The sequence below is a fragment of the Massilia agilis genome, from assembly GCF_024756255.1.
Classification (GTDB): domain Bacteria; phylum Pseudomonadota; class Gammaproteobacteria; order Burkholderiales; family Burkholderiaceae_D; genus Telluria; species Telluria agilis.
In genome coordinates this window covers 392,420-450,090 of record NZ_JANUHB010000004.1, presented here as the reverse complement: position 1 = coordinate 450,090, position 57,671 = coordinate 392,420, and the positions used below count along the sequence as shown (strand labels likewise).

Here is a 57,671-nt window from a genome sequence, read left to right as displayed (position 1 = left end):
TGGGCGACGACGTGGTATGCGTCCATGCCGGCGTAGGCCTTCTTGTATTCGTCCGAACCGGCGAATGCCTTCGAAACAACCGAGATGTCGCCCTTGTTGGCGGTCAGCACGCTTTCCCAGTTGGCCAGGCCAGCGTAGTCAGCCGGACGGTTGAAGTAAGCAACGTACAGTTTCTGGATTGCGTCGGTATAAATACCCATTTTTGCTCCAAGTAAAAGATCGATCAAAGTTAACTTGCAGTTGCTCAAGCTCCTGCAATCCAACGGTGCGAATCATGACAGACCGTGGCGTTCAAATAATGTGACGACGATCACAAACACAAATAAATTTTGTCTTTAAGTTGTATTTGTTCATTTCCAATGTTGGCTGTTAATTATCAAGGAACAGCTACACCAGCGCAAGATCATGTTGCCTGAGGGCGGCCGCTGGGAGCAAAAGATGCTGAACAATGCCCATACGACGCAATTTTTTGCGAATTTCCGACAGTAAATATTCGTGATTTGCCAAGCATTAGCCTGCTATACGGCAACATTTCACCTACAATTTGATACAAAAAGCCTGTGGCTGCATCGCATCAATCCCGTTTCTTGTTTGAAACCAGGTGAAAAAAAATCCCGCCAGCGGCGGGATGGCCGGGACCTGCAGCGCTCAGTGGGCCCAGTAGGTGACGCCACTGGCTTTGCGCGTATCGTCGAGCCGGCGCTCAAACAGGTAGGCCGCGCTGCCGCCGTTTGCATTGCTGAGTACACCGTCGACTTGCATGTTGTTATTTTGGTACTGCAGGTACTGATTGTTGGCAAACCGTCCGGCCGACGAGACGGCGCCCTCGGCGATCATCTTGAACGTTTCGCTGCCCGCGACCAGGTCGAAGCTGGTGGTGAAGGCGGCCTTGCCGAAGTCCACGCTGAACAGGCCGTTCTGTACCTGTGCCGGCAACGCGGCAACGGCCGGATTACTATTAAATATGTATGCCTCGCTCCCCTTCAGGTTGAAGGCGACGCTGCCGCGCTCGGGCAGCACGTATTCTGGCCCGGCAGTGCGGAAGATCACGAAGTTCGAATTGACCAGGCGCTCGGCGCCTTCCGGGCCGGTGAATGGCGCTGTCGGCGCCACGCCGGCCACGGTCGACCAGCGGCCCCACTGGATCTCGCGCTGCGGCCCGGCCGGCGGACCGGAGTCGACCACCGGCGGCGGCGTCACGACCGGGGTGCTTGGTTGCTGCGCCACCATCTTGTCGATCGAGTCGGCCTTGCGCACGTCGATTGCCGTGTCGCCCGGCGCGCCGGCCTTGGCCAGCGGTTCGTCGGTGCGCGGCGGAGCCAGCTGGTCCGGGGCACCGGCGCTGCCGGCAAGCAGTTGGGGCGCCAGCTGCCCGCGCTTGACTTGCAACAGTTGCCCACGCTGGGCGGCCGACAGCTCACGGCTGGCCGCGCCTTCGCACGGGCCGGCGCCATCCGGGCTGCAGGCGCCGCCGAAACCGCTGACGATGACGCGCCCGGTCAGCACGGCCACGCGTGAAGTCTCCGGGTCGGTATAAACGGTGAAATCGGTGCCGCGCACGCCGATGGCGGCCACCGGGGTGTTGAAACGGAAGTTCTGGCGCGCCAGCTTGACCGCGTCGCCCGACTTGCTGCGCGCCACGCCATTGATCAGCTCGAGCTTGACCCGGGTGTTGGCGGGGTCTTTGGTGTCAATATGATAGGTGACGATGCGCGCACGGGTGTTGGGGCGCAGGATGAACAGGCCGTTGTCGGCCGTCTTGACATATAAGTAGCCATCGGCCCCGGTCGCGAGCAGGTCGCCCTCCTGCACCGGCGCGCCTTCGGCTGCCGCGCGCTCGGCAATGGTGGTCGCGCCGGCAGCAAAAATGACCTTGCCCGCCTCGGCGGCATGGGCTTGTGCGGCCAGCGCAACACTGCAAACCAGGATTGATCGACGCAACATTTCTTATTCCCCTTTTCTCGCGATTATCCGCAGCAGCCATCGCAGCTTCCGTGACGGCCATCACATTTTAGTGCAAACTAGCTGAGCTCGCTTCGCCGAATTTGAACACGGAAGGTTGCGCGGCAAGTGTAACGAGACGCTATACTGCGCGTTTCAATTTCTGGAACAGAAGCACTTTCCTCTGGGCTGCGTGGTCGAAAACACTCTTACATCTACTGCTGCGCGGCACCGTTTCCGCGTCCCGGCGCCAGTCGCGCGGGCGGCGATTGCACTCGCCGCGCTGGCGCTGACGGTGTTTGCCCAATGGAGCCCGGCAGCTGGATCGTCTCTTTTCGGCAACGAACTGCTGCGCGATGCCTTTGTTCGCGCGCGTTCGAGCGTGGCCCCCGAGCCCCGGGTCCTGGTGGTGGACATCGACGAGGACAGCCTGGCCAGGCTCGGTCCGTGGCCCTGGCCGCACTCGCGCATCGCCGACCTGGTCGAAACCCTGCTCAGCCGTTATGAGGCGCGCGGCGTTGCGCTGGACATCGTGCTGCCGGACCCCGGCGACGCGCTGGGCGATGCGCGCCTGGCCGCCCTCGCCCGCCACGGCCCGCTGGTGCTGGCCCAGGCCTTCGATTACGACTTCGGCCACATCCGCCCGCAGCAGCTGCGCGGCGGCGTGCTCGGCGGCGCGCTGCAAGGCGCCACTGGCCCGGCCGTGCCGGCCACCGGCTACATCGCCAACCACGCGGGACTGGCCCAGGCCAGCCACATCGGCAACATCGGCTTCATCCCCGACCCGGACGGCGTGCTGCGCCGCGTGCCGCTGGTGACCAGCTTCGACGGCCGCCAGTACCCGGCGCTGGCGCTGGCCCTGGTGGACTGCTGCAGCGGCCGCCCCGCCCCGCCGTTGCCGCGCGACCCGCTGCTGCGCGTGGACTACCAGCGCGACTGGAACGCGTACACCCTGGTGAGCGCGGCCGACATCCTGTCGCAATCGATCGCGCCGGCCAGCGCCAGCGCTCGCCTGGTGGTGGTCGGCTCGTCCTCGCTGGGCATGACCGACCGCGTCGCCACGCCGTTCGCGGCGAGCCGGCCCGGGCTCGGCGTGCAGGCCGCGATCCTCTCCACCCTGCTCGACCGACAGCAGGGCCGCGCGCCCACGCCGTGGCCAGGGCGGCTGCTCGCTTGCGCGTTCGCGCTGGCCGCGGTGCTGGTTGCCACCTTCGCATTCCCGCGCTTGCCGGCCGCCGCCAGCGTGAGCCTGCTGGCGGCGCTGTCCGCGGCGTGGCTGCTGGTTGCGTTCGTGGCCGCGCCGCACGACCCCGGTTTCTCGACCACGTCGCCGCTGGCCACCAACCTGTTCCTGCTGGCCGTCGCGGTGCCGTACCAGTGGCAGCTCACGCAGCACAAGTCGCGCCGCCTGCTCGACACCTTGCGCCAGTACGTGGCACCGGGCGTGGTGGCCGAACTGCTGCGCAGCGACATGGAAGACCCGCTGGCCCCGCGCCTGCTCGACGTGACCACGCTGATCGCCGACATGCAGGGCTACACCAGCCAGGTCGAATCGCTGTCGATGGAAGAGGCGGCCGAGCTGACGCGCGCCTTCCTCGACTGCCTGACCGGCCCGGTGATCGCGATGCAGGGCACGCTGGACAAGTACACCGGCGACGGCCTGGTCGCGTTCTGGGGCGCGCCGCTGCCGCTCGAGCATCACGCCGACCTCGCGCTGGATGCGGCGCTGGAAATCCTGCAGCGCGTCGAGCGCCTGTCGCGCGAGCGCGAGAAGGCCGGCCTGCCGCGCCTGCGGGTGCGCATCGGCATCGAGTCCGGCCCGGCGATGGCGGGCGACTTCGGCACCTCGTTCCGCAGCATCTACACCGCCGTGGGCGACAGCGTGAACACCGCCTCACGCCTGGAGCAGGCTGCGCGCGACTATCCGCACGACGTGATCATTGGCGCCGGCACGGTCGAGCGCGCGCGCCGCCACCGTTTCATCCTGCTGGGCGAGCGCCATTTGCGCGGCAAGGGCAAGTCGACCACGCTTTACACGCTGGACACCGGCCAGGTCCATCCGATGCCGCTGTTCCGGGCCGCGGAGGCCAGGGCATGAAGCGCTCTGCCTTCTCCTGGCGCGTGCTGCTTGCACTGCTCGTCGCGGCCGGGCCCGGCGCGGCGTGCGCCCAATCGCAGGCGGACGCGCAGGCGTCCACGCTGCAGCAGGACCTGTACCAGGACGCGCTGCAGTCGATCGCCGAGGGCCGCCGCAGCGACGCCTCGCTGGAGCTGCGCCGCCTGGTCGAGAAAGAGCCGCTGCACGCGGGCGCCTGGCTGGAGCTGGCGCTGACCCAGTGCGCGCTGGGCTATTCCAATGAAGCCGAGCGCCTGTTCGCCACCATCGAGACCCGCTTTGCGCCGGCCAGGCCGACCCCGGGCTGGGACGAGATCCTGCGCGTGATCGCCGAAGCGCGCGAGCAAGGCTGCAACCGCTGGCACGCGGGCAGCGCCTGGTCGCTGAGCATCGGCCGCGGCATCGACCAGAACGTGAACCAAGGCGCCTTGAGCCCGACCTACGTGATCGATGGACCGGCCGGCCCGTACACGCAGGAGCTGTCGGCCGACTTCAGGCCGATGCACGACCAGTACACGCTGATGTCGGGCGACTTCTCGCACGACATCACGCGCAATGGCGGGACCGGCTTCGTGCAGTACGCAGTGCGCCGCAACGACCGGCTGCACCAGTACGACAGCGGCGCCCTGTTCGGCGGCGTCGATACGCCATGGCGGCTGGGACACTGGACCGTGCGCGGCACGATGTCGGGCGGACTGGTCAAGCTGGGCGGGAGCCTGTACCAGCGCCAGGCGCAGCTGCAGGCCCGGATCACGCCGCCGCTGCCGCTGCCGGCCTCGATGCAATTCTCGGTGCTGTTCGGGGCCACCTACAACGGCTTCCTCACCCTCACCAATTTCAACGCGAACGTGTGGGAGACGCGCGGGCAGCTCACCTGGCGCCGTCCGGACACCTACGCCAGCCTCGCACTGGGGCGGCTGGAGGACCGCGCGCTGGCGCAGCGTCCCGGCGGCGACCGGCGCGGCTGGTTCGGCAACGCGCTGGTGCGGCACCGTCTCGGCGCCAACCTGGCCGGCGAGCTATCGCTCACGCGCCAAGCCTGGGACAGTGCCTCGGCCTATTCGCCCGGACTGATCGAAGAGGTGCGCGCGCAACGCACCGACGTAGCGCGCGCCACCCTGGTCTATACGCTGGACAAGCACCAGTCGATCCAGCTCGAAGGCCGTGCCGTGCGCAACCGTGAGAACATCTCGATCTTCCAGTACAACGCACGCCAGCTGCAACTGAGCTGGCAGTGGCAAGGACCCTGACATGGCAAGCACCGGCGTGCGCTCGCTCGGCAGCGCGATCGAAGACCACGGCAACGGGTTCAACCTGGTGCGGCTGGTGTGCGCGCTGCTGGTCGTGGTCTTTCACGGCTACCAGCTCAACACCCTGCGCGCCGCGAGCGACCCGGCAACCCTGTGGCTGCAGCCGGCCGCGGACCTCGGCTCGCTGGCGGTGGGTGTGTTCTTCCTCGTCAGCGGCATCTTCATCACCCAAAGCTGGATGCGCGACCCGCACCCCGGCCGCTACGCGCTGCGGCGCGTGGCGCGCATCGTTCCCGGGCTGTTCGCGTGCCTGCTCGTGACCACTGTCGCCGCCTGCGCCTTTTTCTCGGACCAGGGGCTGGCGACGCTGCTCGGCCCCGCCCCCTGGCGCTTCATCTTCGGTAACACGGCGCTGCACGAACTTCGCTACATCATCCCGCCCGAGGAGCTGCGCATCCCCGGCGTGCTCGGCGGCCAGGACCTGAACGGCCCGCTGTGGACCCTGTACTGGGAGGGCCGGATGTACGTGATGGTGGCCTTGGTCGGCCTGGCGGCGGCGCTGCCGCTGGCGACCTGGATGCGCGCCTGCGCCCTGTTCCTGCTGCTGGCCGCCAACGTGTTCCCGGACGTGGCGGCCGGCTACGTGTGGGAAGTGCGGCTGTGGTCGATGTTCCTGGCCGGCATGCTGCTGCAGACCGTGGCCGGTTCGCTGCGCGTGGGCCCGCTGCAGGTGGCCTGCGCGTTTGCCCTGCTGGCCCTGAACTGGACCCGCTTCGGCGCGCTCACCCCAAGCCCGCTGACCTGGTTCGGCATTGCGCTGGCCGCCGGCGCGCTGGCGCTGTGGGCCGGCAGTGCGCGGGTGCGCCACATCGGCCACATCCAGCGCCACGACTATTCCTACGGCGTCTACATCTACCACTGGCCGGTGCTGCTGATGCTGCGTGCCGCGCTGCCGCCAACCGGGGCGCTGCGTCTGACCGCGCTGGCGATGATCGTGACGCTGGCCCTCGCAGTGCTGAGCTGGCACTGGGTGGAAGCGCCGGCCTTGCGCGCGGCGCGGCGCTGGCTACGGCGCGCCCGCCCGGCTGTTGCCAACACGCCAAGCGCGCAGTCGCCCCTGGCGGGGGAAGCGGCCCTGCCCCGGCCGCACGCGGCGCCGAGCGATGCTGCCAAAAAGCCGCATCCGGCGGCCGAGATTGACGCGGACTCAGCCTGACCGGCTACAATCACCCCTGTCGGAAATCTTGCCGGGGAGCTGGCTGACCAGGTTTTTTTGAACAAACATCAATGACGTCCACCGCCACCCAAACCCAACAGCCCGCCGCGCCGGCGGAAGAACGCCAGATCCACATTCACCTGCGCAAGATTCCGCTGTTGGCCGAACTGAGTGACGACGAGATCACCTTCGTCAAGCAGGAAATCCGGATCCGCCAGTACAACAAGCGCGACATCGTGCTGCAGAAAGGCGGCCACGGCGACGGCCTGATGTTCCTGCTGGGCGGCCAGGCCCAGGTGATCGACGTGACCGAGGATGGCCGCGCGATCGGCCTGCGCCTGCTGGCGCCGGGCGACTTCTTCGGCGAGATTGCGCTGATCAACAACTCGACCCGTTCGGCGTCGGTGGTGGCGATGACGGACGTGCTGGTCGGCTTCCTGCCTGCCCCGGCCGCAATGCACCTGATGTCGCACTTCCCGTCGGTGGCGAACCAGATGCTCAAGCACCTGGCCCAAAAGATCCAGCGCGACTCGGAAATCCGCGCATTGCTCAGCATTAACAATACCTCGAAGCGGATCTACGCCTTCCTGGTGATGCAGCAGAAGAAGGACGACGACCCGAACGCGCCGGCGGTGGTGGAAAACCTGCCGACTCACCAGGACATCGCGAACATGGTCAATACCAGCCGCGAAACGGTCACGCGCGCCCTGCTCGCGTTGGTGCAGCAGGGCATTGTCCAGAAGGAACCGCACCGACTGATCATCCGCGATCCGGATGCGCTCAAGAAGCTCGTGCAGGCCACGTAGGGTGGGCAGGTCTCCTGCCCACGCGTCCAACAAGCGCACGCTTCACCTGAACGAGCTGCGCACCCTACCATACCGCCGGTTGAGCCCCGACAAGTCGTTACAAATCGTTCAATAATTGAGGCAATCGTGTGGGCTATAATGCCGGGTTCACACGGCAATGCCACTTCCATGACGACGTCCCTTTCGCACGCCCGCGCGGTCTTTGCGCGCCCCAAGCCATGATCGCGCCACCCATGCTGCGCGCGCTGTGGTCGTACCGCGGCTTCGTGGTGGGCAGCGTCAAGCGCGAATTCCAGGCCCGCTACAGCAATGCCATCCTCGGCGCGCTGTGGTCGCTGCTGTCGCCGCTGGCGATGATCGTGGTGTACACCGTCATCTTCGCCGAGGTCATGCACAGCAAGCTGCCCGGGGTGGCCTCGCAATACGGCTACAGCATCTACCTGTGCGCCGGCGTCCTCACCTGGGGCCTGTTCGCCGAGATCGTCGCGCGCGGCCAGAACGTGTTCATCGAGCAGGCCAACCTGATCAAGAAGATCAGCTTCCCGCGCATCTGCCTGCCGCTGATCGTGGTGTTCAATGCGCTGGCCAACTTTGCCATCATCTTCGGCCTGTTCACGCTGTTCCTGCTGGCCTCGCACAACTTTCCCGGCCTGGTCTGGTTCGCGCTCTTGCCCGTGCTGGCGGTGCTGGTGCTGCTGGCCACCGGCATTGGCATGGTCGCGGGCGTGCTCAATGTGTTCTTTCGCGACGTCGGCCAGTTCCTGACGATTGCGATGCAGTTCTGGTTCTGGCTCACGCCGATCGTGTACCCGGCCTCGATCCTGCCCGAGAACGTGCGGCCGCTGCTGGCCTGGAACCCGATGGTCGCGGTGATCGGCGCGTGCCAGGCGATCCTGGTCGAGGGCCGCGCGCCGGACTGGGCAACGCTGGCGCCGGCCGCCGTGCTGGCCGTGCTGCTGTGCGTGTTCGGCTTGCGCCTGTTTCGCAAGCGCTCCGGCGAAATGGTGGACGAACTCTGATGGGCGCGATCGTCGTACAAGGCCTGGGCAAGGCCTACAAGCAGTACGCCAACCGCTGGTCGCGGCTGGCCGAGTGGATGCTGCCGTGGGCCGGCCAGCACCACAAGCTCAAGTGGGTGCTGCAGGACATCAGCTTCGAGGTCGCGCCGGGCGAGGCCGTGGGCCTCATCGGCATCAACGGCGCCGGCAAGAGCACCCTGCTCAAGCTCATCACCGGCACCACGCAGCCGACCACCGGCAGCGTGTGGATGGAAGGACGCGTCGCCGCGCTGCTGGAGCTGGGCATGGGCTTTCACCCCGACTTCACCGGGCGCCAGAACGCGATCATGGCCGGCCAGCTGCTCGGCCTGTCGCTGGAAGAGGTCAACGCGCTGATGCCCGAGATCGAGGCCTTCGCCGAGATCGGCGAGTACATGGACCAGCCGGTGCGCGTGTACTCGAGCGGCATGCAGATGCGCGTCGCGTTCTCGGTGGCCACCGCGCGCCGGCCCGACATCCTGATCGTGGACGAGGCCTTGTCGGTGGGCGACGCCTACTTCCAGCACAAGAGTTTTGACCGCATCCGCAAGTTCCGCGAACAGGGCACCACGCTGCTGCTGGTCTCGCACGACAAGCAGGCGATCCAGTCGGTATGCGACCGCGCCATCCTGCTCGACGGCGGACGCCTGGCCAAACAGGGCAACCCGGAAGAGATCATGGACTTCTACAACGCCCTGATCGCCGAGCGCGAGAACGACACCGTGCGCCTGCAGGAGACGAGCGCCGGCAAGGTGCAGACCATCTCCGGCACCGGCGAAGCGACCGTCTCGGACATCGCGCTGCTGGACGAGGATGGCCAGCGCGTCGAGGTGGTGGACGTGGGCGCGCCCGTGACGCTGCAGGTGAAGGTGCAGGCCAAGGCCCCGATCCCGCGCATGGTGCTGGGCTACATGATCAAGGACCGGCTCGGCCAGCCGATGTACGGCACCAACACCCACCTGAAAGAGCTGCCGCTTGCCGACGTGGCGGCCGGCGAGGAGGTGGTGTACCGCTTCGCGTTCCCGATGAACCTGGGCCCCGGCACCTATTCGGTGGCCACCGCGATCGTGAGCACCGAAACCCACCTCGTGAACAACTATGAATGGCGCGACCTGGCGCTCGTGTTCACCGTGATGAACATGCGCCGGGCGCACTTCGAGGGCTCGGCCTGGCTCGATCCCGCCATCGACATCGAACGCACATGACTTTCATTACCTACGCCCAGAACTGCGAGGACGTGCTGCTGTGGCGCGCGCTGGGCCACGTCAAGGACGGCTTCTACATCGACGTAGGCGCCAACGACCCGGTCGAGCACTCCGTCACCAAGGCCTTCTACGACCGCGGCTGGCACGGCATCTCGATCGAGCCTTTGCCGGCGTACCACCAGTCGTTCCAGGCGCAGCGTACGCGCGACGTCAACCTGGCCATTGCCGCCGGCGCCGCCGATGGCGAACTGACCCTGTACGACGTGCCGGCCGTGCGCGGCTGGGCCTCGCCCGAGCGCGAGGTGGCCGATGCCCACGCGGCGCAAGGGCACAAGGTGGCCGAGCTCAAGGTCCCGGTGCGCACCCTGGCCTCGGTGTGCGAAGAGTACGTGCAAGGCGAAATCCACTTCCTGAAGATCGATGTCGAGGGCTTCGAGGGCGAGGTCTTGCGCGGCATGGACTTTGCGCGCTGGCGCCCGTGGATCCTGGTGATCGAGGCCACGCTGCCCAACAGCCGCGTGACCAACCACGACACCTGGGAGCACATGGTCACCAGCCAGCGCTACCGCTTTGCCTGGTTCGATGGCCTGAACCGCTACTACGTGGCCGAGGAGCACCCGGAGCTGGAAGCGGCGTTCGGCGTGCCGCCCAATGTGTTCGACGAATACGTCAGCTACCACCTGGCCGAAGCGTGGGACGCGCACAAGTCGGTGGTCAAGGCGCTGCGCGAATCGGAAGCCCACGCGGCGGTGGCGCGGGTCGAGATGCACGACGCGATGCAGCGCGCCCAGCACCTGGAAGAACAAGGCGAACAGCTGCGCGCCGAGCTGACTGCCCTGCACGCGGCCAGCCACCAGACCAGCCTGTGGGCGCAAGGCCTGGAGGAGCACCTGGTCGCGATGCAGAACAGCACCTCGTGGAAGATCACCCGTCCGCTGCGCGGCGCGGGCCGCGTCGTGCGCTCGCTGCGCCGCCCGGGCCTGGCGCGCCGGGTCCTGTCGCGCATCACCTCGTACGAGCCGCTGCGGCGCGCGATCATTCCCATCCTGCTGCGCTACCCGGCGCTGGGCAAGCGGGTGTCTGCCTCGCTGCAGGCGTTGAAACAAGCCGTGCCGGGGCCGGCGCCGGAAGGCGCGGCCGTGCCGGAAGAGCTGCGCGCCCTGCCCGCCTCGGTGCGCGCCGTACTGGCCGACCTCAAACGGGCCCGTTCCAACCAGGCAGGCAGCTGAACCATGCGACTCGTTATTGATTTCCTCGACAGCGGCCCGGTCATCGAACCGGCCGACCTGCAACTGGCACGCGAACTGGCAGCCGAAGCGCACAACCGCGAAGTGTGGATCGCGGCGCCGCTGTCCGCCCCGCGCGCGATCGAGACCCTGCGCCTGGCCTTCCACGACCTGCTGCCGCCGGGGCGCGTGCGCGCGTTCGACCTGCCGGCCTCCGGCCGCATGCGCCAACTGCTGCGCCAGCACGCGCTGGCCGGGCTCGAACCGTCGGTCGTATTCGTGCCGGCGCGGCCCGGCAACGGCCGTGCCGGCAGCCACAACACAGGCAGCTTCCCGGTGCTGGTGGCCGAAGCGCACGGCGCCAACGCCGCCGACCTGTGGACCGAACTGGCGGCCACTGCCGCCGAGCGCCTGCCGCAACCGGCACCCGGCGCCAAGCCGAAACTGGCCTACGTGTCGCCGCTTCCGCCCGAGAAATCGGGCATTGCCGACTACAGCGCCGAGCTGGTGCCGGAGCTGGCGCGCTACTACGACATCGAGCTGGTGATCGGCCAGGACAAGGTCGAAGACCCGCGCCTGGCCGGCTACCCGCTGCGCGACGCGGCCTGGCTGCGCGAGCACGGCTGGCAGCTCGACCGCGTGCTCTACCACTTCGGCAATTCGCACGCGCACAAGCACATGTTCGAGCTGGTGCGCGAGGTGCCGGGCGTGGTGGTGCTGCACGACTTCTACCTTTCCGGCGTGCTCGACAACCTGGAACGCGAAGCCTACCTGCCGCAGGCCTTCCTGAAGGCGCTGTACGAATCGCACGGCTTCCCCGGGCTGTATGGACACCGCAAGGAAGGCCGCAACCCGTCGATCTGGAAGTACCCGGTCAATAAGGGCGTGCTGGACGCCGCCAGCGGCGTGATCGTGCACTCCGAGTTCCCCAAGCAGCTGGCGGCACAGTGGTACGGGCCGGATGCGGCCAACGGCTGGCGCACCATCCCCCTGTTGCGCGGCAAACCAGAAGGCGCCTCTTCGCCCGAGGCGCGCGCGGCCGCGCGCGCGCGGCTGGGCTTTGCGCAGGACGACTTCGTGGTGTGCACCTTCGGCATGCTTGGCCGGACCAAGCTGAACGAAGAGCTGCTGGCGGCCTTCCTCGCGTCGCCGCTGGCGCAGGACCCGGCCTGCAAGCTGGTGTTCGTCGGCGCCAACGAGCCCGGCCTGTACGGCGCCGGCGTCCTGAAGACCATCGCCACCAGCGCGGCGGCCGAGCGCATCAAGGTCACCGGCTTCGTGGATCCGGCAGCCTATGCCGACCACCTGGCCGCCTGCGACTGCGCGGTGCAGCTGCGCGCCTCCACCCGCGGCGAAACCTCGGCCGCCATCCTCGACTGCCTGCTGTACGGCGTGCCGACCATCGTCAACGCGCATGGCTCGGCCGCCTCGATCGCGGACGACCTGCTGGTCAAGCTGCCGGACGCGTTCACCCAGGACGAACTGGCGGCAGCGCTGGCGCAGCTGCGCACCGATGAAGCGCTGCGCAGCCGGCTCTCGCGCCACGCGCTGGCGCACATGGAGACCGAGCACGCGCCGCGCCACGTCGGCAAGCTGTACCACGAAGCGATCGAGCACTTTGCGCTGCAAGGCCACCACGCGCACTACCGCGCCGTGGTCGATGCCTGCGCCCCGCTGTGCAGCCCGGCCGAGCTGCCGCAGGTCGCCGCCAGGATCGCATTCAACCGCGCGAGCACGCCGCCGCGCCAGCTGCTGGTGGACGTCTCGGCGCTGGTCCAGTCCGACCTCAAGACCGGCATCCAGCGCGTGGTGCGCAGCGTGCTGCTGGCACTGATCGAGGATCCGCCGCCCGGCTACCGGGTCGAGCCGGTGTTCTCGGCCGGCGGCAATCGCAGCTACCAGTACGCGCGCGGATTTGCCCTGTCGCTGGTGGGCGAAACCGGCATCGTGCTCGAGGACGCGCCGGTCGACCTGCGCCCCGGCGACATCTTCTTTGGCCTGGACCTGTTCACCAACGGCACCAGCCAGAACGAGGAACTGCTGCTGTCGATGCGCGCGCGCGGCGTGGAGATCTACTTCTGCGTGTTCGACCTGCTGCCGATGCTGCGCCCGGACGTGTTCCCGTTCGGGACCGAGCAGTACTTCGGCGACTTCCTGCGCACCGTGCACAAAGTGTCGGACGGCGTGGTCTGCATTTCGCGCGCGGTGGCCGACGAACTTGCGCAGTGGATCGCCGACCAGGAACTGGAGCGCGCGAGCCCGCTCAAGCTCGGCTGGTTCCACCTGGGCGCCGACATCGACGCCAGCGCGCCGACCCGCGGCCTGCCGCCGGACGCCGGCCGGGTACTGGCCGCACTGGGCGAGCGCCCGAGCTTCCTGATGGTCGGCACCGTCGAGCCGCGCAAGGGCCACACCCAGGCGCTGGCCGCGTTCGAGCTGCTGTGGGAACAGGGCGTGGACGTGAACCTCGTCATCGTCGGCAAGCAGGGCTGGATGGTCGAGAAGCTGGCCGAGCGCATGGCCTCGCACGTCGAAAAGGACAAGCGCCTGTTCTGGCTGGCCGGGATCTCGGACGAGATGCTGCAGAAGCTATACGCCGGCTCCAGCGCCCTGCTCTCCCCGTCCGAGGGCGAAGGCTTCGGCCTGCCGCTGATCGAGGCGGCGCAGCACAACATCCCGATCATCGCGCGCACCCTGCCCGTGTTCCGCGAGGTCGCGGGCGAGCACGCCTTCTACTTCGAGGGCCTTGCGCCGCGCGACCTGGCCGACGCCGTCAAGGCCTGGCTGCAGCTGCACAAGGAAGGCAAGGCGCCCGCCTCCACCGGCATGCCGTGGCTGACGTGGGACAAGAGCGCGCGCCAGGTGCTCGATGCGCTGATCGGCCAGCAGTGGTACCGCAGCATCTGACAGTGCAAGGACAGCCATGCTCCAAGAAGAACAAAGCGTGAAGCGCCCCCGGGAAGGGAACCTGCCGCTGGTGGTGGACCTGGACGGGACCCTGATCCATTCCGACCTGCTGTGGGAAACGCTGGTGCTGTTCCTGCGCCGGCACTTCCTGCGCGCCTGGCTGCTGCCGTTCTGGCTGTTCAAGGGCAAGGCGGGGTTCAAGGAACAACTGGCGCGCGAAGTCGAACTGGACGCCGCCGCCCTCCCGTACGATAAGGCGCTGCTGTCGCTGATCAAGGCCGAGCGCGATGACGGCCGCCCCATCGTGCTGGCCACCGGCGCGCAGCGGCGCCTGGCCGACCAGGTGGCCGCGCACACGGGCCTGTTCGACCTGGTGCTGGCCACCGAAAGCATCAACCTCACCTCGCACAACAAGGCCGGGCGGCTGACGGCGCTGTACGGCGAGCAGGGCTACGACTACATCGGCAATTCGCGCGCCGACCTGCCGGTGTGGCTGGGCAGCCGCACCGCCTACTGCGTGGCCGGAAAACAGTATGTACTGGCCGACGGCCGCAGCACCACCCAGGTCGGCAGCACGCGCGGCGCCGCCGCCCGCGCGCTGTTCAAGGCGCTGCGCCCGCGCCAGTGGCTCAAGAACCTGCTGGTGTTCCTGCCGATGCTGGCCGCGCACGCGCTCAATACGGACATGCTGGCCATGTCGCTGCTGGCCTTTGCCGTGTTCTCGGCCTGCGCGTCGAGCGCCTACCTGCTCAACGACGCGCTCGACGCCCAGGACGACCGCCTGCACCCGACCAAGCACAAGCGCCCGATCGCAGCCGGCGCGCTGCCGCTGCCGCTGGCGCTCGTGGCCAGCCCGCTGCTGGCGCTGGCGGCGCTGGCCGTGTGCGCGGCGATCAAACCCTTTTTGCTGCTGCCGCTGGGCGTGTACTTCGTGGCCACGCTCGCCTATTCGGTGTACCTGAAGCGCCTGCTGATGGTGGACATCGTCACGCTGGCCTTGCTGTACTGCCTGCGCGTGCTCGGCGGCTGCGCGGCGACCGGCATCGCGCCCTCGTTCTGGCTGCTGGCGTTCTCGTTCTTCATCTTCCTGAGCCTGGCCCTGCTCAAGCGCCACAGCGAACTGTTCAACCTGCACCGCGACGGCAAGGAAAAGACCCGCGGGCGCGGCTACACCACCGCCGACAAGACCCCGGTCGGGATCATGGGCATCAACGCCGCCTTCGTGTCGGTGCTGGTGTTCATGCTCTACTTTAATTCGCAGAACGTGGTCCAGATGTACCGCCACCCGGACTGGCTGTTCGGGATCGTGCCGCTGCTGGTGTTCTGGCTCGGCCGCCTGTGGGCGCTGTCGTTCCGTGGGCAGGTGAACGAGGACCCGGTGCTGTACGTGAGCCGCGACAAGGTGAGCCTGGCCGTGCTGGCGCTGTGCGCGGCGCTGGTGGTGGCCGCGGCCGGCTGGTGAGATCGGTGAGGCCATGAACAAACAACTGCACACCTGGCGCTTTGCGCTGATCCTGCTGGCGCTGCTGTCGGCACTGCTGGCCTGGGGCAAGCCGTGGATCGGCGGCGACGTCCTCGAATACCTTGGCGACACGGTCGCGCTGGCCGCACACCGCTCGCCCGACATCCGCATCGAGGACCTGGGCGCCGCCAAGCCGCTGGCGCCCGAGCTGGCCCCGGTGTACGACGTGCTCGCCGAGCAGATGCGCACCAATACCCCCCGCGTGTTCCAGGCGTTCGCGCGCGGCCGCGAGGGCAAGGTCTATTCGATCCACTTCTTCGGCTACTCGATGCTGGTCGCGGTGCCGTTCAAGGTCCTGGAAAAGCTGCACCAGCCGCCGCTCAAGGCGTTCCAGGTCGTGAACCTGGCGGCGGTGTTCGTGCTTGGCCTGGCGCTCTTGCGCTTCTTCGGTTCCGGCACCCGTGCCTTCGCCGGGGTGGCCCTGTTCATGCTTTGTGGCGGCTGGCTGTACTGGGACTGGACCAGCCCCGAGTGCCTGAGCGCTGCCGCCCTGCTGTCCGCGCTGCTGCTGTTTGCCAGCGGCGCGCCGGTGGCGGCCGGGCTGCTGGCGGGCCTGGCCAGCCAGCAGAACCCCACCATCGTCATGTTCTTCGGCTTTGCGCCGCTGCTCTTTGCGCTGCAGGCCTGGCGCAACGGCGCCACGCCCGCGCAGGCTGTCCGCGCCGCGCTCGGCGGGCGCAACATCGCGGGACTGGCCGCGGGCCTGGCGCTGTTTGCGCTGCCGCCGCTGTTCAACCTTTACCATTTCGGCGTCCCGAGCATCATCGCCAAATGGTTCTCCGACCCGTCGCTGGTGTCCGGGGTGCGGCTGGTATCGTTCTTCTTCGACCTGAACCAGGGCATGTTCCTCGCCATTCCGGCGGTGGCGCTGGCACTGCTGGCGTGGGGCTGGGGCCGCGCGGGCGAGCGCGGCAAACAGGCGCTGGTGCTGGCCGGCTGCGCGCTGTTCACGCTGGCCCTGGCGCTGCCCACCCTGGTGATCACCAACTGGAACTCGGGCGCCGCCGGCCTGATGCGCTATGCCTTCTGGGCCGCCATGCCGCTGCTGTTCGCGCTGCTGCTGCGCCTGCGCGAGCAGGAGCGCTGGCCACTCATGCCGGTGCTGCTGTTCGTGGCCGTGCAGGCGGGCTCCATGGTGTACGCCAAGAGCTACCCCTACATTGAATTCAGCCCGCTGGCGCAGCGCCTGCTCGACCGTGCGCCGGACCTGTACCACCCGGAACCCGAGATCTTCGCCGAACGCATGGCGCGCAACGACGACGGCATCCAGAAGGACAAGATCTACGTGTACAAGGTGGCCGGCCGCCCGGTCAAGACGCTGATTAACATCGCCAACCCGGCCGCCGAGGGCCTGCTGTGCGGCGAAGGCGGCGCGCTCGCGCCGGAAACGCGCATCGTGAACAGCGCGCACGGCTGGCGCTACATCGACGGCCAGCCGCACTGCCTGGAAGGCGGCCTGCCGCAGCAACGCTTCAAGGCCGACCAGTTCGAGGCTGGCGTGGGCATCAGCCTGGCCACTGGCTGGAACGGCGTGGAGCGCTCCGGCGAGCCATGGAACGGCGTGTGGTCCAACGGCGCGCATTCGCGCGTCCTGGTCACGCCGGCCAACGGCCTCGCGCCGGCCACCGTCAGCTTCACCGGCCACTACTACGACGGCAACAAGCGCACCCGCGTCAGCGTCAACGGCATCGACCTTGGCTGGCACCAGCTGGACCGCGAGGGACCGATCGCGCTGCCACCGCAGGTGGCCAGGACGCGCCTGCTGGAATTCGACCTCGAGAATGAAGCGCCGGCCCTGCCGGGCGGCGCCGACACGCGGCGCATCGCATTCTTCCTGCGCGAACTGGACCTGCGCGCCAGCGCCAGCACCACGGCGCGCAACCGCTAAGCCCACACCCCGGCATGTTCAGGACGCTGCGACAACACGCGCGCGCAAGCTACCGGGATGGCGGACCGCGCCGTCCCGCGTCCACGGCGCTGTTCGCGGCCGTGCTGGCCGTGCTGCTCGCGTTGCTGTATGCCGTGGCCACGCCGCATCACAGTGGCGACGTCGAGGAATACGCGCTGATGACCGTGGCGCTGGCGCGGCACGCCACACCGGACATCCGCCCCGCCGACATTGAAGCCACCAAGGCCCTGCTGCCGCCGTTTGCCGATGCGCTGTCGCAGCTGGAGCAGGCCTGCGCAAAGGGCAGCGAGCAGTGCGCGCCGGGCTTCTGGCGCGCGCGCGACGGCCGCGTGTACGCGATCCACTTCTTCGCCTACCCGGCGCTGGCCGCTCTGGCGGCCAAACTGGTGCCGCTGGCCGGCGCACCGGCCTTCAAGGCCTTCCTTGCGGTGAACCTGGCATGCGTGTTCGTGCTGGGGATGGCGCTGCTGCGCCTGTTCGGCAGCGCGGCGCGCGCCATGCTCGGGGTGCTGCTGTTCGTGCTGTGTGGCGGCCTGCTGTACGGCGCCTGGAGCAGCCCGGAGATGTTGAGCGCGAGCGCGCTGCTGGCCGCGCTGGCGCTGTACGCAAGCGGCGCGCCGCTGCGCGCCGGCCTGCTGGCGGGCCTGGCCGCCACCCACAACCCGCCGATCGTGTTCTTCGCCGCGTTTGCGCCGCTGCTGCGCCTGTGCGGCGCATGGCAAAGCGGCGCCGGCCTGGCCGCCAACGTGCGCTCCGCGGTGGGCATGCGCGAACTGGCGGGGTCGCTGCTCACCGTCGCCATCTTCGCGCTGTCGGTGCTGTTCAACCAGTGGGCATTCGGGGTACCTAGCATCATTGGCAAGCTCGCGACCTCCGCCGCCATGGCCACCCCGAACCGCCTGTTCTCGCTGCTGTTCGACCTGAACCAGGGGATGGTGGTCGGGGTGCCCGGCCTGTTCGCGGCACTGCTGCTTTGGCAGCGCGGCCGCGCCGGCTTCCTCGCCGGCGTGGCCGTGCTGTTCTCGCTGGCGATGGCGGTGCCGGCGCTGGTGGCGTACAACTGGAACTCGGGCGCGCAGGGCATGATGCGCTATGCCTTCTGGTGCGCGATGCCGCTGCTGTTCGCCTTCCTGTGGCGCCTGCGCGAATCGGCGCGCCTGCCGGCCGCGCCGCTGGCCATGGTGGCGGCATTGCAGGTGGCGAGCATCGTCCACGCCAATGCCTACAATTTCGTGTCCATGAGCCCGCTGGCCGCGTTCGTGATGGCGCACGCACCGGCCGCCTACAATCCCGACCCCGAGATCTTCCACGAGCGCGCCGACGGCCAGGAAAGTGCGCTCGACCCGCAACGCATCGACAGCTATGCGGTACACGGCGTGGTGGTCAAGCGCATGTTCAACGTGGCCAACCTGAACGCCGGGACCATGCTGTGTGGCCAGGGCCGGGTGCTGGCCGCCGATACGCCGATGACGGCCGCCGACCGCGGCTGGCGCTACATCAACGGCACCCTGGCCTGCGTGCCCGCAATCGACATCGAGGTCGGGCAGGCGGGGCTGCAGCTTGTGGCCGGCTGGAGCCACGTCGAGCATGGGGGCGCGTTGTGGAGCGGCGTGTGGTCGGACGGCGCGCGGGCACGGCTGGCGATCGCGATTGACCCACGCCAGCGGCCCACCCGGCTGGTGCTGCACGGGCGCTACCATGGCGCCAACCGCCGTACGCGGGTGACCATCGACGCAGCGGACCTGGGCTGGCAAGCGCTCGACCAGGCCCCCGAGCTGGTGGTGCCCAAGGCGGCAGATGGCGCCCGGCTGCTCTCGGTGGAACTCGAATTCGATGCGCCAAACGTGCCCGCGCCGGGCCAACCGGACCAGCGCCACATCGCGTTCTTCCTGCAGGAGGTGACATTCCATTGAAGCGTAGGGTGGGCAGCTCGTTCAGCTGGCCATTGGCCAGCTTCACCCCACGCGTCCAGGCAACGCAGGCACTGGTTGGACGCGTGGGCACAATGTGCCCACCCTACCCAAAGGCTCTGCCATACGCTACCATCCGTGCAGCCCATTTCTCAACAGCCGCCGCCGCTCATGCATCGCACCGATTCCATCGCTGTCGTGATTCCGAGCTTCAAAGTCACGCGCCAGATCCTGGACGTGATTGCCGGCATCGGACCCGAGGTTGACCGCATCTACGTGGTCGACGACAAATGCCCCGACGGCTCGGGCAAGCTGGTGCGCGAGCAATGCCTCGACCCGCGCGTGACCGTCCTCGAACACGACGCCAACCAGGGTGTCGGCGGCGCCGTCATCACCGGCTACCGCGCCGCGCTGGCGGACGGCGCGAAGGTGATCGTCAAGGTGGATGGCGACGGCCAAATGGACACTTCGCTGATCCCGCGCTTCGTGGCCCCGATCCTGGCCGGCGAGGCCGACTACGCCAAGGGCAACCGCTTCTTCAACCTCGAACGCATCCGCAGCATGCCGCCGGTACGCCTGTTCGGCAACGCGGTGCTGTCGCTGCTCACCAAGGTCTCGTCCGGCTACTGGGACCTGTTCGACCCGACCAACGGCTACACCGCGATCCACGCCGACTGCCTGCGCTTCGTCCCGTTCGACAAGCTCAGCCGGCGCTACTTTTTCGAGACCGACATGCTGTTCCGCCTGAACACGCTGGGCGCGGTGGTGGTGGACGTACCGATGGATGCCGTGTACGCCGACGAGGTGAGCAACCTGAAGGTGTCGCGCATCGTCACCGAATTCGCGGCCAAGCACCTGCGCAATTTCTGCAAGCGCCTGTTCTACAACTACTACCTGCGCAACATGTCGCTGGCCTCGATCGAGCTGCCGCTGGGCCTGTTCCTGATCTGCTTTGGCACGGTGTACGGGATCTCGCACTGGCTGCGCTCCGCCGCGCACGAGGCCGTCACCCCCGCCGGCACCGTGATGCTGGCGGCGCTGCCGGTGATCATGGGCGTGCAGCTGGTGCTGGCCTTCCTGGCCTACGACATCGCCTCGGTGCCGCGCCGGCCGCTGCACAAGAAGACCTCGTACTCGCGCATCCATGCATAAGCTCTTCGCCCACTGGCGCCAGTTCGCCGTGTACGTCAGCGGCGGGCTGCTGTGCGCGCTGGTGGACATCGGCATCATGCAGGCGCTCATCCGGCATGGCGTCCATTACGCCAGCGCCACCACGGCCGGCTTTGCCGCCGGGCTCCTGATCAACTACGCGTTCCACTCCCGCGTGACCTTTGCGGCCAACGCCTCGCCCGCCAGCTTCATGCGCTACCTGTGCATCGTCGGCGTCAACTACCTGCTCACCCTGGCCTGCGTGGCCGTGTTCGAGCAGCTCGCCGGCAGCCCGCTCGCCGGCAAGCTGCTGTCGCTGCCGCTGGTGGCGATGAACGGCTACGTACTGGGCAAATACTGGATCTTCAAGTGACACCGACCCCACCCCTGACCGACCGGCCCGCGTGGAAGATCCTCGTCGGCGCCGCTTTCGTGGCCATCTGCGCCTGGCTGCTGGTACGCTCCGGCGGCCTGTACCCGAGTGTGTTTGCCGACGAGTGGTACTACGACAAGCTGTCGCGGCTGCAGCCGCTGCACGAGTCGGTGCTGCCGTCCTGGCTGTACCTGTGGCTGTTTTCTGCCAGCAGCATGTGCGGGACGCGCTTCTACGACTGCGTGCATGCGGGTAACGTGGCCTTCTTTGCCGCCGCAATCCCGTTCGTCTACCTGGTCGCCCGCCATTACACCGGCAAGGCGGTGGCGGCCTTCATCGCGCTGCTGGCGATGCTGGCGCCGTTCAACCTGTACACGGCCTACTTCATGCCGGAGTCGATGTACTTCTTCGGCTTTTGCGTGCTGACCTGGATCGCATTGACCCGCGCCCATTGGCCGTGGGCCCGCTACGCTGCCACGTCCGGCCTCATCCTTGGGCTGATGAGCCTGGTAAAGGTGCACGCGCTGTTCCTGGTCCCGGCGCTGTGCCTGTTCCTGCTGTACACGCGCTGGGTGGCCGGCGGGCGCTGGCTGCGCGACGGCGTGCGCGCGGTGGCGCTGGCGCTCGCCTGCGTGGCGGCGGTCCGCTTCGGCCTGGGCTACCTGCTCGGTGGCAGGTCGGCGTTCGACCTGTTCGGCAATTTCTACGGTGGCGCGGTGCACGCCGCCGGCAGCCGCTCGCTGCTCGCCCTGGTGCCGCCCGCGCTGGTCAGCGCCGGCGGCCACCTGATGGCGCTGGCGCTGCTGCTGGCCCTACCGCTGGCGATGGTCGCAGCGTCCTTGCTGTGCCCGCCGTCGCGCGAGCAAGCCGGCAAACGCGCGCTGCTGCAGCTGTATGCCTTCCTCATGCTCGGTTCGGCCGCCGGCGTCACGATCCTGTTCACCGCGTCGATCGCCAACGCCGGCCTGAACAACGAAGGCCTGCGCCTGCACCTGCGCTACTACGACTTCATTTTCCCGCTGCTGTGGCTGGTTGTGGCGGCCACCGCCGGGCAACAACGGGGCGAACCGCGTACGCGGCTGCGCTGGGCAGTCGCGCTGGTGGTTGCGGCCGGCCTGGCGGCGGCGTTTGCCCGGCTGGGCCAGTTTTCGCCCAGCCCGGTCGACGGGCCGGACCTGTACGCGATCACCGTCCACAAGCAAGGCGTGCTGCTGCTGGCTGCGCTCGATGTGCTGCTGCTGTTCCTGTGGGCGCGCGGCCGCGCCATGGCCGCGCCGCTGTTCCTGTTCGCCGTGCTGCCGGCAACGGTGCTGTCCGCTGCGTTTGCATCGACGCAAACGCTCAAGGGTGCGCGCGTGCAAGACCTGGCCGAACGCGCTGCCGACTACGCCCGCGCCCACATCCCGCCGGCCGAGCGCGACCAGGTGACGGTGGCCGGCAACGATACGCCGCGCCTGATGCGCACCCAGTTCCGGCTGGATGCAAAAGACTCGATGACGCTGCTGCTGGCGCCGAACGCGCCGATCGAGCACGCGTCGCTGCCGACCCGCAGCAAATGGCTGCTGGTGCTGGGCAACCATCCCTTGCCCGACGGCGTGACACCGCTCTACCGCAACGACGAATTTTCCCTGGTGCGCATCCAGGGCGGGCACCGGCGCGTGGGCCAGGCGCAGCTGGCGGCGCCGTTCGGCCAGGGACTGATCGCTTCGGCCTCCGGGCTGTCCTGGGCCGAAAGCTGGGGCCGCTGGTCGGATGCCGACAAGGTGGTGATCCGCTTTAACGTGCCGCTGCCACGTCACCTGCGCGTCGTGCTCAAGGCGCAGGCGTATGACGTGAACACGCAACTGCCGTTCACGATGCACGTGGGCGAGCGCAGCGAACAATTCAAGGTCGGCTGGGCGCCGCAGGACGTGAGCCTGGCGTTCGAGACCGGCGGCGCCGAGCGCGAGATCGTGATCGACGTGCCGCATCCGGTGTCGCCCACGGTGCACGGCCAGCCCGACCCGCGCCGGATCGGCATTGGCATCAGCGAGATCGAGATCGGCGATACCGGCGGCGACGGCCTGGCCAACAACTAACGCAGAACGGTAGGGTGGGCAGGTTTCCTGCCCACGCGTTCAGGCAGCGCTTGGTCGGCTAACCCGCTGGCTGTTCCGCGGTAATCTGAACGCGTGGGCAGTCAAGCTGCCCACCCTACGTGTTTGATGCGCTTACGGCTTGGGCAAGCCGCCCAGCAGCGCCGCGACTTTCTGCTTCGGCTTGGACGACGGCGACGCCGGCCCGGTGGGCGCGGCTTCCTTGCGCGTCACGGTGGACGGCTCGTAAGGCTTGAGGAACCAGGGATCGACCTTCTCGCGGCGCGGGGGCGGCGCGCTGCTGCTGGTGCGGCTCGGGCGCGACTCGCTCTCGCCGCTGCGGCGGGCGCGGCGCTCGCCGCCGTAGCCGGCGCTGGCGCCGCGTGCGTACGGCGCGAAACCGGTCAGCTCGCCACGCGTGATGGTCTGCTTGATCAGCTTCTCGATGTCGGCCAGCAGGCGCTCGTCCTTGTCCGAATACACCGACAGCGCATCGCCCGAGGCGCCGGCGCGGCCGGTGCGGCCGATGCGGTGCACGTAGTCCTCGGCGTTGTACGGCAGGTCATAGTTGATCACGCACGGCAGGTCCGAGATGTCCAGGCCGCGCGCGGCCACGTCGGTCGCCACCAGCACCTCGATCTCGCCCTTCTTGAACGCTTCCAGCGCGGCCATGCGCTCCTGCTGGGTCTTGTCGCCGTGGATCGCCGAGGCCTTGATGCCGGCCTGCTCCAGCGAGCGCGACAGGCGCGAGGCGCCAATCTTGGTGTTGGAGAACACGATCACCTGCTTGAGCTCGCGCGAGCGGATCAGGAACTCGACCACGTCGCGCTTCTGCTCTTCCGCCACCTTGTACACCACCTGGGTGACCTTGTCGGCGGTGGCGTTGCTGCGCGCCACCTCGATCGTGGTGGGGTTGGTCAGGAAGCTGCCGGCCAGTTTCTTGATCTCGGGCGAGAACGTGGCCGAGAACATCAGGTTCTGGCGCTTTTTCGGCAGCAGGTTGATGATGCGCTGCAGGTCGGGCAAAAAGCCCATGTCCAGCATGCGGTCGGCCTCGTCCATGACCAGCATCTGCACCTGGCCCAGGCTGATGTTCTTCTGCTCCACGTGGTCGAGCAGGCGGCCAGGGGTCGCGATCACGATCTCGACGCCGCGGCGCAGGATTTCGGTCTGCGGCTTCATGTCCATGCCGCCGAATACCACGGTCGAGCGCAGCGGGGTGTGGGCCGCGTAGGCCTTGACGTTTTCCGCCACCTGCACCGCCAGCTCGCGGGTCGGGGTCAGGATCAGCGCGCGCACCGGGTGGCGCGCGGGCGACATGCTGGTGCTGGCGTGCGCCAGCAGCATCTGGATGATGGGCAGCGAAAAGCCGGCGGTCTTGCCGGTGCCGGTCTGGGCCGCGCCCATGACGTCGCGGCCCTGCAGCACCACGGGGATGGCCTGGGCCTGGATCGGGGTCGGATGGACGTAGCCCTGGTCCGAGAGTGCGCGCAGGATCTCCGGCGCGAGGCCGAAATCGGCGAAGCGCACGGTCGGCGCCGCACTATTTTCGTTGTTGTTTGTTTCAGACATAGTATTTCCGGGCAGTAATTCGTTCTGCTTAACGGCCGAACCGGGTTGCGCCAGGCTCCGCCGGTGGCGGCCAACGCGGGAAACTCCGGGGTGGACTGGAATGAGCCGCCGGCTGGGCACGGCCCGCGGCCGGCTCGACGGTGCCACGGCAGCGCCGGCCTGAAAAACCCGGCGCGCGGACGTAGAAGCACTGATAGCGCCCTAAACGATACCCTAAATCCTTGACACTGTATATGGACTCGTGATTTGCGGGGGGGCGTCGGGCAGGCACGCGTACCCACGGCGGGACACGCGCCGGCCGCTCGACCGCGTGGGCGGAAGCGCCCCCTACCGCCGCCAGCCCTGTTTCTGGGCTGCCCGCTCGCCCTGTTCGTCCAGCGGCGCGCCCATTATGCGCTGGGCGATCACGTCGCGCACCGGCACGGGCACGACGTTGTCCTGCGCCTCGGCCATGACGGGAATGTGCCAGCGCTCGCCCTGGCGGCATGCCAGCCCGGTGGCGCCGCCGAAGGCAAAGCTGCGGCAATAGCTGCCGTCCTTTGACGCAAAACTGAGGCCAATGCGCACCTTGCCGTCGCCGCCGGCCGGCTGGTTCGACAAGGCCTGCGCCAGCACGCCCTGCGCCAGCAGCGCCCCGCCCTTGCCGTCCACCGCCGCCAGGCCCGATTCGCCCTGCATCAGGCTGTAGGCGAACACGCCCTCGAGCGCGCCGATCGCCAGCGCCGCCGCCAGCACCGCCCACTGCCGCCATGACCACCGCGAGCGCACCGGCGCCGGCTGCTGCGCCTGCTGGCGGGCGGCGCGCACCGCGTCCAGCTGCACCACCTTGCCGGCACCCCCGGCCATGCGCGCCGGCGGGGGCGGCTCGTGCAGCACCGCCCCATAGGTGTCATAGGCATGGGCGCGCAAGGCCCGGTGCCGCGCAATGCGCGCCGCCAGCCCGGGGTCAGCACGCATGGCCCGCTCGATCTCGCTGCGCTCGGCCTCGTCCAGGGTGCCGCGCGCATACGCCATCAATACTTCATCGGAAAATTTCATGGTCCGGTCCTCACTCCGATGACCCATCTTATCATCCGATCATGGATGCATGACGCCAGCTAGGCTCGACACCGCTTGTACGGGCGCGACAAGTCCGGCTGCCGCGAATCGCGCATCCGGCAAGCGTGGTTCAGGAGGTGATCAGCCCGTGTTCGTCCAGCACGTCGTGCAGCAGCTCGAGCCGGATCACCGGGTTGTCGAGCATGAGCATGTTGTGCTTTTGCTGGTTGGGCAGCGGCAGCAGCTCGCACCAGCGGTTGGCAACCCAGCCGCAATCGTCGAGCTTGAACGGCGGCTGGATCGGCCAGCGGTGCTGCGGCACGTCGTGCAGCGACGCCAGCACGCGATCGAGCGCATCGGCCGCGCCTTGCAGCTCGGACGGGATGCGCACTTCGTGGTCGTCCTCGATCAATTGCACCTCGCCCACCCACAGGCCGTTGGCGCGCTGCTCGGCCGACAGCACCTCGAAGCGCGAGCCGCCGCGGCACACCACCTGCAGCAGGCCCGGCGCGGACGCCGTGGTGTCGTGCACCGAGGCGATGGTGCCGGCCGCCGCAAAGCGCTCGTGCCCCTGCGGGGAGCGCACCTCGTGCCCGTGCGTGAGCAGCACCACGCCGAAGTCGGAATCCTCGGTCAGGCAGCGGCTGATCATGTCGAGGTAGCGCACCTCGAAAATCTGCAGCGGCAGCACCCCGTCCGGGAACAGCACCGTACTGAGCGGGAACAGTGGCAACGAAAACGTGGACATGGCTGCATCATGACAGAATCGCCCACGGGACCCGAGCACGATTGCGGCCGGCCCTGTCCTGCCGGATCACACGCCCAGTTCGGCCAGGATGGCGTCCTTGAGCGCCTGCAGCGCGGGGCTGGAAAGGCGGCGCGGATGCGGCTCGGCGATCGCAAAGCTGGCCTGGTTCTCGCGCACCGCCAGCCACGGGAACACCGAGCCGTGCTGCCTACGATGCCGCGTCTGCTCGGTCGCAGCAGGCGCTTGCCATCGACCAGCACCTGCCCTTCGTCCGGCTGCTCGAAACCGGAAACGATTTTCATCAATGTCGATTTGCCGCAGCCGGACGGCCCGACGATGGCGACGAACTCGCCGTCCTGCACCTCGTGAGCGGGATCCAGGCGATCGGCGAGATCGGCCGCGGGATCTGGAACAGCGGGTTGAGCGCGCGCCACGCGGCCGGCACCCGTCCCATCCACAGGCCGAGCGGCGCCGCCACCAGCACCGCCAGCGTAAAGCCGGTGGCCACCCGCATCAGCGAGGCGCCGATGTGGCGACACAGGCTGCCGTCGCCTGCCAGCTCGTACAGGCCCGCCGCCACCGCTTGCGGGCCGGGAAAGATCACGCTGCCCGAGAGCGCGACAGCGCGCCACCACAGCGCGACCAGGCAGGCGATCAGCGCGATCGCGGGTGCATGCTTCATCGTGGCCCCACCAAAGGAAGATAGCGCAGCTCGTGCACCAGCTTGCGCGCGCGCCAGCGCAGCCGGTCCCAGCCCGGGTCGGGCTGCTCGACCACGCGCACGGTCATCTGGCCGCTGGCGTGCGCGCTGCAGTTGAACTGGTAGTCGCCGGCCTGCTCGAACGGCAGGCGGAACTCCTGGCCCGGCATCACCAGCACCGGGCCGAACACCTGCGGCACCTTGTCGCGGTTGCGCAGCAAGAGCACGTCCTGCACGCCGAGCGTGAGGGTGACCAGCTGCGGCAGGATCTCGACCGGCTCGCCCCGCATGCGGCGCTCGTAGGTGCCGGCCGGGATCTCGAATGGCTGCTCGCGGCTGGCGCCGGCAAGCGGTGCGAACGCGCCCCACAGCAGCAGCGCAAGGAGCGCGGCGCACACTGCCAGCCGGGGCCAGCGGCGGCGCGGCATCACGGTTCCTCCAGCAGGGCGCGGGCGTCGTGCACGATGTCGGCGGCCGGCCGCCCGAACGGCAGCAGCGCGCGCAGCATGCCGCGGCGGTCGATGAAATACAGATAGGACGAATGCGCGACCACCTTGCCGCGGTAGTCCGCCAGGCTGAACGGCTTGCCGGTGGTGGCCGACAGCGCCAACGCGGGAACGCCGGCGGCCAGCGGCACGGCGGCGGCGCTGCGCAGCAACTGGCGGCGACGCTGGTTCACGGTGGGGGAATCGAAGCTCATCGGGTCTGGGGAGGCAACGGGTCGGCGGCAGCGACAGCGGCAGCGACAGCGGCAGCGACAGCGGCAGCGGCAGCGGCAGCGGCAGCGGCAGCGGCAGATTGTAGCATCGCAACTATTGTTTCCAATATCCTCGGGTGCGCTCGGGATGGCGTGCGCCTTCGGGACGCATAGATGCGTATGCTAAATGTATTGGCGTGCTTCCTGCTTGCGGCCTGGAATGACCGCCCTCGACCGTTCACCTGACCCATGCACAGCCAAGCCCATCCATCATCCCTGCCGCGTCGCGACGCCCCGCCCGGTTCCCGGCGCGTGCCGCTGCTGCTGGCGGGGCTGGTGTTCCTGGTGTCGCTGCTGATCACTTACAGCGCCTATACCAGCGCGCGCCACATGGCGCACTCGACGCTGCAGAACACCTTCGACTACCGGGCGCGCGACATGTCCAGCCTGCTGGTGCGGCGCATGACCGTGTACGAAGAGGTGCTGCGCGGCGAGCAGGGTTTCCTGCGCGGCTCGGTGGACATCAGCCACAAGGCGTTCGCCGACTACTTTTCGGTGCTCAAGCTGGATGAGGATTTTCCCGGCATCGAAGCGCTCGGCATCGCGGCCATCGTTCCCGCAGCGCAACTGGAAGCACACGAGGCGGCGATGCAGCGCATGGGTTTTGCCGGCTACCTGGTCCACCCGCGCGATCCGCCGCGCCCGGAATATACCTCGATCACCCACATCGAACCGTTCCACGGCCGCAACCTGCGCGCGTTCGGCTTCGACATGTTCAGCGAACCATCGCGCCGCGCCGCGATGGAGGCCGCGCGCGACACCGGCAAGGCGGCCGTGACCGGCAAGGTGGTGCTGGTGCAGGAAGGCGACAAGGGCGCGCAGCCGGGTTTTCTCATGTACCTGCCGGTGTACCGCCCGGGCGTACGCTCGCGCACCGTCGAGGAGCGGCGCGCCGCGATCGTCGGCTGGGCGTACGCGCCGTTCCGCATGAACGACCTGATGCGCGGCCTGGGCGGCGAGCATTCCGGCGACCTGGCGACCCGGATCTACGACGGCGAGACCGTCTCGCCGGACGCCCTGCTGTACGCGTCCGGCCCCGTCCCCGCCGCGCGCACGCCGCTGTTCGCGACGTCGAACACGGTAACGATCGCCGGGCGCCACTGGACCTTAGCGATCGCCTCGGCGCCTTCGTTCGAAGCGCAGCTGGACCGGACGCGCCCGCTGGTGATCGCGGTGACCGGCGCCGGCCTGGGCTTTTTGCTCAGCCTCGTGGTGTGGCTGCTGGCCAGCGAACGCAGCCGGGCGGTGGACCTGGCGCAGGAGATGACCCACGAGCTGCGCGAGTCGTACGAGCGCATCGAGGCCGAGCAGCGCCGCATGCGCGTGATCCTGCAAAACGCCTACGACGCCTTCATCGCGATCGACGCGCAGGGCCGCATCACCGACTGGAACATCAAGGCCACCCAGCTGTTCGGCTGGACCGAGCACGAGGCCATCGGCCGCGAGATCGCCGACGTGATCGTGCCGCAGGAGCAGCGCGAACGCCACCGCGAAGGCTTTGCCCGCTTCGTCACCAGCGGCACCGGCCAGCTGCTAGAAGGCCCGACCGACATGCTGGCCCAGCACCGCAGCGGGCGCCAGATCCCGGTCGAGCTGGCGGTCGCCGCGCTGCCGACCGCGGCCGGCTACGGCGCCAGCGCCTTCATCCGCGACATCACCCCGCGCAAGGAGGCCGAAGTACGCGAGCGCCAGCGCCAGCTGCGGCTGGACGAAGCGCGCACCGCGCTGCAGCGCGCGCAAAAGCTGGAGGCGGTGGGCAAGCTTACCGGCGGGGTGGCGCACGACTTCAACAACCTGCTGCACATCATCAGCGCCAACGTGCAGCTGATCCAGCGCTCGCCCGGCAACATGGCGCAGCGCCTGCAAAGCATCCTGGACGCTGTGGAGCGCGGCTCGAAGCTGTCGGTCCAGCTGCTGGCGTTCGCGCGGCGCCAGCCGCTGCACCCCCAGGTGGTGAACGTGGCCCACCTGATCGAGCGCATGGACAGCCTGCTGCACCGCGCCGCGGGCGACGCCATCGAGCTGCGCCGGGCAGTCGCGCCCAACCTGTGGAATGCGCAGGTCGACCCGAACCAGCTCGAAAACGTGATCCTGAACCTGGTGATCAACGCGCGCGACGCGATGGAGGGCCGCGGCAGCATCACGATCGAGCTGGACAACGCCAACCTCGACCGCAACCAGCTGCCCGACCCGGACATGACACCCGGGCAGTATGTGATGGTGGCGGTATCGGACACCGGCAGCGGCATGCCGCCGGAAGTGATGGAACGCGCCTTCGAGCCCTTCTTCACCACCAAGCCCGAAGGCAAGGGCACCGGCCTTGGCCTGTCGATGGCGCACGGCTTCGTCAAGCAAAGCGGCGGCCACATCCGGTTGTCGAGCCAGGTCGGGCGCGGCACCACGGTGTCGATCTACCTGCCGCGCTGCACGCGCGAACTGCCCGATACCGCCGACATGCGCGGGGCGATGGTGCGGTAACCGGTCTCACCACCTGAACCACGTCGTCCCCGCGCAGGCGGGGACCCATACTGAGCTGGCGCCAACGTGGCGCCGAGCCGAGCGGTGCTGTCGGAGCTCTATGGGTCCCCGCCTGCGCGGGGACGACGCTTCCTGAGTTAGCTGTACGTTAGCGCTGCGAGATCAGGCGCCCGTGTTCGACGCGCACGTGCTCGCCCTTGTAGTGCTGGCGCGCGCCTTCTTCGGAGAAGCTGCGCACCGCGCCGCTGCTCATGCGCACGCGGGTTTCGGTGACGGTACGCGACCGCGCATTGCGCTCGATTTCGTTGCCGGCGTAACCGCCGCCCACCGCGCCGGCCACCGTGGCCAGCTTGCGGCCGTTGCCGCCGCCGACGCGATTGCCCAGGAAGCCACCCACCAGCGCGCCGGTCGCAATGCCCAGGCCACTGCCATGCTCGGCCGCGCGCTGGTAAGTATGGGTCGAGACGACCGTGCCGCAGCTCTCGCAGCGTTCGCCATGGGGCGCCGCCTGTGCGCCCAGCGGTGCGGACAGGGCCGCGATACCGATGACTGCCGCGACCACCTGGTTGCGCACGCTAAAAAGATTGAATGCTTGTTTCACGCTGAATTCCTCTGTTGCCGATATGGACGAATGGCTACAGAGTACTTGTCCTGCCGCAGTGCGCAAAGGTCAAAAACGTTTCAATTGCAAGCGAATGTAACGGTTCCGGATCTTTGCGCCGTGTTCCGTTTTCACGCCGCCACAGGCAGGTGCTCGTCCGGCCCGCACACCCGCCCGCGGCCGGTGGACTTGGCCGAGTACATGGCCACGTCGGCGCTGCGCAGCAGTTCCTCGCTGTCCAGTCCGTTGTCCGGGAACAGCGCAAAGCCGATGCTGCCGGAAATGTGCAGCACATGGCCGTCCGCCACGAACGGCAGGTTCAGCTGCGCGAGGACGGTCTCCGCAACCAGGCGCGCCTGCATCGCTTCCGAGCAGCCCGGCAGCAGCACCACGAACTCGTCGCCGCCCAGCCGCGCCAGCGTGTCCGATTCGCGCAGGGTGCCGGCCACGCGCTTGGCCACCTCGACCAGCAGCGCGTCGCCCACCGCGTGGCCGTAGGTGTCGTTGACCGGCTTGAACTTGTCCAGGTCGAAGTACAGCACCGCCAGCCTGGTCTGCTCGCGCTGCGCCGCGCGGATCGCTTGCTGCAGGCGGTCGCCGAACAGCAGCCGGTTGGGCAGGCCGGTCAGCGCATCGTGGTGCGCCTGGTGGATGATCTGCTCTTCGGCGTTCTTGCGCTCGTCGATGTTGGCGAAGGTGCCGATCATGCGCAGCGGGCTGCCGTCGGGCGCGCGCTCGACCAGCATGCCGCGCGCCAGGATCCAGCTCCAGCGGCCGTCGCGCTGGCGCACCCGGTGCTCGGCCATGAAGTCCGGCGTGCGCCCTTCGTAATGGTCGCGCAGTGCACGGATCACGCGGCCCATGTCCTCGGGGTGGATCGTCTGGTACAGCGTATCGGGAGGGCACGCTATGGCCGGGGTAGCCACGTCCAGGAGCGCTTGCGCGCGCGCGGACAGGTTGAGCATCGCGGTCGCAAGATTCCAGTCCCACACGCCCTCGCCGGCGGCGTTGAGCGCCAGCTTCCAGCGCGCTTCGGCCTCGGCCAGCGCTTTCACCGCGCGGCGCCGATTGTCGGCGGCCGCGATCGCCACCCAGCCCAGCAGCGCCAGCACCACGTTGGCCACCACGCCCGTGCGCACGAGGATCGTCTTCTGCTTGTCGTAGTGCGCGTTCGCATCGGCGAGCGACTCGCCGACGGTGACCGTAAGCGGATAGTTGGGCAGGTCGCGCCAGGCGTAGACGCGCTCGATGCCGTCCAGCTGGCCGTGGCGCTGGAAGTAGCCAGCCTTCTCCGTTTTATCGGTGCGCCACGCATAGTATGGGTAGCCCCTGAGCACCTTGCCGATGTCGCCGCTGCCGTTGCGCGACTGGCGCGCCACGACCGTGCCATCGTATCGCACCAGTGCAATCGAGGTGTCCGGCCCCAGGTCGATGTCGGCATAGAAGCGCGAGAAGTACGCAGGTGCGACCGACGCGACAATGACGCCATCGAGCCTGCCGCCACGGTAGATGGGCCGGGTGAACTGCACCGACCACTGGCCCGACACGCGCCCGAGCACCGGGTGGCTGACGAACAGCACGTCGCCGTGTCCTTCGAGGTGCACGCGGATGTGCTCGCGGTCGCTCAGGTCCATGCCGTTGGCCGGGCGCGCGCTGGAATACACCAGGCGCCCCTGCGCATCCGTCACCGACACCTGCATGATCACGCGGCCATGCAGCTCCTTGTTCAGGCGCTCGACCTGCGTGCTGAATCCTTCATGGCCCTGTTCCCAGTGCGTGCGCAGGTGCAACAGCGACATGTCCACGGTGCTGATCGTGGAGTTGACTTCCTCGGAAAACGCGCGCGCCAGGTTCTTGACGTCCAGCCGGCTCTGCTCGATGGCGATCGTGGAGAGCTGGCTGCGTTCGGCGCACACCGCCAGCCACACCAGCGGCGTGCTCAGGGCAAGGAAGGCTGCAAGGCGCAGCAGGACGGCACGACGGAACCACGCCCCGGACGAGCCGGCGGCGCGCAGAGATTTATAGGTGTAGATAGGCATGACAGCCAGGAGCATGCACCGCCGCTCCGGAATCTTGATGCATACATCATACCACTCCGCAGTTGCACATTAGAAAAAATAGTGTGCATTTCTGCAACATGCCATGCCCGTTGCCGGTCACCCCTTAAGGTACTCGCCCACCGCATCGAGCAGCAGATTGGTGCCGCGTTCGCGTGAGCCGGCGTCGTCGTAGCCGTCGAGGAAGGCGCCGTGCTCGCTCATCACGACCAGGGTGCCGGCGCCGTCCTGCTTCAATTCCAGGGTTGCGAGCGACACCGAGATCTTGCGCTGGTCCAGGTGCATCTCGTAGGAGTACACCAGGCGCTCGTTGGGCACCACGTCGAAGTACACCGCGTCGAAGGTCGAGACCGTGCCGCTGCCCCAGCGCCCCTGCACGTGCTCGCGGCCACCGGGCCGTATGTCCGCCGTGCGCGCGAGGATGGTCTGGCCGTTGCCGCCGCCGAACCACTTGGCCTTGGCCTCCTGGTCGGCGAACGCGCTCCACACACGTTCGCGCGGCACGTCGAAACGGCGCTCGATGCGAAAGCTGCCGTGCACCACGCTGCGCGCAGCCGGCTGCTGCGCGTACTCCAGCGCGCGGCCAAGGCGGTCGAGGGTTTGTTCCCAGCCCATTTGCGCGCCCTTGACCATCTGTTCGGCGAGCGGATGGAACAGCGTGTACGCCTGCTCCACTTCCATGTGCGTGCCGCCGCACCCGCTGGTGAACACCACGGTGGTGTGGGCACTGAAGAGCGGCTCGCCATCGGCGCCGGGCACCGTCATGTCGATCACCAGGCGCGCCGGCGGCACCACCTCGAGGAAGTGGCCGCGGGTCCAGTGTTCCTGACCGTCGGGCGCGCGCATGCACACATCGAACGCGCCGCCGGGGCGGAACTCCACCGTCGCGTGCGGCACCGTGAAGCCCTGCGGGCAGAACCAGTGCTTCACATGCTCGGCCGAACTCCACGCCGCGAACACCTGCTCGCGCGAGGCCGGGAATACGCGGGATACCTTCAGTTGGTGCTGCCTGGTCGCTACGGTGTCATTTGCCATTGCCATCTCCTTCAGCTTTCAAGGTATTGAGGTATTCGCCAAGGCGGTCGAAGTGGCCCTCCCACTCCTGGCGGCGTTGGTTGATCCACTGTTCGGCCAGCGACAGGCCCGCGGGTTCTATGTTGCAGGTGCGGGTGCGCCCGGCCTTCTGGGAGCGCACCAGGCCCGCGCCTTCCAGCACGGACAGGTGCTGCATGACGGCCGGCAGCGACATCGACAGCGGTTGCGCCAGCTCCGATACCGAAGCCGGCCCCCTGGCCAGCCGCGCCAGCATCGCGCGGCGTGAACCATCAGCCAGTGCCTGGAACGCCAGGTCGAGTGGATCGTGTTTGTTAAGCATGGACTTAAGTATAGCGAGTTTGAATAGTAAAGCAAGAACTTTAGTATCGAACTCGCGTCTGGATCGTGCAACAACTGTTGTATCCTTTCGGAACTTCAACCTAAGGATGCCACGACGATGTCCCGAACCCTTCCCGCACTGCGTGTTACCGCCCTCGCTGCCTGCCTGCTGACGGGCGCCGTCCTGACCCACCCCGCGCTGGCCGCGACCCGCGCCGCGGCGCCCAGCCCGGCCCAGCAAAAGCTCGACAAGCTGGCCGACCAGTTCTACGTGGCGCGCGCGAAGTTCGACCCGCTGCTGTACGCCACCGCCAATGGCGACAGCCGCTACGACGACCAGATCGGCATGGCGATCTCGCCTGTGGTGCGGGCCAAACAGTTCGCGCAGTACCACGACGAGCTGCGCCAGCTGCACATGATCGAGCGCGCGCAGCTGCCGGAAAAGGCGCGGCTGAACTACGACATCCTCGAGTTCGAAATCAACAGCCAGCTCGACCTGGAGCACTTCCCCGAGCACCTGCTGCCCCTGAACCACTTCGAGAACGTGCCCAGCGTGCTGGCCAACTACGCCAGCGGCACCGGCTCGCAGCCCTTGACCACGCCGGCCCAGTATCGCGCCTACCTGTCCCGCCTGAACCAGCTGCCCGCGTGGATCGACCAGGCCATCGTCAACATGAAGGAAGGCATCCGCGTGGGCGTGGTGCAGCCGAAGGCGATCGTGGTGAAGATGCTGCCGCAGTTCCAGCAGCTCAGGAGCAGCACGCCTGAAGCGAGCATCTTCTACACGCCGATCAAGAACCTGCCGGCGCAATTCTCGGCCAAGGACAAGGAAGAGCTGACGGCCGCGTACCGCCAGGCGGTGGCGCGCATCGGCCCCGCGCTGGACAGCCTGTGCCAGTTCCTCGAGTCCGACTACATGGCCGCCGCGCGCGCGAGCTCCGGCTACGGCGAGCTTCCCAACGGCGCGGCCTGGTACAAGGCGCGCATCAAGAACAACACCAACCTGGCGCTCACGCCGCAGCAGATCCACGAGCTGGGCCTGAAGGAAGTGGCACGCATCCAGCGCCAGCTGGCCGAACTGGGGCCCAAGCTGGGCTACACGGGCCCGGCCAACCAGCTGCCGCAATGGGTGGCGGCGCAGGACAAATTCAAGCCCTTCCACACCGAGCAGGAAGTGCTGGACGCCTACCGCAAGATCTACGCGACGGTGGACGCCAAGCTGCCGAACTACTTCAGCCTGCTGCCCAAGGCCAGACTCGACATCCAGCTCGAACCCGAGCTCACGCGCGCCACCGCGTCGGACCACTACACGCCGGTGGCGGCGGACGGCTCGCACCCGGGCGTGTTCTGGGCCGTGGTCAATGACCCCGCGAAGTACAGCAACGTGGGCATGACCAGCCTGCTGCTGCACGAAGGCGTGCCGGGCCACCACCTGCACGCGGCGCTGCTCAAGGAACTGCCGCTGCCGGACTTCCGCAAGTTCTACACCGAGCACCCGAGCGCGGCCGCCTACACCGAGGGCTGGGCGCTGTACTGCGAGACGCTGGGGCGCGAGTTCGGCTTCTACGACGACCCGGCGCCCTACTACGGCCACCTGAACGACGAACTGTTGCGCGCGGTGCGGCTGGTGGTGGACACGGGCATGCACGCGATGGGCTGGAGCCGTGAGAAGGCGGTGGCGTACGCGATGCAGGTGCTGGGCTACAGCGAAGCGCGCGCCACCAACCAGATCGAGCGCTACATGGTATGGCCGGGCCAGGCGCTGGCCTACAAGGTGGGCGCGCTGAAGATCCTGGAACTGCGCGCCAAGGCGCAAAAGGCGCTGGGGCCGAAGTTCAGCTACCCGAAATTCCACGCCGTGGTGATGGGCGACGGCACCCTGCCGCTGCCGATCCTGGAAGCGCAAGTGGACAAGTGGATCGCCAGCCAGAAGTGAGCCGCGCGCCGGACCCAACCTGAGGAGCAACCATGAACAAGAACGCGAATCCTGCCGGGCCGTCGCCATCGGAACTGATCGACGCGCGCATCCAGGAACTGGGCGACTGGCGCGGCGCCATGCTCGCCCGGATCCGCGCCCTCATCCAGCAGGCGGACCCGCAGGTGGTCGAAGAATGGAAGTGGCAGGTTCCGGTGTGGTCGCACGACGGCATCATCTGCACCGGCGAGACCTACAAGAAAGCGGTCAAGCTCACCTTCCCGAAAGGCGCATCGCTACCGGACCCGGCGCGCCTGTTCAACTCCAGCCTGGAAGGCAAGGTGCGGCGCGCCATCGACTTTCACGAGGGCGACGCGATCGACGAGAAAGCATTCAAAGCGCTGGTCCTCGCCGCCGTTGCGCGCAACGCCGCCTGAACGGCCGGGAATAAGGTAGGGTGGGCGTTTGGCTGGGCACTGCCCAGCCGCACCCTGCCCACGCGTCCAGCCAGCGTTCCGCCGACCAAACACGTCCAACAACCGCCTGGTTCCCGGTCTACGCCTCCACCCGGATAATGTCGCCGGCCTGGCGCGCGTAGTCGAGCGCGTAGGCCATCTCGCCCGGCGTTTGCGCGTGGACGTACAGAAGCGGCTGGCCGCGCGCCACCTCGTCGCCCAGGCGCACTTCCATGTGCACGCCCGCCGCGGGACTGGCCGGTGCGCCGGCCAGCTTGGCCAGCCGCGACAGCTTGCGATTGTCGATGTGCACCACCTGGCCGCCGTGCGTTGCCACCAGCGGCTCGACGAACTCGGCGCGTTTCGGTTCGCGCAGGCCGCCCTGCGCCTCGCAGATGCGCTTGAACTTGTCCCAGGCGCGCCCGCTGTCGAGCGTCTCGCGCGCCACGCGCATGCCCTCGCCCTCGGCCGCTGCGCCGCCCAGTTCCAGCACCGCGCTGGCAACGAGCACGGCGCGCTCGCGCAGGTCTTCCGGTGCGCCGGGCTCGTTCTGCAGCACGGCCAGCACATCGCGCGCTTCCAGCGCCGGGCCGATCCCGCGCCCGACCGGCTGGTTCCCGTCCGAGAACATGCAGCGCAGCGCAAGGCCGAAATCGGCTGCGGTCGCGCGCAGCTTGGCCGAGAGACGCACCGCGTTTTCGCGGCTGCGCACCTTGGCCGTCGGCCCGATCGGAATGTCGATGACCACGTGGGTCGCGCCGGCCGCGATCTTCTTCGACAGCACCGAGGCGATCAACTGGCCTTCGGTGTCGATGTCCAGCTCGCGCTCGATACGCACGAAAATGTCGTCGGCGGGGCTCAGGTGCATGGAACCGCCCCAGGCCACGCAACCGCCCTCGGTCTCGACCACCTTGCGCAGCGTGGCCATGTCCAGGTCCACGGGCGCGAGCATCTCCATCGTGTCGGCGGTGCCGGCCGGCGAAGTGATCGCGCGCGACGAGGTCTTGGGCATCACCAGGCCATTGGCGGCGGCAATCGCGACAACGATCGGCGTCGTCCGGTTGCCCGGCAGGCCGCCCACGCAGTGCTTGTCCACCACCACCGGCGCATTCCAGTGCAGGCTCTCGCCGACATCGACCATCGCGCGCGTGAGGTGCACGGTTTCCAGGGCGTCCAGCGGCAGCGTGGCTGTCGCGGTCAGGAAGGCCGACAAGTGAACGTCGGTGTAGCGCCCGTCCACCACGTCGCGCACGATGGCCGACAGGTCCTGCGCGTTCAGCCGGTAGCCGTGGATGCGGCGGCGGATGCCGGCCAGCGATTCGAGCACCGGCGGGTGGCGGACCTGGACCTCGTCGCCGTCGCTGATGTGCAGCGCGTCCCAGGCCGCCTCCGACAGCGCCACCTGGCCCTGCTCGAGCAGCGGGCTGTCGATCTGGTACAGCAAGGCCTGCACCTCATGCTTGCCGGCCACCACCAGCACCTGCGAGCGCGGTGACAGTCCCTCGGAGCGGCAGACGTGGCAATCGGCGCGCATCAGCGCAATGGCCTGGTCTTGCGCGTGCAGGCGCAAACGCGTTGCGCGCAGCAGCGGCTGCTCGGGCCAGATGACAGCGCTCACAGGACGAACTCCTGGCCTTGCAGGGGAACGTCGACCGCCCACCCGAGTTCGCGCGCGATCCGTTCGCGCAGCGCTTCCGACGCCTCCGGCTCGCCGTGGACCACGAACACGCGCTTGGGCGCACGCTTGAAGCCGGACAGCCACTTCATCAACTCATCGCAATCGGCGTGCGCCGACAGCATCGGCAGTTCCGCGACCTCCGCGTTCACCGGAATCCAGGTGCCGTAGGCCTTCACTTCGCGCGCGCCTTCGAGCAGCTTGCGCCCGCGCGTGCCGGCCGCCTGGAAGCCCGAGAAGAGCAGCGTGTTACGATGGTCCGGCGCGAACGCGGCAATGTGGTGCAGCACACGCCCACCGGTGGCCATGCCGCTGGCCGAGATGATCACCTTCGGATAGCGGTTGGCCGAGAGCGCCTTCGATTCCTCCACGTCGCGCACATAGGTGACGGCGTCGCACGCGGCCTCGTACTCGTCCATGGAGAGCTTGTGGTCGTGCTGGTGGCGGTGCAGCAGTTCGGTGGCGCTGGTCGCCATCGGGCTGTCCAGGAACACCGGCACGTTGTGCAGGCTGCCGCGCTGGCGCAGCTGCCACAGGTTGTAGATGAGCGACTGCGCGCGGCCGACCGCAAAGGCCGGGATGACCACGGTGCCGCCGCGGCGCACGGTGCGCGCGATCACCTCGTCCAGCGCCGCGAGGGCGTCGGAGCGGTCGTGACGGCGGTTGCCGTAGGTGGACTCGATGACGACGTAGTCGGCCTCCGTGACCGGCTCGGGATCGAACATGACCGGGTCGTCGTAGCGGCCAAGGTCGCCCGAGAACACGATGCGCACGCCGTCCACGTCGATCTGCGCCGAAGAAGCGCCGAGGATGTGGCCGGCGCGGCGCAGCAGCAGGCTGGCGCCGCCGGGCAGCGCCACTTCGTCGTGGAACCGTACGGACTCGAAATGCTTGAGCGAGTGTTCCGCGTCCTGCACCGTGTACAGCGGCAGCGCCGGCTTGTGCTTGGAGTAGCCCTTGCGGTTGGCGAATTCGGCGTCCTTCTCCTGCAGCCAGGCGCTGTCGAGCAGGATCAGCTTGGCCACGTCTCGCGTGGCGGCCGTGGAGAAGATCTTGCCGTGAAAGCCGTTGCGGATCAGGCGCGGCAGGTAGCCGCTGTGGTCGAGGTGGGCGTGCGTGAGCACGACCGCGTCGATGTCGCGCGGCGACACCGGCAGGTCCTGCCAGTTCAGCGTGCGCAGGTTCTTCAGGCCCTGGAACAGGCCGCAGTCCACGAGGATTTTGGAATCACCATAGGTAAGCAGGTGCTTGGAACCGGTGACGGTCCCGGCGCCGCCGAGGCTGGTCAATGAAAGCATGGGGTTTTCTTATTCGTGTTAAGTGGTTGGCTGGCCTTCAGTCGCGCACGTTGTTCAGCAGCGCGCTGGCAAACTGCGGCGCAAGGGCGATCCGGTTGCTCGGATGCGGCACGGCGTCGGTGGAGGTGATGCGCGTGAAAAGAGGCTGCAGCTCGTTCCACGCATCGTCGGCAAACAGCGCGTGCACGACGACGCACTCGGGTTTACCCAGTCCCTGTTCGGCGAGCTTGCGCGCGGCCACCGCCAGCGTGCGGCCCGACGAGGCGATATCGTCCACCACCACCGGCGTGCGGCCGCGCCAGGCGGCCAGGTCCGGCACTTCGATGTCGACGCTGCGATCGCCGTGGCGGGTCTTGGTGAGCACCGCGTGCGGCGCGTCGATACGCGAGGCGATCGCCGCGGCCCACTGCTCGCTTTCCTCGTCGGGGCCGACGATAAGCGGGGATTCGACGTTGGCCGCGATCCAGTCGGCCAACTGTGGCGCGGCGTGCAGCGTCGTCGTGGAGATCGTGTAGAGCGCGGCCAGCGTCGGATGCCGGTGCAGGTGCGGGTCCACGGTCAGCAGGCGGTCGAAGGTGGAGGACACCAGCCGGGCAAAGGACAGCGAGGTCACGCTCTCGCCATCGTTGAAGCGCTTGTCCTGGCGCATATAGGCCAGGTAAGGCGCGACCAGGTTGACCTCGGTGGCGCCCAGGTCGCGGGCGGCGTCGGCGGCGAACACCAGCGGCAGGAACTGCGCGTCCGGCTTGGCCAGCGTGCAGACGAGGTCCACGGCGCGGCCGGCGGGGTCGCCATGCAGGCGCACATAGCTTTCGCCATCGGGGAACTGGCGGGTCTCCAGGCGGCCCAGCTCAGCATCGGTTGCCGACGCGAGTGCGGCGGCGAAGGCTTCATTGCCCGGCAGGGGCAGGATCAGGCGCCGCACGGTCAGCTCGCCGTGTAGCCGCCATCGACCACCATCGCGGAGCCCGTCATGAAGCTGGCGCCGTCCGACAGCAGGAAGGCGACGGCATGTGCGATTTCTTCGGCACGGCCCAGGCGCCCGATGGCGTGCAGGCCTACCAGGCCGGCGCGCGCGGCCTGGTCGAGTCCGTCCAGGATGGGGGTGTCCACGTAGCCGGGATGGATCGAGTTGATGCGAATGCCCTGGGCCGAATACGCGAGCGCGGCCGAGCGGGTCAGGCCGGTGACGCCGTGCTTGGCGGCCACGTAGGCTGGCGCGAAGGAGTTGCCGACGAGGCCAAGAATGGACGACATGTTGACGATCGCGCCGCCGCCTGCGGCGAGGATGGCCGGGATCTGGTAGCGCAGGCCGTGCGCAACGCCGCTCAGGTTGATGTCGATGACCCGCTGCCAGTCATCCGCGGGCAGCTCGCCGGCCGGCAGCAGCGTGCCGCCAATGCCGGCGTTGTTGAAAGCGAAATGCAGTGCGCCGAAGTGCTTCACGGCGCAATCGACCGCTGCCTCTACCTGCGCGGGATCGGCCACGTTGGCGACGTTCGGCACGGCACGGCCACCGGAGGCGGCGATGGCATCGGTGACGCGCTTGACCGCGTCGGCGTGCACGTCGGACACCACCACCGACAGGCCTTGTTGTGCCAGCAGGCGCGCGGTGGCTTCGCCAATGCCGGAGCCGGCGCCGGTCACCAGCACGGATTGGCCGGAAAACGAGTATTTCATCTGAGTCTCTCTTTCTGCGAACACAAGCGGGTTCATCCATGCCTAGTGTGGCCATCGGGCATGGTGGTGTCAACTGCAAGGCGGCGGTGTTCCGGATCGTGAAACTACCAACTGGATCGGGGAGCAGATGAATCGCGCCCCCATCATCGGCGAGGGCACAGGCTAGGCTCTGGCGCGCAAGGTCTCCAGTTCCGCCCGTAGGGCGCCGCGCTCGGCACGCGACGCGTCCAGCTGTTTGCGCAGGTCGGTGATCTCGGCCTCCAGGCTTTCGCGGACGGTCTTCGCGCCCACCAGCTCCATTTCGGCAGCCAGGCGCGCATCGGATTGCTCCGAGGACGACGCCACGTAGCGCTCGAGCTGCGTGCGCAAGTCGGCCAGCTGGGCGTCCTTGCCGTCGATGGCCAGCTGGTCCTTGGCCTTGCCGACCAGGGCTTCGGTGGCGATATGGCGTGCGTTGCGCAGCTCCGCCTGCAGCCGCTCGATCTCCTCGTCCCGTTCAGCAATGGCTGCGTGCGATGCCGCGGTCACGGACGCGACCTGTGCCCGCAATTCGTCGCGCTCGCCTTCGAGCGCTTCGCCGGCCTCGAGCAGGACCTGCATGTCGCTTTCGGACTGCGCCAGCGCCTCGCGCGCGCCGGCGCCGGACTCCTGGGCGAATTGCTGCGCCCAGTCGGCCAAGGCGGCGACAATCGTTTCAGGCAGTTCCGCCTTGCTGGTGCTCGCTGGCCCCGCCTGGCTGGCGCGCCACGGGATCAGATGCTTCTGGATGGCGGTTGGCGAGCCGGCGCCGAGGATTTCCCGCACGGCGTCGATGGTGACCGGTTTGCCGTCCTTCTGTAATGCGTCAGCCGCCGCGGCCACCGCGTCGAACTGGATGCCCTGGTGGGCCGAATCGGTATTCATGAGATTGAGTAACTATAATTGCCGAAGAGCAATATAATACGACACTACATGCTCTCAACAGCAGAGCTTCTCAATCTCCCCTACGGCCATCGCCAGCCCGTTTTCCTGTTCCATCTGCTCGCCAAGCTCCGCGGCGCGCTTCCGGACCTCCGGACGTTCGACAAAGCTGATCGCCCTCCCCAATGCGCCCGCATCCAGCTTCGCGCCATCGAGCGCTGGCGGCGCAATGCCCAGGCGATGCAGGCGGTCGGCCCAGAATGCCTGGTCGCCTGCAAATGGGATGACGATCGATGGCACGCCCGCGCGGGTGGCGGAATGGGTGGTCCCGGAGCCACCATGGTGAACGACCGCGGCCATGCGCGGAAGCAGCCAGCCGTGCGGGGTCGTGCCGATGCGCAGGATATTGTCCGGCAGCTCGACGTCATCCATGCCGCTCCAGCCTGGGTAGAACAATGCGCGTCGGCCAGCCAGGGCGGTCACCAGCGTATTGGCCAGGCGCGGCCCATCGATGCCCGCCATGCTGCCAAAGCCCACGTAGACCGGCGGCGGACCAGCACGGAGAAAATCGGCCAGTTCAGGCGGCGGCGTAAATTCACCGGCCGGCGTCTGCCATTGGCCGCACACGCGGGCGTGAACCGGCCAATCCCCAGGCTGTGGCAGGATCGTCGGCGAAATCCCATAGAGCATGGGATGTTCGGTGGGCAGTTCCCGGCGCGCCGGCAGGCCGAGCACGGTCTGGCGCGCTTCATTCAAGCTTTTCCTGAAGGCCAGCCAGACCAATTGGTTGGTCAGCCTGAGGCTGGCGTGGTTGAGCCAGCGCGGCACCAGGCCCGGCGGCAGAAAGGGCGAAGGAAACTCGCGCGAAGGCGTGAGCGGAATCATGCCGGTGCCGATGGCCGGGATGCCCAGCCGTTCAGCAACCGCCAGGCCAACGAAACCTGCCAGGCCGGACGTCAGGATGGCATCGCAGCCGTCTGCCGCCGCCAGGGTTTCGAGCGTCCAGGCGCGGGTATTGGCATTGGTAAGTTGTGCCAGCGCCTTGGCCGTGCCTTTTGCCCCTTGACTGCTCCATGTGGAAAACAACTGACGGATGTCGCCCGACAGCGCCGCGTTGGCGAGGCCCAGCTCTTGTGCCGAGCCGAGGGTGCTCGCGTCGCCCAGCAGATGTACGTCGTGGCCGGCGCTGGCCAGCTGGTGGCCAAGGGCAGCAAGCGGCCGGGTGTCGCCTTCCGTTCCATAAGTAAGGATCAGCAGTTTCATACGATCTTTTGAAAAAGTATACGACGTATACTTTAACACCATTTATACTCCCGGGCTATGGCCTCCCTTACCGATCCGGAAACTCGACCCAACGCGCCCGTGAGCGAGCGGCGAACGCTGAAAAAAGCCCGCCTGTTGGAACAGATCGCCGCCGCAGCCGGTGAACTGTTCCAGGCCCGTGGTTACATGGAGGTGACGATGGAGCAGATCGCGGCAGCGGCCGAGGTCTCCAAGCGCACGCTGTACAAGTATTTTCCGGTGAAGGAGGCAATCCTCGCGCATCTGTTGGAGGGTGAACTGGCGCGCGATCTCGCAAGCCACCCCGGCTTCCAGCTCGACCTGGATGCACCCTTCCGTGCCAACGTCTCTGCCCTGCTGGTGGAGTCGGCTGGCTGGTGCGAGCGCCATCCCGACTATCTGCTGCCCTATATCCGCTACAAGTTCGCCAGTTTTGAGCCGAACGCCGAAACCGATGGCAAAGGTGACCTGGTGCAAACGTGGTCGCTGCTGATCGCCGCCGCACAGCAGCGCGGCGAACTCGATCCGTCACAGCCGGCCGAACGGCTGGCCATCTATTTTCACTATCTCTACCTGGGCGCGCTGATGCGCTGGATCACTGACCGTCGACTCGACCTGAAGCAAGAGTTCACCGCGGTCGTCCGCTTGTTCGTGGACGGCGCCCGGGCTCCTGGCCGGCGCTAGCGTTCACCGCAGCGCCCCCTTGGGGTCGTGCGAAATTCCGGACACGATTTGCGCCTCCAGTGCGAAAGCCCGGAATCGCGCACAGCCGCGCCAGAGGACGCCAATAAAAAAGCATTAAAGATCAAGTAGATACGACGCCTCCTGTTTTGGCACTGCATGGCACGAACTGTGCTGAAGGATATGCGGACTCTGGCACGCGACCAGCTGCCAAAGGATTCACCACATACCACAACAGGAGACACGCAATGAAACTCAAGGGCCTCAAGGCAATCCTCAGCTTTCCCATGATCGCACTGGCTTCGGCCGCCATCGCGCCGACCGCACAAGCCGCCGACCTGGTCCGCCTGGGCAACCTGAAGTTCGCGCACTACGGCGCCGTCGCCTACATGAAAGAGATCGCACCGAAGTGCAACCTCAAGATTGAAGAGCGCGTCTTCGCCAAGGGCCTGGACATCGTGCCCGCCATCATCGCCGGTGAAATCGACGTGTCGGCCAGCGCGCTCGAAGCCGCGATTTCCGGACGTGCCAGCGGCGTGCCGGTGTATCTGGTCGGCGGATTTGCCAAGGGTGGCGTGCGCATCGTCGGCCGCCCCGACCTCAACATCCATTCCGTCGCTGACCTCAAGGGCAAAAAAGTTGGCGTGACCCGCGGCGGACCGCAGGAGATCCTGCTTTTCACCGAGCTGGCGAAAAACAAGCTCACCTGGTCCGACAAGCCGGGCAAGGACGTGCAGATCATTTACATGGGCTACCCCGACCTGAACCAGGCATTGCTGGCCAAGGAAATCGACGCCATGAGCCAGTCCGAACCGTACGCAACGCAGGCAATGCACAAGAAGTACGGCGCCGAGATCATGAAGCCGTACGACACGCCGCTGGGCGAGCCGGTGCGCGCCCTGGTGATGACCGAGAAGATGTACAAGGAAAAACGCGACGTGGCCGCACGCTTCATGCAGTGCTTCGTGATGGCGACGCGCCAGTTCATCGCCGACCCCAAGCTGGCGGAGAAATACGTGCGTGAATCGATGTTCAAGAACCAGGTGACGTCGGACGACTACCAGGATGCCATGAACAACGCCAGCTTCACCGAAAACATCACCACCGAGCACGTGCAGCAGACCACCGATTACATGGTGAAGTACAACATCGGTCGGATGGCGACGCCGCCTGCAGCCAAGGACTGGGTCAAGCTGGACCTGCTGGAAGCAGCCCAGAAATCGGTTAGCAAGTAAAGAGACGCCATGAACGCGAACATGATCAAACGCATTCTTCACGGTGCCGCCGTGCCGCTTGCTGCCGTAGTGCTGTGGCAGGCGGTATCGGCACTGGGCTGGCTCAATCCGCAGATCGTACCGTCGCCGCTGGCGGTACTGCGCAAGCTGCTGGAGTACGCATCGCCGCTGGAACCGTATTCGCCCGAGCAGGGTAGCTACCTGGTCTGGCTGTTTTCCGGCGAGCTGCTGCACGACGCATATGCCAGCCTGTCACGCGTGATCGGCGGCTTCCTGATCGGCGCCGGGCTGGCGCTGCCGCTCGGCCTGCTGATGGGAACGAACAAGACGATCTACAAGCTGTTCGATCCGCTGGTGCAGATCCTGCGGCCGATTCCGCCGATCGCCTACATCCCGCTGGCGATCCTGTGGTTTGGCCTGGGCAATCCGCCGGCATTTTTCCTGATCAGCATCGGCTCCTTCTTCCCGGTCCTGATGAACACGATTGCCGGCGTACGCCATGTGGACGGCATCTACCTGCGCGCCGCACGCAACCTGGGTGCGGGGCAGATGACGATGTTCCGCCGCGTGATTTTGCCGGCGGCCACGCCTTACATCCTGGCCGGTGCGCGCATCGGCATGGGAACGGCCTTCATCGTGGTGATCGTGGCGGAAATGATCGCAGTGAACAGTGGCTTGGGCTTCCGCATCCTGGAAGCGCGCGAGTACTTCTGGTCCGACAAGATCATCGCCGGCATGTTCACCATCGGCCTGTTCGGGCTTGCCATCGACTTGGGCATGAACGCGCTGAACAACCATCTGCTCAAGTGGCATCGCGGACTGGAACATTGAAGAAGACAGCATGAAAACCATTCATATCAACGGCGTCAACAAGGTGTTCTCGAGCCACGGCAGCGATGTCATCGCGCTCAAGGACATCAACCTCACCATCAACAGCGGCGAGTTCGTCTGCCTGCTGGGGCCCTCGGGCTGCGGCAAGTCGACGCTGCTCAACGCGATTGCCGGCTTCTCGCACCCCAGCTCGGGCGAGATCCTGGTCGATAACCGGCCCATCACCGAACCGGGGCCGGATCGCGGCATGGTGTTCCAGGAATATGCGCTCTTTCCCTGGATGACGATCGAGCAGAACATCGCCTTCGGCCTGGAAATCGCCGGCCGCCCGACCGCGGCAATCAAGGAGCGTGTCGACATGCTGCTGGACATGCTGGGCCTGCGCGAATTCCGCGACCGCTATCCCAAGGACCTGTCGGGCGGCATGCGCCAGCGCGTGGCGATCGCGCGCGTGCTGGCACTGGATTCGCCGATCATGCTGATGGACGAACCCTTCGGCGCGCTCGACGCCCTCACCCGCCGCAACCTGCAGGACGAGCTGCTGAAAATCTGGAAGACCTTCGGCACCACGATCATCTTCGTCACGCACAGCATCGAAGAGTCGATCTATCTCGCGGACCGGACGATCGTGATGACGTATCGTCCCGGCACCATCAAGCAGGACGTGCGCATCACCCTGCCACGTCCGCGCGACCCCAGCGACCCGGAATTCAACCGGCTCAAGCGCATGCTGGGCGAACTCGTCATGGAAGAGCAGCAGCGTCACCACAACGCGGAGCTGCTCGCAACGACTGCCGACTGATACGGCACCGTCAATCAATTCACTAGGAAAAAACATGGGACAAACGAAAGCAGCATTTCAATGGGACGATCCGCTGCTGCTGGATCAGCAACTGACGGATGAAGAACGCATGGTGCGCGAGGCCGCCAGCGCCTATTGCCAGGAGCGCCTGCAGCCGCGCGTGCTCGAAGCCTTCCGCAAGGAAGAAACCGACCCGGCGATCTTCCGCGAAATGGGTGAACTGGGCCTGCTCGGCCCCACCATTCCGGAACAATATGGCGGCCCGGGCCTGAACTATGTGAGCTACGGCCTGATCGCCCGCGAAGTCGAGCGCGTCGATTCCGGCTATCGCTCGATGATGAGCGTGCAGTCGTCGCTGGTGATGGTGCCGATCTATGAATTCGGCAATGAGCAAACCAAGCAGAAATACCTGCCCAAGCTGGCCACCGGCGAATGGATCGGCTGCTTCGGCCTGACCGAGCCGAACCATGGTTCCGACCCCGGTTCGATGGTCACGCGGGCGAAGAAGGTCCCCGGCGGCTTCAGCCTATCGGGCAGCAAGATGTGGATTTCCAATTCGCCGATCGCCGACGTGTTCGTGGTGTGGGCCAAGGATGACGAAGGCGCGATCCGCGGCTTCGTGCTGGAAAAAGGCTGGAAAGGCCTGAGCGCCCCGGCGATCCACGGCAAGGTGGGCCTGCGCGCCTCGATCACGGGTGAGATCGTGATGGATGAAGTGTTCTGCCCGGAAGAGAACGCCTTCCCCGAAGTGCGCGGCTTGAAAGGCCCGTTCACTTGCCTGAATTCGGCACGCTACGGCATCGCGTGGGGCGCCCTGGGTGCCGCCGAGGATTGCTGGCACCGCGCGCGCCAATACGTGCTGGACCGCAAGCAGTTCGGCAAGCCGCTGGCGGCCAACCAGCTGATCCAGAAAAAGCTGGCCGACATGCAAACCGAAATCACGCTGGGCCTGCAAGGTTGCCTGCGCCTGGGCCGCATGAAGGACGAGGGCACGGCGGCGGTGGAAATCACGTCGATCATGAAGCGCAACTCGTGCGGCAAGTCGCTCGACATCGCACGCCTGGCGCGCGACATGATGGGCGGCAACGGCATTTCCGACGAGTTCGGCGTCGCGCGCCACCTGGTCAACCTGGAAGTCGTGAATACCTATGAAGGCACGCACGACATCCACGCGCTGATCCTGGGTCGCGCACAGACCGGCATCGCGGCCTTCTGACGAGTTGGGCGTGCATGAACGCGCGCCCCACGTAGGGTGGGCAGGTCCTCCTGCCCACGCGTTCAACTACCGCTGGCCGTACCCCTCCGCCGTATAACAAGTGCCATGGCCGTGTGGCCCTGCGCACCGAATGCAAACATTCTCAATGAGGTTCCCATGCCTGGAGCGCTGTCTCATATCAAAGTGCTGGACCTGTCGCGCGTGCTCGCCGGCCCGTGGTGCGGCCAGTTGCTCGCCGATCTCGGCGCCGAAGTAATCAAGGTCGAACGCCCCGGCGTGGGCGATGACACGCGCGGATGGGGGCCTCCATACCTGAAGGACAGGTCGGGCGCCGAAACGAAGGAATCCGCCTACTTCCTGTCCGCCAACCGCGGCAAGAAATCCCTGACCCTCGACATCTCGACGCCGGAAGGCCAGGACATCGTCAAAAAACTCGCCGCCGAGTGCGACATTGTCCTCGAGAACTACAAGGTGGGCGCGCTCGCAAAATACGGGCTCGACCAAGCGTCACTGCGGGCCATCAATCCACGCCTGATCTACTGCTCCATCACCGGCTTTGGCCAGGACGGCCCCGACGCCCAGCGCGCCGGCTACGACTTCATGATCCAGGGGATGGGCGGCTTGATGAGCATCACCGGACAACCCGATGAGGTGGCCGGCGGCGGGCCGGTGAAGGTCGGCGTCGCCGTTACCGATGTGATGACGGGGATGTATGCCTCTGTCGCCGTGCTGGCCGCCCTCGCCCAGCGCGAGGTGAGCGGCGCCGGACAGTACATCGACCTGGCCTTGTTCGATGTGCAAGTGGCGATGCTCGCCAACCAGGCATCGAACTACCTGGTCGGCAACGTGGTGCCGGGCCGGCTCGGCAACGCCCATCCGAACATCGTTCCCTACCAGGCCTTCGCCACGGCGGACGGCCACCTCATTCTCGCGGTGGGCAACGACCGCCAGTTCAACAGCTTCTGCCAGGTTGCAGGACATCCCGAGTGGGGCAGCAACGAACTCTTTGCCACCAATGCCATGCGCGTGCGCCACCGCGTCGAACTGATTGCGTTGCTGGAGCCGGTGCTGCAGGAACGGACGACGCGCCAATGGCTGGACCAGCTCGAAGCGGTGGGCGTTCCTTGCGGGCCGATCAACACGATCGCGCAGGTGTTCGAAGAGCCGCAGGCGCGCCACCGTCAGCTGGCCGTGCCGCTGCCGCATGCGCTGCATGACGCGGTCGCCTCGGTCGCCAATCCGATCCGCATGTCCGACACGCCGGTTGCCTATGATCGCGCGGCACCGCTCCTAGGCGAGCATACTCATGAGATACTTCAAGAGCGCCTGCACCTGGACCGGGAACAAATCGACCGTTTGCAGAGGCAGGGCGTGATCTGAATGCGGAGTACAAGTGGCGGTAAAAAAATGGAAACTGAGCCAGTCGCACACCGTGCTGCTGGCACTGGCGTCGCTGGTCGCGGTGACGATGCTGTCCTACATGCTCGTCGAACGCCGCCAGCTCGACGACCTGCACCGCACGCTGGCGTCGCGCGCCGAACTGTACTCGGCCACGATCGGCGGGGTGCTTGCCAAGTATGAATTCCTGCCACTGGCCATCGCGCAGAGCGATGAAGTCGCCGCCCTCCTCGAGAGCCAGTCGCCCGACCGGGCCGCACGCGTCAATGCCTACCTGGAGGAGATGATCCAGGGCGCCGGGGCCTTCGCAGTCTATGTGATCAATCCGCAGGGCGAGGTGTACGCGTCGAGCAACTGGAAAGAGCCGACCTCGTATGTCGGGCAGAACTACGGCTTCCGTCCCTACTTCAGGCAAGCGGTGAACGGCGGCATTGGACGTTTTTATGGCATTGGCGTATCGACCCGCGAGGCGGGCTACTTCATTGCGCTGCCGATACGACGCCATGGCCGCATTATCGGCGTAGCCGCGGCCAAGGTCAGCCTGGACTGGCTGGAGCAGTCCTGGCGCATGCCCAGCGTGGCCGAACAGATCTGGGTGACCGATGCCAACGGCGTCATTCTCCTGTCGTCGATCTCCGCCTTCAAATTCAAGACAATTGCCCCGCTGTCGGAGGGCGCGCGCAAAAGCATCCACGAACAGCGGCAGTTCCTGCATGAGACGCTGCCGCAACTTCCACACCGGGTTGAACAACGCCTGACCGACGGCGCAAAGCTGCTGTCGCTGAACTTGCCGAGGGAAGGCGAACCAAGCGGCTACATGGCGGTCAGCAGCCGGCTCAAGCCCCTCGAATGGCAAATCACGGTGCTGGCCGAACTGGGACAGGTGCGGGCCGCCGCGCGCAATGCGGCCGTTGGCGCGGCGCTGGGCTGGACCGCGCTTTGCCTTGGCATCCTGTATGCGCTGCAGCGCCGGCGACGCATTGCGGAGCGGCTGAACGCACAGCAAGCGCTCAAGCGCGCCAACGACGAACTCGAAGCCAAGGTCGAGCGGCGCACCGCCGCGCTGCTCGACGCCAATCAACGGCTGCAGGCGGAAGTCGGTGAACGCGAGCGCGCCGAGCAAACCTTGCGCCAGGCCCAGGCTGAACTGGTACAAAGCGGCAAACTCGCCGCGATCGGACAGATGGCGGCCGGCATCACCCATGAGCTGAACCAGCCGCTGGCGGCGATCCAGACCTTTTCCGACAATGCGCAGGTGCTCATTACACGCGGACGCGCCGACGAAGCGCTGGAGAACCTGTCGATCATCTCGGACCTGGTCAAGCGCCTTGGCTATATCACCTCTCAATTGAAAGGCTTTGCCCGGCGCAGCGATGATGCACAAAAGCCGGTGAGCGTACGCAAGGCGTTCGAACAGACCATGCTGCAGGTACGCACCACTCGGGGCTCGGACCGGCTGGTGCTGGACGAGGACTGGCCGCAACAAGATATCGTCGTCCTGTGCAACGAGACCGGGCTGCGGCAGGTCTTTTCCAACCTGATCACGAACGCGATGGACGCAGTCGGCCCGGCCGAGATTGCGCATATTTCGATCCGCGTGGCGCAGTCCGGCGACCAGGCGGTGATCCGTGTGGCCGATAATGGGCCGGGCATTGCGCCAGCCAGCGCGCAGAAAATTTTCGAGCCCTTCTTCACCACCAAGGAGCAAGGGCTCGGCCTGGGGCTGTCGATCAGCGCAGGCATCATCCGCGCCGCCGGCGGCACGATTGAGGTACAGAACCACAGCAACGACGGGCACAGCGGCGCAGAATTCATCATCCGGCTGCGCTGCCAGCCGCCGGGCGGCAAGACAGATTTAGGGGAACAAGATGCTTGAAACGAACTTCGACGACATGCAGGTGCTGCTCGTGGAAGACGATGCGGTGGTCAGGAAGGGCGCGAAGCAAGCCCTGGAACTGGCCGGGCTGCGCGTCACTGCCTGCGCCAGCGCGGAAGAAGCAACGGCGCATTTGTCCCCGGACTTTGCCGGCATTCTCGTCAGCGACGTCAGGCTGCCGGGCATGGATGGCCTGGAGCTTCTGCAACTGGCCGCTTCACGCGATCCGTCGCTGCCGGTCATTCTCGTCACCGGCCATGGCGACGTGTCGATGGCGGTAGGCGCCATGCGACAGGGTGCGTATGACTTTATCGAAAAGCCGTTTTCGTCCGACCTGCTGATCGAAGTGTGCCGGCGCGCGCTCGACAAGCGCCGTCTGGTGCTGGAGAACCTGACCCTGCGCCGCCAGTTGGAAAACCGCGAAGGCATCGAAGCGCGCATGGTCGGGCGCAGCAATGCGATCGACAAGGTGCGGCGGCTAGTGCTCAATCTCGCGCCCAAAACCGCGGACGTCATGATCCTCGGGGAAACCGGCACCGGCAAGGAACTGGTGGCGCGCTGCCTGCATGACTTCAGCAGCCGGCGGGATCATCCCTTTGTCGCGATCAATTGCGGCGCGCTGCCGGAGACGATTTTCGAATCGGAGCTGTTCGGCCATGAAGAGGGCGCGTTCACGGGCGCGCAGCGCCGGCGCATCGGCAAGATCGAACATGCCAACGGCGGCACGCTCTTCCTCGACGAAATCGAAAGCATGCCGCTCAACCTGCAGGTCAAGCTGCTGCGCGTGCTGCAGGAGCGGCAGGTCGAGCGCCTTGGTTCGAACACCGTCATTCCGATCGACCTGCGTGTGATCGCGGCGACCAAGGAAGATCTTGGCGTGCTGTCGGAGCAGGGAAAGTTTCGCGCCGACCTCTACTACCGCCTCAACGTCGCCAGTTTGACGCTCCCTGCCCTGCGCAATCGGCGTGAGGACATTCCGTTACTGTTCGAATTCTTCGTGCTGCAGGCGGCCGTACGCTACGGCCAGAGCGCGCCGCTGATCGGCAGCGAACTGCTGCACACGCTGATGGCGCAACGCTGGCCCGGCAACGTGCGGGAACTGCACAACGTGGCGGATCGCTTTGTGCTGGGATTGCTGGACGATATGCTGATGCCCTCGGGGACCCGCCGCGAGGGATCGCTTGCCCAGCAAGTTGATGCGTTCGAAAAGGCAATTATCGAAGAGGCGTTGCAGCGTCAGGAAGGCAATGTCAATGCGGCCGCCGAAAGCTTGGGGATTCCGAAGAAGACCTTGTATGACAAGCTGAAGCGGTTTGATATATCGACGGATAAGTTCCATCCGGTGCCGCAGGCCGCGCGGCGCGGGTGAACGAAACTCGAATTGACTCACGAAGCCTCAATCGAGACCAATACTCCGCCGAAGTTCGATCTTGTCACTTTACCGGATGTGCGCCGTTTTTTCCTGCACCAGGCTGCCGCGTTGCGTCGTAGAAGAAGCCGTCCCAGAAAACGACAATTCGGCCGCTGCCTTTCAAGAGCGCTTCAGTGCAGCCCAGGTTCACGACTGTGACTGAATCTGGCAATCCGAGCCGCCCAACAGGTGCGTGATAATTTTCACGTACGTATTTCGCAGCAGGCTCACGATGCCGCTCAAAGTCAGCCTGGTCGCAGTCCTCGCCGACCATCACGATTTTGTCCGGCCGGATGACCAAAGTTCTGCCGACGAGCCGGGCTGCCTCTTGGTCATCCATCGCTGTGATTTCAGCTGAATCGAGCACCCTGGTCAGGGTCCAGGTGCCTAGGACATCCAAGTTCTTTTGCTGGGCAGCGTGCGCCGCAAGCGGGATGTGTGCTGCAACGGCGAGTGCGAGCACACAAGGAATTTGTTTGAACATGGCATTGCCTCCTCTCGTCACTTCTTAGCGACGACAGTCGCAGTCTCGGCTGCACGAAACGGCGCACTTTCCTCCGCACGCCTGGCGATGAGCCCGCGCGCTAGCACATGCTTGCCGTTCACCTTCGCGGTTGTCATTCGGCTGATACTCGCAGCGGCCTTCGTTAGTTCATTGTCGGAGAACGCAATCACCACGTGATTGCCGACCGAACAAACATGTAAATGTTGTCAGTCCTCAATTTTCGAAACTCAGCAATACTTCAGTCGGGACCTAGCCGACGTAAGAATACTGATCATTTCGGCCGCTAGGCATCTGCGCACTAAATGGGTAAACAATCGATGAACTTCAAACTGCCAACCATGAAAGACCTCGCCAAGCTCGTAGAAACCTGCGACAAGTATCGGGACGGTGCCAAGCTTGTCGTGGCTATCATTATCGCCATTGGCATCGCAGCCGCCCTCGCCCGAGGCGTTAGCATTCATTTGCGACTATCTGGCAGCGACTCGAGCTCGCGGCCAGATGGTCGTCCGATCAACTGCATACACAAGCAAGCTCAGCAACTTACAGTGGTTTCGCTGCCGTTGCGCTTGTCCCAAAAAATCGCAGCACGACCTGATGCGTTGAACATTGTTTGAATTCTTTGAAACAATTAAGGGGTTACGGCGATTCGTAACCCCTTGATTTCATTGGTAGGCCTCCGCGGAGTCGAACCGCGCACCAACGGATTATGAGTCCGCTGCTCTAACCAGGCATGAGCTAGAGGCCCAGGAGAAATCGTTTCAAACGGAAGGCGCTAAAAACGTCTCGCCACCCGCGGAGGGCCAGACGGCCATCCCAACGAAGTGGCGAGAGGATATTGCTTTTAGCGCAGCCCCGTCAAGCCTTAGCTGCTGCCTTCGAGGAAGCTCTTCAGCTTGTCGGAACGCGACGGGTGGCGCAGCTTGCGCAGGGCCTTCGCTTCGATCTGGCGGATGCGCTCGCGCGTGACGTCGAATTGCTTGCCGACTTCTTCCAGCGTGTGGTCGGTGGACATCTCGATGCCGAAACGCATGCGCAGCACCTTGGCTTCGCGCGGCGTCAGCGAGTCGAGCACGTCCTTCACCACACCACGCATCGAGGCGTGCAGCGCGGCGTCCGACGGCGCCAGCGTGTTGTTGTCCTCGATGAAGTCGCCCAGGTGCGAATCGTCGTCGTCGCCGATCGGTGTTTCCATCGAAATCGGCTCTTTGGCGATCTTCATGATCTTCCGGATCTTGTCTTCCGGCATTTCCATCTTGATCGCGAGCGTTGCCGGATCGGGCTCGGCACCGGTCTCTTGCAAGATTTGCCGCGAGATGCGGTTCATCTTATTGATGGTCTCAATCATGTGCACCGGGATACGGATGGTGCGCGCCTGGTCGGCGATCGAACGCGTGATCGCCTGGCGGATCCACCACGTGGCGTAGGTCGAGAACTTGTAGCCGCGGCGGTATTCGAACTTGTCCACCGCCTTCATCAGGCCGATGTTGCCTTCTTGGATGAGGTCGAGGAACTGCAGGCCGCGGTTGGTGTATTTCTTGGCGATCGAAATCACCAGGCGCAGGTTGGCCTCGGTCATTTCGCGCTTGGCCTTGCGCGCCTTCATTTCACCGGCCGCCATCTGGCGGTTGATGTTGCGAAGGTCGTGCAGTGGCAGCACCACGCGCGCTTGCAGGTCGATCAGGCGCTGCTGCAGCTCCTTGATCGTCGGGATGTTACGGCTCAGGATGGCGCTGTAGGCGTGGCCCGCGGCCACTTCGCCGTCCACCCATTCCAGGTTCGTTTCGTTGCCCGGGAAAACCTTGATGAAGTGGGCGCGCGGCATGCCGCAGCGGTTCACGGCCACGTCCAGGATCTGCTTTTCGATGTGGCGCACTTCGTCCACCTGGCCGCGCAGGGTGTCGCACAGCTTTTCGACGACCTTGGCGGTGAAGCGGATGCCGAGCAGTTCGTTGGAGATGGCTTCCTGCGCCTTGACGTAGGCCTTGGAGTTGTAGCCGTCCTTTTCGAACGCCTTGCGCATTTTTTCGAATTGCTGGGCGATGGCGTCGAATTTTTCGAGCGAGGTGGCCTTGAGCGCTTCGAGCTGCTCGGCCGAGTAGCCGGCGGCGCCTGGGCTGGCGGCGGCTTCTTCTTCCTCTTCCTCTTCTTCCTCGTCCTCTTCGCCCTCTTCTTCGTCGTCACCGTCGCTGGAGGACGGGGCCACGGCGCTCGGGCTGTTGTCCTCGGACTCGTTGGGGTCGACGATGCCGTCGACGATTTCGTCGATCTTGATTTCGTCGTTGTCGATGCGCTGGGCAACGGTCAGGATTTCGGCGATGGTCACCGGGCAGGCCGAGATGGCCTGGATCATGTCCTTCAGGCCGTCCTCGATGCGCTTGGCGATCTCGATTTCGCCTTCGCGGGTGAGCAGTTCAACCGAGCCCATCTCGCGCATGTACATGCGCACGGGGTCGGTGGTGCGGCCAAATTCGGAATCGACGGTGGACAGCGCCGCTTCGGCGGCAGCCTCGGCTTCGTCGTCGGAGGTGGCGGCGGCCACGTTATCGGACAGCAGCAGCGTTTCGGCATCGGGCGCGTGTTCGTACACGGCAATGCCCATGTCGTTGAAGGTGCCGATGATGCCTTCGATCGCTTCCGGATCGACGATGTTGTCCGGCAGGTGGTCGTTGATCTCGGCGTAGGTCAGGAAGCCGCGTTCCTTGCCCGACTTGATCAGCGCTTTCAGTTTCTGGCGACGGCTCTCGAGCTCTTCTTCGGAGGCTTCGCTGTCGGACGAGAAGGCGTCCTTCAGCAGCGCTTTTTCCTTGGCCTTGCGGTCCTTGGCCTTGGCCTTGTCCGCAGCCTTGAGCTCGGCGCGTTCGATGGTGTTGAGCGCGGCGACTTCGTCGTTCTCAGGCGTGAATTCCTTGGGTTTGCGACCGCGACGCCCCGGTACCTTGACCGTAGGCAGCACGTAGCCGGACGTGTCGATCGCGGCCAGTGCAGCCGCATCGGTGGTCTGGCTCACGACAGGCGCAGTGCTCGCGGTCACTGCCTTGTCTTGCGCTTTGTCCGCCTTCGCCGCGGACGCTCTGGTGGTTTTGGCAGCCACTTTGGGTTGGGGTTTCTTGGTTGGCACAGGCGCTTTCGATGTCACAACGACTTACGTACGATGGTTAAAGATAAAGATTGTTACCTCACATCCACAACGTGGAGGAACAAACTCCCCCGCCTACTAACTGAAACGCCACGCGGCGATTGAGACGAAAAATCGTTTCAAAGCTTGCAATAGTTAGCGTTTTATTATAGCACGCACCCCTGGCTTTTCCAGTTGCGAACTCTTCCGTAGCGGAACGGGTTTGGGACCTCATCGGGGTGCCATCGCGGCCTCGGCTTCGCGGACCAGCAGGTTCTGTTGCGCTGTGATTTCGCGGTAGCGGGCACTCACCTGATCTGGGGTCAACCCCGAAGAAAACAACTGGTTAAGCTCCTTTTTTAACATATCCATCTTGATCTGCCGGACCGCACTTGCCAGCCAGACACGGTCGGCATCGGGGTCCGACTCCGGCTCGGCGGCAATCTCGGCGATCAAATGGTCATATTCCGTGGTGACTTCCTTCAATTGCTCAGACAACGCCGCGAACGTTCCGTTCGCTCCCAGCGACTGTGCAGTTGTAACCAAATGGCTCAGCCGTTCCGCCGCTTCCTCGCCAAAAAACGTGAACGCGGCGAGCGCCGTTTCGTCCAGCTGCACCGCCAGCGACGGCTGGGCCACCAGCAGGCGGATGATCTGCAGCTCCAGCCCCACCGGCTGCGGCCGGCCCTGGCGCGGTGGCGCGCGTTTTGCCACCGCTACTGGCTTGGACAAGTCAAACAGGCTTTCGATTTCCGCCGGCGTCGATTCAGTCATGCTGGCAAGGCCACGCACGATCTGCAGCCGCAGCGCGGACGGCGCCATGGCCTGCAGCAGCGGCTTGGCGTCGAACTGGGTGCGGGCGCGGCCCTCGGGCGTGCCCAGATCATGCTCACCGGCAACTTCACGCAGCAAGAATTGCGACAGCGGCATCGCGTTGGCCACCTCTTGCTCGAACGCATCGGCACCGTATTCGCGCACGAAGCTGTCCGGGTCGTGCTCTTGCGGCAGGAACAGGAAGCGGATCGTCTTGTTGTCCGTCACCTGCGGCAGGCAAGCTTCCAGCGCGCGGCGCGCCGCGCGGCGGCCGGCCTTGTCGCCGTCGAAGCTGAAGATCACGTTGTCGGTCTGGCGCAGCAGCTTTTGTACGTGGGTACTGGTGCAGGCGGTGCCAAGGGTGGCCACGGCTTGCGGAAAGCCGAGCTGGGCCAGCGCGACCACGTCCATGTAGCCTTCCGTCACCAGCACGTAGCCGGCGTCGCGGATCGCCTGGCGCGCTTCCCACAGGCCGTACAGCTCGGTGCCCTTGCTGAACAGCGGCGTTTCCGGCGAGTTCAGGTATTTTGGCTCGCCGCCGTCGAGCACGCGGCCGCCAAAGCCGATCACCTGCCCTTTGACATTACGGATCGGGAACATGATGCGCTCACGGAAAC

Annotated in this window: 48 protein-coding genes and 1 tRNA gene (2 of these 49 running past the window's edge); 26 read left to right on the top strand and 23 right to left on the bottom strand. The window is 66.4% G+C overall.

Annotated features, from left to right (window positions below):
* Window positions 1-200 carry the 5' portion of a DUF4214 domain-containing protein gene (locus tag NX774_RS18650; protein ID WP_258823759.1) on the bottom strand. The gene continues 2,437 nt to the left of window position 1, outside the view, so only the first 200 of its 2,637 coding nucleotides appear in the window; it begins with the start codon at window positions 198-200; its stop codon lies beyond the left edge, outside the window.
* A 448-nt stretch (window positions 201-648) separates the two neighbouring features.
* Window positions 649-1,944 (bottom strand): FecR family protein, encoded by a 1,296-nt coding sequence (locus tag NX774_RS18645; RefSeq protein ID WP_258823758.1) that lies wholly within the window; start codon window positions 1,942-1,944, stop codon window positions 649-651.
* A gap of 292 nt (window positions 1,945-2,236) precedes the next feature.
* On the opposite strand from NX774_RS18645, the gene NX774_RS18640 reads away from it, so the two are divergent.
* From NX774_RS18640 to NX774_RS18575, 14 genes are all read left to right on the top strand, one after another.
* Entirely contained in the window at window positions 2,237-4,039 is a 1,803-nt protein-coding gene (locus NX774_RS18640) for a CHASE2 domain-containing protein (protein WP_258823757.1), read from the top strand.
* Window positions 4,036-5,307: an outer membrane protein assembly factor BamD gene (locus NX774_RS18635; protein WP_258823756.1), complete on the top strand. Its 1,272-nt coding sequence runs from the start codon at window positions 4,036-4,038 to the stop codon at window positions 5,305-5,307. The genes NX774_RS18640 and NX774_RS18635 overlap by 4 nt, the downstream gene beginning before the upstream one ends.
* A gap of 1 nt (window position 5,308) precedes the next feature.
* On the top strand, window positions 5,309-6,523 hold the full coding sequence (locus NX774_RS18630) for an acyltransferase family protein (protein WP_258823755.1): 1,215 nt from the start codon (window positions 5,309-5,311) through the stop codon (window positions 6,521-6,523).
* 71 nt (window positions 6,524-6,594) lie between these two features.
* Complete coding sequence (locus NX774_RS18625) at window positions 6,595-7,329, top strand: Crp/Fnr family transcriptional regulator (protein ID WP_258823754.1); 735 nt, start codon at window positions 6,595-6,597, stop codon at window positions 7,327-7,329.
* A 218-nt stretch (window positions 7,330-7,547) separates the two neighbouring features.
* The gene (locus NX774_RS18620) at window positions 7,548-8,348 is read left to right on the top strand and encodes an ABC transporter permease (protein WP_307731334.1); all 801 of its coding nucleotides are present in this window, start codon (window positions 7,548-7,550) and stop codon (window positions 8,346-8,348) included.
* Window positions 8,348-9,571, top strand: coding sequence for an ABC transporter ATP-binding protein (locus NX774_RS18615; RefSeq protein WP_258823753.1), 1,224 nt, complete (start codon window positions 8,348-8,350; stop codon window positions 9,569-9,571). Before NX774_RS18620 ends, NX774_RS18615 begins: the two co-directional genes overlap by 1 nt.
* Complete coding sequence (locus tag NX774_RS18610) at window positions 9,568-10,800, top strand: FkbM family methyltransferase (RefSeq protein WP_258823752.1); 1,233 nt, start codon at window positions 9,568-9,570, stop codon at window positions 10,798-10,800. The genes NX774_RS18615 and NX774_RS18610 overlap by 4 nt, the downstream gene beginning before the upstream one ends.
* A gap of 3 nt (window positions 10,801-10,803) precedes the next feature.
* Window positions 10,804-13,704, top strand: coding sequence for a glycosyltransferase (locus NX774_RS18605; protein ID WP_258823751.1), 2,901 nt, complete (start codon window positions 10,804-10,806; stop codon window positions 13,702-13,704).
* 16 nt (window positions 13,705-13,720) lie between these two features.
* Window positions 13,721-15,166 (top strand): UbiA family prenyltransferase, encoded by a 1,446-nt coding sequence (locus NX774_RS18600; RefSeq protein ID WP_258823750.1) that lies wholly within the window; start codon window positions 13,721-13,723, stop codon window positions 15,164-15,166.
* A gap of 13 nt (window positions 15,167-15,179) precedes the next feature.
* Window positions 15,180-17,114: a hypothetical protein gene (locus tag NX774_RS18595; protein ID WP_258823749.1), complete on the top strand. Its 1,935-nt coding sequence runs from the start codon at window positions 15,180-15,182 to the stop codon at window positions 17,112-17,114.
* 14 nt (window positions 17,115-17,128) lie between these two features.
* Window positions 17,129-19,048 carry a hypothetical protein gene (locus NX774_RS18590; RefSeq protein WP_258823748.1) on the top strand — a complete coding sequence of 640 codons (1,920 nt, stop codon included), beginning with the start codon at window positions 17,129-17,131 and terminating at the stop codon, window positions 19,046-19,048.
* 168 nt (window positions 19,049-19,216) lie between these two features.
* On the top strand, window positions 19,217-20,197 hold the full coding sequence (locus NX774_RS18585; protein ID WP_258823747.1) for a glycosyltransferase family 2 protein: 981 nt from the start codon (window positions 19,217-19,219) through the stop codon (window positions 20,195-20,197).
* The gene (locus tag NX774_RS18580) at window positions 20,190-20,567 is read left to right on the top strand and encodes a GtrA family protein (RefSeq protein ID WP_258823746.1); all 378 of its coding nucleotides are present in this window, start codon (window positions 20,190-20,192) and stop codon (window positions 20,565-20,567) included. Before NX774_RS18585 ends, NX774_RS18580 begins: the two co-directional genes overlap by 8 nt.
* Entirely contained in the window at window positions 20,564-22,645 is a 2,082-nt protein-coding gene (locus NX774_RS18575; protein ID WP_258823745.1) for an ArnT family glycosyltransferase, read from the top strand. The genes NX774_RS18580 and NX774_RS18575 overlap by 4 nt, the downstream gene beginning before the upstream one ends.
* A 132-nt stretch (window positions 22,646-22,777) precedes the next feature.
* On the opposite strand, the gene NX774_RS18570 is transcribed toward NX774_RS18575, so the two are convergent.
* From NX774_RS18570 to NX774_RS18535, 7 genes are all read right to left on the bottom strand, one after another.
* On the bottom strand, window positions 22,778-24,214 hold the full coding sequence (locus NX774_RS18570; RefSeq protein WP_258823744.1) for a DEAD/DEAH box helicase: 1,437 nt from the start codon (window positions 24,212-24,214) through the stop codon (window positions 22,778-22,780).
* A 327-nt stretch (window positions 24,215-24,541) separates the two neighbouring features.
* Entirely contained in the window at window positions 24,542-25,252 is a 711-nt protein-coding gene (locus NX774_RS18565) for an anti-sigma factor (protein ID WP_258823743.1), read from the bottom strand.
* A 130-nt stretch (window positions 25,253-25,382) separates the two neighbouring features.
* Complete coding sequence (locus NX774_RS18560; RefSeq protein ID WP_258823742.1) at window positions 25,383-26,000, bottom strand: LON peptidase substrate-binding domain-containing protein; 618 nt, start codon at window positions 25,998-26,000, stop codon at window positions 25,383-25,385.
* Window positions 26,001-26,066: 66 nt separating this feature from the next.
* Complete coding sequence (locus NX774_RS23505) at window positions 26,067-26,195, bottom strand: hypothetical protein (RefSeq protein ID WP_258823787.1); 129 nt, start codon at window positions 26,193-26,195, stop codon at window positions 26,067-26,069.
* Window positions 26,196-26,301: 106 nt separating this feature from the next.
* Window positions 26,302-26,682, bottom strand: a complete 381-nt coding sequence (locus tag NX774_RS18545; RefSeq protein WP_258823741.1) for an ABC transporter permease — start codon at window positions 26,680-26,682, stop codon at window positions 26,302-26,304.
* The gene (locus NX774_RS18540; RefSeq protein ID WP_258823740.1) at window positions 26,679-27,128 is read right to left on the bottom strand and encodes a cupredoxin domain-containing protein; all 450 of its coding nucleotides are present in this window, start codon (window positions 27,126-27,128) and stop codon (window positions 26,679-26,681) included. Before NX774_RS18540 ends, NX774_RS18545 begins: the two co-directional genes overlap by 4 nt.
* Window positions 27,128-27,400 carry a hypothetical protein gene (locus NX774_RS18535; RefSeq protein ID WP_258823739.1) on the bottom strand — a complete coding sequence of 91 codons (273 nt, stop codon included), beginning with the start codon at window positions 27,398-27,400 and terminating at the stop codon, window positions 27,128-27,130. Before NX774_RS18535 ends, NX774_RS18540 begins: the two co-directional genes overlap by 1 nt.
* Before the next feature lie 246 nt (window positions 27,401-27,646).
* Here NX774_RS18535 and NX774_RS18530 point away from each other — a divergent pair, with 246 nt between their 5' ends.
* Entirely contained in the window at window positions 27,647-29,935 is a 2,289-nt protein-coding gene (locus NX774_RS18530) for a CHASE domain-containing protein (protein ID WP_258823738.1), read from the top strand.
* A 148-nt stretch (window positions 29,936-30,083) separates the two neighbouring features.
* On the opposite strand, the gene NX774_RS23420 is transcribed toward NX774_RS18530, so the two are convergent.
* The 4 genes from NX774_RS23420 to NX774_RS18510 all read right to left on the bottom strand — a co-directional run bounded on the left by NX774_RS23420 (window position 30,084) and on the right by NX774_RS18510 (window position 33,968).
* On the bottom strand, window positions 30,084-30,536 hold the full coding sequence (locus NX774_RS23420; protein WP_370660449.1) for a glycine zipper 2TM domain-containing protein: 453 nt from the start codon (window positions 30,534-30,536) through the stop codon (window positions 30,084-30,086).
* A 131-nt stretch (window positions 30,537-30,667) separates the two neighbouring features.
* Window positions 30,668-32,590, bottom strand: coding sequence for a bifunctional diguanylate cyclase/phosphodiesterase (locus tag NX774_RS18520; RefSeq protein ID WP_258823737.1), 1,923 nt, complete (start codon window positions 32,588-32,590; stop codon window positions 30,668-30,670).
* Between the two features lie 102 nt (window positions 32,591-32,692).
* Window positions 32,693-33,634 carry an SRPBCC family protein gene (locus NX774_RS18515; RefSeq protein ID WP_258823736.1) on the bottom strand — a complete coding sequence of 314 codons (942 nt, stop codon included), beginning with the start codon at window positions 33,632-33,634 and terminating at the stop codon, window positions 32,693-32,695.
* A complete protein-coding gene (locus NX774_RS18510) occupies window positions 33,618-33,968 on the bottom strand; it encodes an ArsR/SmtB family transcription factor (RefSeq protein ID WP_258823735.1) in 351 nt (116 codons plus the stop codon). The genes NX774_RS18515 and NX774_RS18510 overlap by 17 nt, the downstream gene beginning before the upstream one ends.
* Before the next feature lie 117 nt (window positions 33,969-34,085).
* On the opposite strand from NX774_RS18510, the gene NX774_RS18505 reads away from it, so the two are divergent.
* Entirely contained in the window at window positions 34,086-35,903 is a 1,818-nt protein-coding gene (locus NX774_RS18505) for a DUF885 domain-containing protein (protein WP_258823734.1), read from the top strand.
* Window positions 35,904-35,935: 32 nt separating this feature from the next.
* Window positions 35,936-36,319: a DUF1801 domain-containing protein gene (locus NX774_RS18500; RefSeq protein WP_258823733.1), complete on the top strand. Its 384-nt coding sequence runs from the start codon at window positions 35,936-35,938 to the stop codon at window positions 36,317-36,319.
* Between the two features lie 118 nt (window positions 36,320-36,437).
* On the opposite strand, the gene NX774_RS18495 is transcribed toward NX774_RS18500, so the two are convergent.
* The 6 genes from NX774_RS18495 to NX774_RS18470 form a co-directional block, all read right to left on the bottom strand.
* Window positions 36,438-37,955 carry a thymidine phosphorylase family protein gene (locus NX774_RS18495; protein ID WP_258823732.1) on the bottom strand — a complete coding sequence of 506 codons (1,518 nt, stop codon included), beginning with the start codon at window positions 37,953-37,955 and terminating at the stop codon, window positions 36,438-36,440.
* Window positions 37,952-39,310: an MBL fold metallo-hydrolase RNA specificity domain-containing protein gene (locus NX774_RS18490; RefSeq protein ID WP_258823731.1), complete on the bottom strand. Its 1,359-nt coding sequence runs from the start codon at window positions 39,308-39,310 to the stop codon at window positions 37,952-37,954. The genes NX774_RS18495 and NX774_RS18490 overlap by 4 nt, the downstream gene beginning before the upstream one ends.
* Before the next feature lie 37 nt (window positions 39,311-39,347).
* A complete protein-coding gene (locus tag NX774_RS18485; RefSeq protein ID WP_258823730.1) occupies window positions 39,348-40,235 on the bottom strand; it encodes a ribose-phosphate pyrophosphokinase in 888 nt (295 codons plus the stop codon).
* A gap of 2 nt (window positions 40,236-40,237) precedes the next feature.
* Window positions 40,238-40,990, bottom strand: coding sequence for an SDR family NAD(P)-dependent oxidoreductase (locus NX774_RS18480; RefSeq protein WP_258823729.1), 753 nt, complete (start codon window positions 40,988-40,990; stop codon window positions 40,238-40,240).
* 162 nt (window positions 40,991-41,152) lie between these two features.
* Window positions 41,153-41,893, bottom strand: coding sequence for a DNA-binding protein (locus tag NX774_RS18475; RefSeq protein ID WP_258823728.1), 741 nt, complete (start codon window positions 41,891-41,893; stop codon window positions 41,153-41,155).
* 54 nt (window positions 41,894-41,947) lie between these two features.
* Entirely contained in the window at window positions 41,948-43,153 is a 1,206-nt protein-coding gene (locus NX774_RS18470) for a glycosyltransferase (RefSeq protein WP_258823727.1), read from the bottom strand.
* Between the two features lie 57 nt (window positions 43,154-43,210).
* On the opposite strand from NX774_RS18470, the gene NX774_RS18465 reads away from it, so the two are divergent.
* The 8 genes from NX774_RS18465 to NX774_RS18430 all read left to right on the top strand — a co-directional run bounded on the left by NX774_RS18465 (window position 43,211) and on the right by NX774_RS18430 (window position 52,579).
* Window positions 43,211-43,855, top strand: coding sequence for a TetR/AcrR family transcriptional regulator (locus NX774_RS18465; RefSeq protein WP_258823726.1), 645 nt, complete (start codon window positions 43,211-43,213; stop codon window positions 43,853-43,855).
* 245 nt (window positions 43,856-44,100) lie between these two features.
* Window positions 44,101-45,087 carry an ABC transporter substrate-binding protein gene (locus NX774_RS18460; RefSeq protein ID WP_370660448.1) on the top strand — a complete coding sequence of 329 codons (987 nt, stop codon included), beginning with the start codon at window positions 44,101-44,103 and terminating at the stop codon, window positions 45,085-45,087.
* Window positions 45,088-45,096: 9 nt separating this feature from the next.
* On the top strand, window positions 45,097-45,918 hold the full coding sequence (locus NX774_RS18455; RefSeq protein ID WP_258823725.1) for an ABC transporter permease: 822 nt from the start codon (window positions 45,097-45,099) through the stop codon (window positions 45,916-45,918).
* A 10-nt stretch (window positions 45,919-45,928) separates the two neighbouring features.
* On the top strand, window positions 45,929-46,720 hold the full coding sequence (locus NX774_RS18450) for an ABC transporter ATP-binding protein (RefSeq protein ID WP_258823724.1): 792 nt from the start codon (window positions 45,929-45,931) through the stop codon (window positions 46,718-46,720).
* Window positions 46,721-46,754: 34 nt separating this feature from the next.
* Window positions 46,755-47,936, top strand: coding sequence for an acyl-CoA dehydrogenase (locus NX774_RS18445; protein WP_258823723.1), 1,182 nt, complete (start codon window positions 46,755-46,757; stop codon window positions 47,934-47,936).
* Between the two features lie 156 nt (window positions 47,937-48,092).
* Complete coding sequence (locus tag NX774_RS18440) at window positions 48,093-49,316, top strand: CaiB/BaiF CoA transferase family protein (RefSeq protein ID WP_258823722.1); 1,224 nt, start codon at window positions 48,093-48,095, stop codon at window positions 49,314-49,316.
* A 13-nt stretch (window positions 49,317-49,329) separates the two neighbouring features.
* Window positions 49,330-51,210: a sensor histidine kinase gene (locus NX774_RS18435; RefSeq protein ID WP_258823721.1), complete on the top strand. Its 1,881-nt coding sequence runs from the start codon at window positions 49,330-49,332 to the stop codon at window positions 51,208-51,210.
* On the top strand, window positions 51,203-52,579 hold the full coding sequence (locus NX774_RS18430; protein ID WP_258823720.1) for a sigma-54-dependent transcriptional regulator: 1,377 nt from the start codon (window positions 51,203-51,205) through the stop codon (window positions 52,577-52,579). The genes NX774_RS18435 and NX774_RS18430 overlap by 8 nt, the downstream gene beginning before the upstream one ends.
* Before the next feature lie 64 nt (window positions 52,580-52,643).
* Here NX774_RS18430 and NX774_RS18425 read toward each other — a convergent pair whose 3' ends face one another.
* The gene (locus NX774_RS18425; RefSeq protein WP_258823719.1) at window positions 52,644-53,105 is read right to left on the bottom strand and encodes a hypothetical protein; all 462 of its coding nucleotides are present in this window, start codon (window positions 53,103-53,105) and stop codon (window positions 52,644-52,646) included.
* A gap of 338 nt (window positions 53,106-53,443) precedes the next feature.
* Between NX774_RS18425 and NX774_RS18420 the strand changes: the two genes are divergently transcribed.
* Window positions 53,444-53,740: a hypothetical protein gene (locus tag NX774_RS18420; RefSeq protein ID WP_258823718.1), complete on the top strand. Its 297-nt coding sequence runs from the start codon at window positions 53,444-53,446 to the stop codon at window positions 53,738-53,740.
* A 52-nt stretch (window positions 53,741-53,792) separates the two neighbouring features.
* Here the strand turns inward: NX774_RS18420 and NX774_RS18415 are convergent.
* The 3 genes from NX774_RS18415 to dnaG form a co-directional block, all read right to left on the bottom strand.
* Window positions 53,793-53,871 (bottom strand) — tRNA-Ile (locus NX774_RS18415).
* Window positions 53,872-53,988: 117 nt separating this feature from the next.
* The gene (gene rpoD / locus NX774_RS18410) at window positions 53,989-56,244 is read right to left on the bottom strand and encodes an RNA polymerase sigma factor RpoD (protein WP_258823717.1); all 2,256 of its coding nucleotides are present in this window, start codon (window positions 56,242-56,244) and stop codon (window positions 53,989-53,991) included.
* Window positions 56,245-56,472: 228 nt separating this feature from the next.
* Window positions 56,473-57,671 carry the 3' portion of a DNA primase gene (gene dnaG, locus NX774_RS18405; RefSeq protein WP_258823716.1) on the bottom strand. Its footprint extends 598 nt past the window's final position, so only the last 1,199 of its 1,797 coding nucleotides appear in the window; its start codon lies off the right edge, out of view; it ends in the stop codon at window positions 56,473-56,475.

Excerpts from the sequence above, each read along its gene's own strand:
- NX774_RS18645 (WP_258823758.1), bottom strand. The coding sequence starts at position 1,944 with ATGTTGCGTCGATCAATCCTGGTTTGCAGTGTTGCGCTGGCCGCACAA.
- NX774_RS18635 (WP_258823756.1), top strand. The coding sequence starts at position 4,036 with ATGAAGCGCTCTGCCTTCTCCTGGCGCGTGCTGCTTGCACTGCTCGTC.
- NX774_RS18630 (WP_258823755.1), top strand. The coding sequence starts at position 5,309 with ATGGCAAGCACCGGCGTGCGCTCGCTCGGCAGCGCGATCGAAGACCAC.
- NX774_RS18625 (WP_258823754.1), top strand. The coding sequence starts at position 6,595 with ATGACGTCCACCGCCACCCAAACCCAACAGCCCGCCGCGCCGGCGGAA.
- NX774_RS18620 (WP_307731334.1), top strand. The coding sequence starts at position 7,548 with ATGATCGCGCCACCCATGCTGCGCGCGCTGTGGTCGTACCGCGGCTTC.
- NX774_RS18615 (WP_258823753.1), top strand. The coding sequence starts at position 8,348 with ATGGGCGCGATCGTCGTACAAGGCCTGGGCAAGGCCTACAAGCAGTAC.
- NX774_RS18610 (WP_258823752.1), top strand. The coding sequence starts at position 9,568 with ATGACTTTCATTACCTACGCCCAGAACTGCGAGGACGTGCTGCTGTGG.
- NX774_RS18605 (WP_258823751.1), top strand. The coding sequence starts at position 10,804 with ATGCGACTCGTTATTGATTTCCTCGACAGCGGCCCGGTCATCGAACCG.
- NX774_RS18600 (WP_258823750.1), top strand. The coding sequence starts at position 13,721 with ATGCTCCAAGAAGAACAAAGCGTGAAGCGCCCCCGGGAAGGGAACCTG.
- NX774_RS18595 (WP_258823749.1), top strand. The coding sequence starts at position 15,180 with ATGAACAAACAACTGCACACCTGGCGCTTTGCGCTGATCCTGCTGGCG.
- NX774_RS18590 (WP_258823748.1), top strand. The coding sequence starts at position 17,129 with ATGTTCAGGACGCTGCGACAACACGCGCGCGCAAGCTACCGGGATGGC.
- NX774_RS18585 (WP_258823747.1), top strand. The coding sequence starts at position 19,217 with ATGCATCGCACCGATTCCATCGCTGTCGTGATTCCGAGCTTCAAAGTC.
- NX774_RS18580 (WP_258823746.1), top strand. The coding sequence starts at position 20,190 with ATGCATAAGCTCTTCGCCCACTGGCGCCAGTTCGCCGTGTACGTCAGC.
- NX774_RS18570 (WP_258823744.1), bottom strand. The coding sequence starts at position 24,214 with ATGTCTGAAACAAACAACAACGAAAATAGTGCGGCGCCGACCGTGCGC.
- NX774_RS18565 (WP_258823743.1), bottom strand. The coding sequence starts at position 25,252 with ATGAAATTTTCCGATGAAGTATTGATGGCGTATGCGCGCGGCACCCTG.
- NX774_RS18560 (WP_258823742.1), bottom strand. The coding sequence starts at position 26,000 with ATGTCCACGTTTTCGTTGCCACTGTTCCCGCTCAGTACGGTGCTGTTC.
- NX774_RS18545 (WP_258823741.1), bottom strand. The coding sequence starts at position 26,682 with ATGAAGCATGCACCCGCGATCGCGCTGATCGCCTGCCTGGTCGCGCTG.
- NX774_RS18540 (WP_258823740.1), bottom strand. The coding sequence starts at position 27,128 with ATGCCGCGCCGCCGCTGGCCCCGGCTGGCAGTGTGCGCCGCGCTCCTT.
- NX774_RS18535 (WP_258823739.1), bottom strand. The coding sequence starts at position 27,400 with ATGAGCTTCGATTCCCCCACCGTGAACCAGCGTCGCCGCCAGTTGCTG.
- NX774_RS18530 (WP_258823738.1), top strand. The coding sequence starts at position 27,647 with ATGCACAGCCAAGCCCATCCATCATCCCTGCCGCGTCGCGACGCCCCG.
- NX774_RS18520 (WP_258823737.1), bottom strand. The coding sequence starts at position 32,590 with ATGCTCCTGGCTGTCATGCCTATCTACACCTATAAATCTCTGCGCGCC.
- NX774_RS18515 (WP_258823736.1), bottom strand. The coding sequence starts at position 33,634 with ATGGCAATGGCAAATGACACCGTAGCGACCAGGCAGCACCAACTGAAG.
- NX774_RS18510 (WP_258823735.1), bottom strand. The coding sequence starts at position 33,968 with ATGCTTAACAAACACGATCCACTCGACCTGGCGTTCCAGGCACTGGCT.
- NX774_RS18505 (WP_258823734.1), top strand. The coding sequence starts at position 34,086 with ATGTCCCGAACCCTTCCCGCACTGCGTGTTACCGCCCTCGCTGCCTGC.
- NX774_RS18500 (WP_258823733.1), top strand. The coding sequence starts at position 35,936 with ATGAACAAGAACGCGAATCCTGCCGGGCCGTCGCCATCGGAACTGATC.
- NX774_RS18490 (WP_258823731.1), bottom strand. The coding sequence starts at position 39,310 with ATGCTTTCATTGACCAGCCTCGGCGGCGCCGGGACCGTCACCGGTTCC.
- NX774_RS18480 (WP_258823729.1), bottom strand. The coding sequence starts at position 40,990 with ATGAAATACTCGTTTTCCGGCCAATCCGTGCTGGTGACCGGCGCCGGC.
- NX774_RS18475 (WP_258823728.1), bottom strand. The coding sequence starts at position 41,893 with ATGAATACCGATTCGGCCCACCAGGGCATCCAGTTCGACGCGGTGGCC.
- NX774_RS18470 (WP_258823727.1), bottom strand. The coding sequence starts at position 43,153 with ATGAAACTGCTGATCCTTACTTATGGAACGGAAGGCGACACCCGGCCG.
- NX774_RS18465 (WP_258823726.1), top strand. The coding sequence starts at position 43,211 with ATGGCCTCCCTTACCGATCCGGAAACTCGACCCAACGCGCCCGTGAGC.
- NX774_RS18460 (WP_370660448.1), top strand. The coding sequence starts at position 44,101 with ATGAAACTCAAGGGCCTCAAGGCAATCCTCAGCTTTCCCATGATCGCA.
- NX774_RS18455 (WP_258823725.1), top strand. The coding sequence starts at position 45,097 with ATGAACGCGAACATGATCAAACGCATTCTTCACGGTGCCGCCGTGCCG.
- NX774_RS18450 (WP_258823724.1), top strand. The coding sequence starts at position 45,929 with ATGAAAACCATTCATATCAACGGCGTCAACAAGGTGTTCTCGAGCCAC.
- NX774_RS18445 (WP_258823723.1), top strand. The coding sequence starts at position 46,755 with ATGGGACAAACGAAAGCAGCATTTCAATGGGACGATCCGCTGCTGCTG.
- NX774_RS18440 (WP_258823722.1), top strand. The coding sequence starts at position 48,093 with ATGCCTGGAGCGCTGTCTCATATCAAAGTGCTGGACCTGTCGCGCGTG.
- NX774_RS18430 (WP_258823720.1), top strand. The coding sequence starts at position 51,203 with ATGCTTGAAACGAACTTCGACGACATGCAGGTGCTGCTCGTGGAAGAC.
- NX774_RS18425 (WP_258823719.1), bottom strand. The coding sequence starts at position 53,105 with ATGTTCAAACAAATTCCTTGTGTGCTCGCACTCGCCGTTGCAGCACAC.
- NX774_RS18420 (WP_258823718.1), top strand. The coding sequence starts at position 53,444 with ATGAACTTCAAACTGCCAACCATGAAAGACCTCGCCAAGCTCGTAGAA.